The sequence below is a fragment of the Acrocarpospora corrugata genome, from assembly GCF_009687845.1.
In the GTDB taxonomy this organism is placed as follows: domain Bacteria; phylum Actinomycetota; class Actinomycetes; order Streptosporangiales; family Streptosporangiaceae; genus Acrocarpospora; species Acrocarpospora corrugata.
Genome location: NZ_BLAD01000038.1, coordinates 1 through 55363, shown reverse-complemented (window position 1 = coordinate 55363; position 55363 = coordinate 1). Strand labels below are relative to the sequence as shown.

Annotated in this window: 57 protein-coding genes and 1 riboswitch (1 of these 58 cut by a window edge); of the genes, 24 read left to right on the top strand and 33 right to left on the bottom strand. The window is 70.1% G+C overall.

The window, feature by feature from the left end; all coding sequences use genetic code 11:
- A protein-coding gene (locus Acor_RS04935) for a lactonase family protein (protein WP_170316792.1) crosses the window boundary here: on the bottom strand, positions 1–298 show its start. The gene continues 635 nt to the left of window position 1, outside the view; the window shows 298 of its 933 coding nt (coding positions 1–298); its start codon is at positions 296–298; the stop codon falls past the left edge of the window.
- A 103-nt stretch (positions 299–401) separates the two neighbouring features.
- Here Acor_RS04935 and Acor_RS04930 point away from each other — a divergent pair, with 103 nt between their 5' ends.
- From Acor_RS04930 to Acor_RS04920, 3 genes are all read left to right on the top strand, one after another.
- Entirely contained in the window at positions 402–1295 is an 894-nt protein-coding gene (locus Acor_RS04930) for a bifunctional helix-turn-helix transcriptional regulator/GNAT family N-acetyltransferase (RefSeq protein ID WP_246238429.1), read from the top strand.
- A gap of 112 nt (positions 1296–1407) precedes the next feature.
- Positions 1408–1776 carry a hypothetical protein gene (locus Acor_RS04925; protein ID WP_155335331.1) on the top strand — a complete coding sequence of 123 codons (369 nt, stop codon included), beginning with the start codon at positions 1408–1410 and terminating at the stop codon, positions 1774–1776.
- Positions 1757–2380, top strand: a complete 624-nt coding sequence (locus Acor_RS04920; RefSeq protein WP_155335330.1) for an ABC transporter ATP-binding protein — start codon at positions 1757–1759, stop codon at positions 2378–2380. Before Acor_RS04925 ends, Acor_RS04920 begins: the two co-directional genes overlap by 20 nt.
- On the opposite strand, the gene Acor_RS04915 is transcribed toward Acor_RS04920, so the two are convergent.
- Positions 2350–3543 (bottom strand): alkaline phosphatase PhoX, encoded by a 1194-nt coding sequence (locus tag Acor_RS04915; protein WP_155335329.1) that lies wholly within the window; start codon positions 3541–3543, stop codon positions 2350–2352. The genes Acor_RS04920 and Acor_RS04915 overlap by 31 nt on opposite strands.
- A gap of 176 nt (positions 3544–3719) precedes the next feature.
- Here Acor_RS04915 and Acor_RS04910 point away from each other — a divergent pair, with 176 nt between their 5' ends.
- The gene (locus tag Acor_RS04910) at positions 3720–6632 is read left to right on the top strand and encodes a KAP family P-loop NTPase fold protein (protein WP_155335328.1); all 2913 of its coding nucleotides are present in this window, start codon (positions 3720–3722) and stop codon (positions 6630–6632) included.
- Here Acor_RS04910 and Acor_RS04905 read toward each other — a convergent pair.
- On the bottom strand, positions 6629–7099 hold the full coding sequence (locus tag Acor_RS04905; RefSeq protein ID WP_155335327.1) for a Dps family protein: 471 nt from the start codon (positions 7097–7099) through the stop codon (positions 6629–6631). The two genes, Acor_RS04910 and Acor_RS04905, sit on opposite strands and share 4 nt — an antisense overlap.
- A 102-nt stretch (positions 7100–7201) precedes the next feature.
- Between Acor_RS04905 and Acor_RS04900 the strand changes: the two genes are divergently transcribed.
- Together Acor_RS04900 and Acor_RS04895 are read left to right on the top strand one after the other, a co-directional pair.
- A complete protein-coding gene (locus Acor_RS04900) occupies positions 7202–7792 on the top strand; it encodes a MerR family transcriptional regulator (protein ID WP_155335326.1) in 591 nt (196 codons plus the stop codon).
- On the top strand, positions 7789–10239 hold the full coding sequence (locus Acor_RS04895) for a VIT domain-containing protein (RefSeq protein WP_155335325.1): 2451 nt from the start codon (positions 7789–7791) through the stop codon (positions 10237–10239). The genes Acor_RS04900 and Acor_RS04895 overlap by 4 nt, the downstream gene beginning before the upstream one ends.
- A 63-nt stretch (positions 10240–10302) precedes the next feature.
- On the opposite strand, the gene Acor_RS04890 is transcribed toward Acor_RS04895, so the two are convergent.
- Complete coding sequence (locus tag Acor_RS04890) at positions 10303–11004, bottom strand: lysophospholipid acyltransferase family protein (protein ID WP_155335324.1); 702 nt, start codon at positions 11002–11004, stop codon at positions 10303–10305.
- 114 nt (positions 11005–11118) lie between these two features.
- Here Acor_RS04890 and Acor_RS04885 point away from each other — a divergent pair, with 114 nt between their 5' ends.
- Together Acor_RS04885 and Acor_RS04880 are read left to right on the top strand one after the other, a co-directional pair.
- Positions 11119–11883 (top strand): alpha/beta hydrolase, encoded by a 765-nt coding sequence (locus Acor_RS04885; RefSeq protein WP_155335323.1) that lies wholly within the window; start codon positions 11119–11121, stop codon positions 11881–11883.
- Between the two features lie 12 nt (positions 11884–11895).
- Positions 11896–12360: a hypothetical protein gene (locus Acor_RS04880; protein ID WP_155335322.1), complete on the top strand. Its 465-nt coding sequence runs from the start codon at positions 11896–11898 to the stop codon at positions 12358–12360.
- Positions 12361–12378: 18 nt separating this feature from the next.
- On the opposite strand, the gene Acor_RS04875 is transcribed toward Acor_RS04880, so the two are convergent.
- From Acor_RS04875 to Acor_RS04845, 7 genes are all read right to left on the bottom strand, one after another.
- Positions 12379–13509 carry a hypothetical protein gene (locus tag Acor_RS04875; protein WP_155335321.1) on the bottom strand — a complete coding sequence of 377 codons (1131 nt, stop codon included), beginning with the start codon at positions 13507–13509 and terminating at the stop codon, positions 12379–12381.
- A 71-nt stretch (positions 13510–13580) separates the two neighbouring features.
- Entirely contained in the window at positions 13581–14285 is a 705-nt protein-coding gene (locus Acor_RS04870) for an endonuclease/exonuclease/phosphatase family protein (protein WP_155335320.1), read from the bottom strand.
- A gap of 10 nt (positions 14286–14295) precedes the next feature.
- Positions 14296–15240 carry an ROK family glucokinase gene (locus Acor_RS04865; protein WP_155335319.1) on the bottom strand — a complete coding sequence of 315 codons (945 nt, stop codon included), beginning with the start codon at positions 15238–15240 and terminating at the stop codon, positions 14296–14298.
- Positions 15241–15262: 22 nt separating this feature from the next.
- Positions 15263–15679, bottom strand: coding sequence for a DUF5304 family protein (locus Acor_RS04860; RefSeq protein ID WP_155335318.1), 417 nt, complete (start codon positions 15677–15679; stop codon positions 15263–15265).
- The gene (locus Acor_RS04855; protein ID WP_155335317.1) at positions 15676–16824 is read right to left on the bottom strand and encodes an ArsA family ATPase; all 1149 of its coding nucleotides are present in this window, start codon (positions 16822–16824) and stop codon (positions 15676–15678) included. Before Acor_RS04855 ends, Acor_RS04860 begins: the two co-directional genes overlap by 4 nt.
- Complete coding sequence (locus Acor_RS04850; RefSeq protein ID WP_155335316.1) at positions 16821–17258, bottom strand: SRPBCC family protein; 438 nt, start codon at positions 17256–17258, stop codon at positions 16821–16823. The genes Acor_RS04855 and Acor_RS04850 overlap by 4 nt, the downstream gene beginning before the upstream one ends.
- 14 nt (positions 17259–17272) lie before the next feature.
- Complete coding sequence (locus tag Acor_RS04845; RefSeq protein ID WP_155335315.1) at positions 17273–18040, bottom strand: metallophosphoesterase family protein; 768 nt, start codon at positions 18038–18040, stop codon at positions 17273–17275.
- 187 nt (positions 18041–18227) lie between these two features.
- Between Acor_RS04845 and Acor_RS04840 the strand changes: the two genes are divergently transcribed.
- Positions 18228–19976: an AMP-dependent synthetase/ligase gene (locus Acor_RS04840; RefSeq protein WP_155335314.1), complete on the top strand. Its 1749-nt coding sequence runs from the start codon at positions 18228–18230 to the stop codon at positions 19974–19976.
- 99 nt (positions 19977–20075) lie between these two features.
- Here Acor_RS04840 and Acor_RS04835 read toward each other — a convergent pair whose 3' ends face one another.
- From Acor_RS04835 to Acor_RS04810, 6 genes are all read right to left on the bottom strand, one after another.
- Positions 20076–21200, bottom strand: coding sequence for a glycosyltransferase family 4 protein (locus Acor_RS04835; protein WP_155335523.1), 1125 nt, complete (start codon positions 21198–21200; stop codon positions 20076–20078).
- 120 nt (positions 21201–21320) lie between these two features.
- Entirely contained in the window at positions 21321–22574 is a 1254-nt protein-coding gene (locus tag Acor_RS04830) for a M48 family metallopeptidase (RefSeq protein WP_155335313.1), read from the bottom strand.
- A gap of 32 nt (positions 22575–22606) precedes the next feature.
- On the bottom strand, positions 22607–23545 hold the full coding sequence (locus tag Acor_RS04825) for a peptidase MA family metallohydrolase (protein ID WP_155335312.1): 939 nt from the start codon (positions 23543–23545) through the stop codon (positions 22607–22609).
- Positions 23546–23617: 72 nt separating this feature from the next.
- The gene (locus tag Acor_RS04820; RefSeq protein WP_155335311.1) at positions 23618–24181 is read right to left on the bottom strand and encodes a C40 family peptidase; all 564 of its coding nucleotides are present in this window, start codon (positions 24179–24181) and stop codon (positions 23618–23620) included.
- 94 nt (positions 24182–24275) lie between these two features.
- Positions 24276–24437: riboswitch (cyclic di-AMP (ydaO/yuaA leader) on the bottom strand.
- Positions 24438–24813: 376 nt separating this feature from the next.
- On the bottom strand, positions 24814–25776 hold the full coding sequence (locus Acor_RS04815; RefSeq protein WP_155335310.1) for a C40 family peptidase: 963 nt from the start codon (positions 25774–25776) through the stop codon (positions 24814–24816).
- Between the two features lie 111 nt (positions 25777–25887).
- A complete protein-coding gene (locus tag Acor_RS04810; RefSeq protein ID WP_155335309.1) occupies positions 25888–27204 on the bottom strand; it encodes an NYN domain-containing protein in 1317 nt (438 codons plus the stop codon).
- A 188-nt stretch (positions 27205–27392) separates the two neighbouring features.
- On the opposite strand from Acor_RS04810, the gene Acor_RS04805 reads away from it, so the two are divergent.
- The 4 genes from Acor_RS04805 to Acor_RS04790 all read left to right on the top strand — a co-directional run bounded on the left by Acor_RS04805 (position 27393) and on the right by Acor_RS04790 (position 31289).
- Positions 27393–28493, top strand: a complete 1101-nt coding sequence (locus Acor_RS04805) for a phosphotransferase family protein (protein ID WP_155335308.1) — start codon at positions 27393–27395, stop codon at positions 28491–28493.
- A 124-nt stretch (positions 28494–28617) separates the two neighbouring features.
- Positions 28618–29178, top strand: a complete 561-nt coding sequence (locus tag Acor_RS04800; protein ID WP_155335307.1) for a GNAT family N-acetyltransferase — start codon at positions 28618–28620, stop codon at positions 29176–29178.
- Positions 29179–29229: 51 nt separating this feature from the next.
- Complete coding sequence (locus tag Acor_RS04795) at positions 29230–30963, top strand: DEDD exonuclease domain-containing protein (protein WP_170316791.1); 1734 nt, start codon at positions 29230–29232, stop codon at positions 30961–30963.
- A 38-nt stretch (positions 30964–31001) separates the two neighbouring features.
- Positions 31002–31289: an Lrp/AsnC family transcriptional regulator gene (locus Acor_RS04790; protein ID WP_155335305.1), complete on the top strand. Its 288-nt coding sequence runs from the start codon at positions 31002–31004 to the stop codon at positions 31287–31289.
- Here the strand turns inward: Acor_RS04790 and Acor_RS04785 are convergent.
- The 3 genes from Acor_RS04785 to Acor_RS04775 form a co-directional block, all read right to left on the bottom strand.
- Complete coding sequence (locus tag Acor_RS04785) at positions 31273–31947, bottom strand: sensor histidine kinase (RefSeq protein WP_155335304.1); 675 nt, start codon at positions 31945–31947, stop codon at positions 31273–31275. The genes Acor_RS04790 and Acor_RS04785 overlap by 17 nt on opposite strands.
- Positions 31948–32028: 81 nt before the next feature.
- Positions 32029–33072: an anthranilate phosphoribosyltransferase gene (trpD, locus tag Acor_RS04780; RefSeq protein ID WP_155335303.1), complete on the bottom strand. Its 1044-nt coding sequence runs from the start codon at positions 33070–33072 to the stop codon at positions 32029–32031.
- A gap of 35 nt (positions 33073–33107) precedes the next feature.
- A complete protein-coding gene (locus Acor_RS04775; protein WP_155335302.1) occupies positions 33108–33494 on the bottom strand; it encodes a response regulator transcription factor in 387 nt (128 codons plus the stop codon).
- A gap of 123 nt (positions 33495–33617) precedes the next feature.
- Between Acor_RS04775 and ctaE the strand changes: the two genes are divergently transcribed.
- From ctaE to qcrB, 4 genes are read left to right on the top strand one after another with little or no spacing between them, the layout of a single operon-like run.
- A complete protein-coding gene (gene ctaE / locus Acor_RS04770) occupies positions 33618–34235 on the top strand; it encodes an aa3-type cytochrome oxidase subunit III (protein WP_155335301.1) in 618 nt (205 codons plus the stop codon).
- A 17-nt stretch (positions 34236–34252) separates the two neighbouring features.
- Positions 34253–35056, top strand: coding sequence for a cytochrome bc1 complex diheme cytochrome c subunit (qcrC, locus tag Acor_RS04765; protein WP_155335300.1), 804 nt, complete (start codon positions 34253–34255; stop codon positions 35054–35056).
- Positions 35053–36126, top strand: a complete 1074-nt coding sequence (gene qcrA, locus Acor_RS04760) for a cytochrome bc1 complex Rieske iron-sulfur subunit (RefSeq protein ID WP_155335299.1) — start codon at positions 35053–35055, stop codon at positions 36124–36126. The genes qcrC and qcrA overlap by 4 nt, the downstream gene beginning before the upstream one ends.
- The gene (gene qcrB / locus Acor_RS04755) at positions 36123–37805 is read left to right on the top strand and encodes a cytochrome bc1 complex cytochrome b subunit (RefSeq protein WP_155335298.1); all 1683 of its coding nucleotides are present in this window, start codon (positions 36123–36125) and stop codon (positions 37803–37805) included. Before qcrA ends, qcrB begins: the two co-directional genes overlap by 4 nt.
- A 42-nt stretch (positions 37806–37847) precedes the next feature.
- Here the strand turns inward: qcrB and Acor_RS04750 are convergent, their stop codons facing one another.
- The 4 genes from Acor_RS04750 to ctaC form a co-directional block, all read right to left on the bottom strand.
- Positions 37848–39011: a L,D-transpeptidase gene (locus tag Acor_RS04750; RefSeq protein WP_246238427.1), complete on the bottom strand. Its 1164-nt coding sequence runs from the start codon at positions 39009–39011 to the stop codon at positions 37848–37850.
- A gap of 165 nt (positions 39012–39176) precedes the next feature.
- On the bottom strand, positions 39177–39572 hold the full coding sequence (locus Acor_RS04745) for a cytochrome c oxidase subunit 4 (protein ID WP_155335297.1): 396 nt from the start codon (positions 39570–39572) through the stop codon (positions 39177–39179).
- Entirely contained in the window at positions 39569–41230 is a 1662-nt protein-coding gene (gene ctaD / locus Acor_RS04740; RefSeq protein ID WP_155335296.1) for an aa3-type cytochrome oxidase subunit I, read from the bottom strand. The genes Acor_RS04745 and ctaD overlap by 4 nt, the downstream gene beginning before the upstream one ends.
- The gene (gene ctaC, locus Acor_RS04735; protein WP_246238426.1) at positions 41227–41979 is read right to left on the bottom strand and encodes an aa3-type cytochrome oxidase subunit II; all 753 of its coding nucleotides are present in this window, start codon (positions 41977–41979) and stop codon (positions 41227–41229) included. The genes ctaD and ctaC overlap by 4 nt, the downstream gene beginning before the upstream one ends.
- A gap of 240 nt (positions 41980–42219) precedes the next feature.
- Between ctaC and Acor_RS04730 the strand changes: the two genes are divergently transcribed.
- From Acor_RS04730 to Acor_RS04720, 3 genes are all read left to right on the top strand, one after another.
- Complete coding sequence (locus tag Acor_RS04730; RefSeq protein ID WP_155335294.1) at positions 42220–43353, top strand: cysteine desulfurase family protein; 1134 nt, start codon at positions 42220–42222, stop codon at positions 43351–43353.
- A gap of 35 nt (positions 43354–43388) precedes the next feature.
- Positions 43389–43694 (top strand): sulfurtransferase TusA family protein, encoded by a 306-nt coding sequence (locus Acor_RS04725; protein WP_155335293.1) that lies wholly within the window; start codon positions 43389–43391, stop codon positions 43692–43694.
- 67 nt (positions 43695–43761) lie between these two features.
- Complete coding sequence (locus Acor_RS04720) at positions 43762–44181, top strand: CBS domain-containing protein (protein WP_155335292.1); 420 nt, start codon at positions 43762–43764, stop codon at positions 44179–44181.
- Between the two features lie 45 nt (positions 44182–44226).
- On the opposite strand, the gene Acor_RS04715 is transcribed toward Acor_RS04720, so the two are convergent.
- Positions 44227–45213 carry a carbohydrate kinase family protein gene (locus Acor_RS04715; RefSeq protein ID WP_155335291.1) on the bottom strand — a complete coding sequence of 329 codons (987 nt, stop codon included), beginning with the start codon at positions 45211–45213 and terminating at the stop codon, positions 44227–44229.
- Positions 45214–45381: 168 nt separating this feature from the next.
- Positions 45382–45738 (bottom strand): iron-sulfur cluster insertion protein ErpA, encoded by a 357-nt coding sequence (gene erpA, locus Acor_RS04710; protein ID WP_155335290.1) that lies wholly within the window; start codon positions 45736–45738, stop codon positions 45382–45384.
- Between the two features lie 192 nt (positions 45739–45930).
- On the opposite strand from erpA, the gene nadA reads away from it, so the two are divergent.
- A complete protein-coding gene (gene nadA, locus Acor_RS04705; protein ID WP_246238425.1) occupies positions 45931–47079 on the top strand; it encodes a quinolinate synthase NadA in 1149 nt (382 codons plus the stop codon).
- Positions 47080–47127: 48 nt separating this feature from the next.
- Here nadA and Acor_RS04700 read toward each other — a convergent pair whose 3' ends face one another.
- The 6 genes from Acor_RS04700 to Acor_RS04675 are packed head-to-tail and all read right to left on the bottom strand — an operon-like array spanning position 47128 to position 51200.
- Positions 47128–47841: an SIMPL domain-containing protein gene (locus Acor_RS04700; RefSeq protein ID WP_155335288.1), complete on the bottom strand. Its 714-nt coding sequence runs from the start codon at positions 47839–47841 to the stop codon at positions 47128–47130.
- A gap of 58 nt (positions 47842–47899) precedes the next feature.
- Entirely contained in the window at positions 47900–48652 is a 753-nt protein-coding gene (locus tag Acor_RS04695; protein ID WP_155335287.1) for a maleylpyruvate isomerase family mycothiol-dependent enzyme, read from the bottom strand.
- Positions 48653–48693: 41 nt separating this feature from the next.
- Positions 48694–49242 (bottom strand): PspA-associated protein PspAB, encoded by a 549-nt coding sequence (gene pspAB / locus Acor_RS04690; protein WP_155335286.1) that lies wholly within the window; start codon positions 49240–49242, stop codon positions 48694–48696.
- Positions 49242–50129: a zinc metalloprotease HtpX gene (gene htpX / locus Acor_RS04685; protein ID WP_155335285.1), complete on the bottom strand. Its 888-nt coding sequence runs from the start codon at positions 50127–50129 to the stop codon at positions 49242–49244. The genes pspAB and htpX overlap by 1 nt, the downstream gene beginning before the upstream one ends.
- Before the next feature lie 10 nt (positions 50130–50139).
- Entirely contained in the window at positions 50140–50418 is a 279-nt protein-coding gene (gene pspAA, locus Acor_RS04680) for a PspA-associated protein PspAA (RefSeq protein WP_155335284.1), read from the bottom strand.
- Positions 50415–51200, bottom strand: coding sequence for a PspA/IM30 family protein (locus tag Acor_RS04675; RefSeq protein WP_155335283.1), 786 nt, complete (start codon positions 51198–51200; stop codon positions 50415–50417). Before Acor_RS04675 ends, pspAA begins: the two co-directional genes overlap by 4 nt.
- 145 nt (positions 51201–51345) lie before the next feature.
- Between Acor_RS04675 and Acor_RS04670 the strand changes: the two genes are divergently transcribed.
- On the top strand, positions 51346–51963 hold the full coding sequence (locus tag Acor_RS04670; protein ID WP_155335282.1) for a DUF3043 domain-containing protein: 618 nt from the start codon (positions 51346–51348) through the stop codon (positions 51961–51963).
- A 20-nt stretch (positions 51964–51983) separates the two neighbouring features.
- Positions 51984–52982, top strand: coding sequence for an aldo/keto reductase family protein (locus Acor_RS04665; protein ID WP_155335281.1), 999 nt, complete (start codon positions 51984–51986; stop codon positions 52980–52982).
- 64 nt (positions 52983–53046) lie between these two features.
- On the opposite strand, the gene Acor_RS04660 is transcribed toward Acor_RS04665, so the two are convergent.
- Positions 53047–53253, bottom strand: a complete 207-nt coding sequence (locus Acor_RS04660; protein WP_155335280.1) for a hypothetical protein — start codon at positions 53251–53253, stop codon at positions 53047–53049.
- 407 nt (positions 53254–53660) lie between these two features.
- Between Acor_RS04660 and Acor_RS04655 the strand changes: the two genes are divergently transcribed.
- Positions 53661–54719 carry a bifunctional adenosylcobinamide kinase/adenosylcobinamide-phosphate guanylyltransferase gene (locus Acor_RS04655; protein ID WP_155335279.1) on the top strand — a complete coding sequence of 353 codons (1059 nt, stop codon included), beginning with the start codon at positions 53661–53663 and terminating at the stop codon, positions 54717–54719.
- The last annotated feature ends 644 nt before the right edge of the window (positions 54720–55363 follow it).

Here is a 55363-nt window from a genome sequence, read left to right as displayed (position 1 = left end):
CGAGGCGGTGCAGGCTGAGGACGCCGTCCATGTAGTTGGTGACGGCGAGCCAGGTGCCGGCGGGGTTCACGGCGGCATGGCAGGGGGAGGCGCCTCCGCTGGAGCGCGCGTCGACCTTCTCGGCGTCCTGAAATATCGAGATCTGGCCGTTTTCGACCTCGCTGACGACGTACAGGATTGAAAGTTTCGGATGCGCTGCCAGGAACGATGGTGCGGTCACCGGGAGCTCTCCCACGACGGTCAGAGTGCCGTCCACCACGGAGACCTTCGGCTCATAGCCACCGACGTACACACCCACGCTGAACTCCTCATTTAGGCCGACAGGGCCGCACATTAGCCCACCGGGGCAATCCAGGCTATCGTTGCTTCAGGCAACGGATTCGTTGAGGAGAGCAATGGATATGATCGCCGAGGTCCGGGCCTTCAACCGCTTCTACACGGCGGTGATCGGGATGCTCCGCGCGGGGATGCACGACTCGCCGTATTCGCTCACCGAGGCGCGGGTGCTCTTCGAGCTCGGCCGCGCCGCCGGGGACGTCGAAGTGGGCGAGATCAAACGCCTGCTCTCCCTGGACGGCGGCTACCTCAGCCGCGTCCTGGCCCGCCTGGAAGGCGACGGCCTGATCGAGCGCGAACGCTCGGCCGCCGACGCCCGCCGCCAGGTCGTCGCCCTCACCGCCCACGGCCGCGACACCTATGCCCGCCTGGACGAATCCTCCGACGCCGAAGTCGGCGCCCTGCTCGACGCCCTCACCGAGGAGGACCGGGCCCGCCTGGTCGCCAGCATGGCCACCATCCGCACGATCCTCGGCGAGAAACCCGATCGAGCCCCCTACGTCATCAGGCCCCCGCGCCCCGGCGATCTCGGCTGGGTCGTCGGCCGCCACGGCGCCCTCTACGCCCGCGAGTACGGCTGGGGCCCCGACTTCGAGGCTCTGGTCGCCCGCATCTGCGCCGACTTCCTGGACAACCAGTCCGACCCCGGCCAGTCCGGCTGGATCGCCGAAGTCGACGGCGCCCCCGCGGGCTGCGTCTTCTGCGTACGCAAAGACGCCACCACCGCCCAGCTCCGCCTGCTCCTGGTCGAACCCACCGCCCGCGGCCTCGGCATCGGCTCCCGCCTGGTCCAGGAATGCCTGCGCTTCGCCCGCGCCGCCGGCTACCGCGACATCATGCTCTGGACCCGCGACGTCCTCACCACCGCCGGAAAAATCTACGCATCCGCCGGCTTCACCCTGGTCTCCGAAGAGCCCGCGGAAGCCTTCACCGAACAGTTCTGGGAGCGCCCGCTGTAGTTCCCTCTTTACTGAGTGGACGCCGATTCCGACCGAGCTGGAGAAGGACGGCGCGGTGCTGGTCACCAGCTAGGACCTGGCCGGGCGGGGCAAGCTCACCGCCGACCTGGCGGTGGTCAGGACCGAGTTCGCGAAGCAGTATCCGGAGGCGCTGAAGGTGTGGCTGCGGCAGCAGGACCGGGCGGTCAAGCTGGCCAGGACCGACGACGTGGCCGCCGCGGCGGCGATCGGGCGGCAGCTCAACCTGGCTCCGGCGGAGGCCGCCAGGCAGCTCGGCCAGCTGGTGCTGCTGGACGCGGCCGAGCAGCGGTCGCCGGAGTATCTGGGCACTCCGGAGGCTCCCGGCAAACTGGCCGAGAACCTCCACAGCGCGGCCGAGTTCCTGAAATCTCAGCAGAAGGTGGACACGGTGCCGGAGTTGGGCGTGTTCCAGCAGGGCCTGGCCACCAGGGAACTCGCGGATGCCTTCGCCGGGAGCTGAGGCCTTCGAGGTCCTGGGGGTGACGAAGTCGTTCCGGGGGCGGCCGGCGCTGGGTCCGGTGGATCTGGTGGTCGAGTCCGGCGAGTTCGTCACGCTCGTCGGGCCGTCCGGGTGCGGGAAGAGCACGCTGCTCGGGCTGGTCGCCGGGTTCGCCGGCCCGGACGAGGGGTCGGTACGCGCCTTCGGCGAGCCGGTGGCGGGGCCGGATCCGTCCCGTGGGGTGGTCTTCCAGCAGCCAAGGCTGTTCCCGTGGCTGTCGGTGGCGGCCAACGTGGCTTTCGTGCTGCGCTCGCTGCCGAAGGCCACGCGCCGGGAGCGGGTGGCCTTCACCCGGGAGCGCATGCAGGACGAGGTCAGGGCGCTGTGGCAGCGAACCGGGACGACCGTGCTGTTCGTGACGCACAGCGTGGACGAAGCGGTCTACTTGGGCACGCGGGTGGTCGCGCTGAGCGGATCACCGGGGGTGATCGTGCTGGACGAGCGGTCCAAACTGCCGGCGCTGGAGCATCCCCGGGCCGATCCTGGCTTCGCGGAGATGCGGGAGCGGCCGACCGAGGTGGTCAAGGCGGCGGCTCAGGCCCGGAACGGCCCCATCACCTCGTAGGTGACGCCGGAACGGTTGGAACCCGTGGTGCCGCGCTGGGACGAGAAGTAGAGGCGATCGCCCTCCGGGGCGAAAGCAAGGCCGGTGATCTCGGATCTGCTGTGGCCGACCAGCCGGAGGAAGGGAGCGACGACGCCGTCGGCGGTGATGATGTTGATCTCCATGTTGCCGCCGTCCTCGGCGACGAACAGGTCGCCCGAGCGGGAGACGAAGACGTTGTCGACGCCTTTGAGCGGGGCGTTGGCATCGTAGAGCACCGATAGTTCCCGGGCGGCCGCGTCGTAGGCCCAGACGCGGTTGTCGCCCTTGGTGGTGAAGTAGCAGAAGCCGCCGGAGTAGTAGCAGCCTTCGCCGCCGTTGAAGCGGATCGCGCCCTCGACCTGGTCGCGGGTCGGCTCGTGCGAGGCGGACGGGTTCGGGATCCGCCGCCACCGGACCGGGCCCGCGCCGTCGCCGACCATGACCTCCAGGATGCCGGTGGTGAGGTCGCCCCAGTCTTCCGGGCGGAACCGGTAGAAGCAGCCGTCCGGTTCGTCCTCGGTGAGGTAGACGACCTCGCGGTCGGGGTCGCAGGCGGCGGCCTCGTGCTTGAACCGGCCCATGGCGAGGCGGGGGGCGGCGGCGCGGTAGCCGTACGGGTCGCATTCGAAGACGCGGCCGCGGACGGTCTCCTCGCAGGACAGCCAGGTGTTCCACGGCGTCGCGCCGCCCGCGCAGTTGCGGTCGGTGCCGGACAGGATGCGGTAGCCGGTCTTGATCGAGCCGTCCGGGCCGAACCGGAGCGCGGAGACGCCGCCGACCACGGGGACCTCGGAGTTGGAGACGTAGATCCAGCCGTCACCGTCGGCGAAGCATGCGCCGCCGTCGGGGGCGGGATGCCAGGTCAGGCCGCCGACGCGCTGGCCGGAGCGGCCGACCACACGGCTGGTGAAGCCTTCGGCCAGGGCGATGGAGTTCTTGTCGGGTTTGGCGAGCGCGCCGTAAGGCCCTTTGCCGCGGACTGCGTCACCGGTGGGAGTCGGCGAGGGAACTGGCGGCGAAGCGGACGACGAAACGGGCGACGGCGCGGCACCGGGGACGGCGGGCGCCGCGCAGGCGGACCGCCAAAGTGAGCCGGTGAGCGCGGCCAAAGCCCCCGAGCGGACGAACGTGCGGCGCAACATAGTCTCCTCCCACAGGGCACGCTACGCGCGACGGGTCCCGCCAGTCGATCGAACCCGCATGAACACCCGGGGAATCCGCACGGTTCTTGCGCTCAAACTTTGCGCAAATCGTGGGCCCCGCCCCGGCGGCAGGCACCTACAGTGATCCGTTCCAGGCCAGCCAGCGGAGCACCCCGATGACCAGCGCGATCACCGACAGAACCAGCTCGCCCACGATCACCCGGCGGCGGGCGCTGGTCTTCCTCGACCCAGAAGAACCCGGGCGGCGCGCCCCGGAACCGGCGCGCCGGCTGGTGAGCGCGCTGCGCGGCTGCGGCTTCGAGGTGGACGCCCAGCAGAGCCTGGACAGCCGCGACCACCAGCGGCTGAGCGCGTTCCTGGAGTCGGGCGGGCCGGGCGAGCTGCTGCTGGTGCGCTGGCCCAGGACGGCGCGCTGGAGCGGCAGCGACTTCACCCGGCTGATCCGCCGGTTCGCGGCCAGGGCCGGCGACTCGGCGGCGGCGGCCCTGCTGATGGTGGTCGACTTCGGCTGGATCGGCAGCGCCTCGGTGGACGAGCCCACGGTCAGCACCCTGCTCACCCCGCCGGGCGTGGCCGCCGCCGCCCTCACCACCGGCCTCACCATCGGCGAGGAGGTACGGCCCGGCAGCCTGTCCCTGACCGAGGTGGTGGCGACCGGCCTGCTGGACGGCGAGGCCGACCTGGACCGGGACGGGATGGTCTCGGTCGGCGACCTGCTCGCGCACGCGCTGGCCGTGTTCGGCGAGGACGCCGAGTTCCAGCCGCACCTGCTCACCTCCGCCGAGGGCATGGACATCGCGGTCGCCCCCACCGCGCCCACGGCAGGCTCCGGCATCCCGCCCGAGCTCGCGCACGCGCACGGCCGGGTCGGCGGCCACCCCTCCTCCGCGGAGCGCCTGGTCGGCATGGTGTACGACGAGTACCTGAGCGCGGAGGCCCAGACGCTGCTGCGGCGCGCGTCGCTGCTGGCCGACGACGAGGAGCTGACGCCGGAGGTGGCCCGGCTGCTGACCGGCCACCCGGAGGCGCGGGCGGAGCTGGCGGAATGGCGGCTACTGGGGCACGGCGCGCCGTTCGCCCACCCCAGCGTGGCGCGGGCCGGCCGGGCCAGGCTCACCCCGGCCGAGCTCGACGAGACGCCCGGCGTGCTGCGCCGCTGGCGGGCCGGGCAGCGGACCGTGCAGCCCCGGGCCCGGCTCACCCCCGACCGCTGGACCATCGACGACCATCTCGGGCATCGGGTGTACGCGGAGGCGATCGCGGCGTTCGTCCGCCACCCCGAGACCAGGCCGCCGCTGACGATCGGGATCAAGGGCCCGTGGGGAACCGGCAAGACCTCGCTGATGCGGATGATCCAGAACGATCTGGACCCGGGCGCGGCGACCGGCGATCCCGGGCCGATCCACCTGCCCAGGCCGCTGCCGTCCCGGCCGCCGTCGCGGCTGCTGAGGCTGGTGGGGCGGCTGTGGCCGGACGCGATGGCCAAACCCGACCGGGTGACCAACGCGGAGGTCCGCAGCTGGGCGAAAAGGCCGCCGGAGCCGCTGCCAGAGGCGGCGGCCGGGGTGACCGGGTGGCGGCCGACGGTGTGGTTCAACCCGTGGATGTACCAGAACGGGGAGCAGGTGTGGGCCGGTCTCGCCCACGAGATCATCACCCAGGTCACCGAGCGGCTGCCCCGGGGAGAGCGGGAACGCTTCTGGCTGCGCCTCAACCTGGCCAGGATCGACCGCGAGGCGGTCAGGCGTCGGGCGTACCGGCTGGCGGTGCTGCGGCTGGCCCCCGCCGCGCTCGGCCTGGGCATGGCGCTGGTCCTGGCGGGTGCCTCCGAACTGGCGACCCCACTGCTCCCGGCCTTGGAAGGCACCGCTGCCGCGATCTCGTCGCTGGGCGCGCTGGCGGCGGTAGCCACAGGCTGGGTACGGCTCGCGCGCTTCCTCACCGAATCCGCCGACACCGCCTTCACCACCCTGGTCCGCCCGCCCGACCTGTTCTCCACCCCGCCCGAGGGCACCGAACTGGTGGCGGAACCCGGGTACGGCGCCAGGACCGGCTTCCTGCACATGGTCCAGACCGACATGCGCCACGTGCTCGGCCTGGTCGCGACGGAGGAACGCCCGCTGGTGGTGTTCGTGGACGACCTGGACCGCTGCTCGTCCGGCACGGTCGCCCAGGTGATCGAGGCGATCAACCTGTTCCTGGCCGGCGAGTTCCCCGACTGCGTCTTCGTGCTGGCCATGGAGCCCGACGTGGTCGCCGCCCACGTCGAGCTGGCCTACCGCGAGCTGGTGGAGTCGATGCCGGAGAGCCTCCGGCAGGGCATCGGCTGGCGGTTCCTGGAGAAGATCGTGCAACTCCCGCTGTCGGTGCCGGTCCTGGACGACAGCACCCGCCTACCGGCATATGTCCGAGCATTGATGGGAATTTCGGACAGCACGCCGAAAGCCGCCGTCAGCCTCCCCCGGCAGCGGCCCGCCGCGAAGCCGCTCGACCACGAACTGGTCCGCCGGCTCGAACACGCCATCCGCGCCCGGCGTCCGCAGGCCGACACCCTCGACCAGATCGCCCGCGCCACCCAGCGCGTCGTCGGCGCCCCCGCCGGGGACGCCGAGACCCTCGGCGGCCTGTGGGTGGAGACGCGCGCGGCCGCCGACCGGGTCTTCGACGACCTGTACAGCGACGAGAACGCCTACCGGGCGATCGAGGTCGCGCTGCCCGCGCTGTCCGCCAGCAACCCGCGCGAACTCAAGCGGTATGTCAACGTGTTCCGGTTCTACTCGTTCGTCACCTACCGCCAGCGGCTGGCCGGCGCGCGTGCGGCCAGCGACGCCGAGGTGGCCAAACTGGCCGCCCTCACCGTGCGCTGGCCGCATCTGCTCTCCCTGCTGACCCGGGACTGCCCGCTCCACCGGGACAGCACGCTCGGCCTGCTGGAGCAGGCCGCGCGGGCGGACCGCTGGGCGGAGGTCGCCCCGCAGGTCGGCCTCCCCGCCGAGGCGAGCGCGGCGCTGCGAGCCCTGCTCGCCTCCGACCCTCCGGTCGCCGACCTGGCCAAACGCCTGCTCTAGCGGAGCTGGGCCTGGATCATCCAGTGGTGCTTCTCCAGGTCCCGGGTGAGACCGATGATCAGGTCCTGGCTGACCGGGTCGGGGCGCTCGGTGGCCTCGATCCGCTCCCGCATCCGCCGGATGATCGACTCCAGGATGTCGGTCATCGCGGCGATCGCCTTGCCGTCCTCGATCGGCCCGGCCTCCAGGTGCGGCACGTGGCTGTCGTTGGCGACCGTCTGGGCCCGGCCGTCCGGGTTGACGCCGATGGCGACGGCGCGCTCGGCCACCGCGTCGGCCTTCTTCCTGGCCATCGACACGATGTCGTCGAGCTGGAGGTGGATCGTGCGGAAGAAGCGCCCGGTGAGGTTCCAGTGCGCCTGCTTGCCCACCAGCGCGAGATCGAGGAGGTCTACGAGGGCGCCCTGCAGGGCGGTTCCGGTGATCTTCTTGTTCTCGGCGGTCAGAAGGCTGGTAATCGGAGCCATGCTGATTCCTTCCATCGAGATGGACTTTTACAGACAACCCGAAAAGGACCGAATCTGTTCCTAAGTTGACACTGTCATCGTGACAGTGTCACTGTTGGAGCTATGAGCGAGACCTGGACCATCGGCGAGCTGGCCGAGCGCGCGGCTGACGCGCTCGGCTCGGACGGCCGCGTCAACGGGCGGGTCCGGGACATCCCGAACGAACGCCTGATCCGGTGGTACGCGACGATCGGCCTGCTCGATCCGCCGCTGGCCCGGCGCGGCCGGGTCGCCCTCTACGGCCCGCGCCACCTGCTGCAACTCGTCGCGGTCAAACGCCGCCAGGCGGCCGGCCGCTCCATCGCGGACATCCAGATCGAACTGGCCGGAGCCCCCGACGCCACCCTCCAGAACATCGCCGGCCTCCCCGCCACCGACCCGGCGGAACCGGAACACGCCTCCCCGGAACACCGGCGCGCCCGCTTCTGGGCCGCTTCGGCCGACCACGCGCCGGCGGCACGGAACTCACCGCCGGTCGGCGGGCGCATTCACGGGGTGCGGCTCGCTCCCGGCGTTGGACTGATGCTCGACGGCGCGAACCGGGCGCCGTCGGACGCGGACCTGGCCGTGCTCACCGCTGCGGCCGGGCCGCTGCTGGCGGCCCTGATCGAGCTCGGCCTTCTCATCACGAAATCCGAAGGGACACCGTCATGACCGTTCCCATCACTCCGCTGCGGCCGGAGGAGTACGTGCCGGTGCCCGATGCCGGGCTGGGCGCCCTGGAGACCGAGAGGGGCAACCTGCCGCTGGAGAGCGTCACGGTGACAGCCCAGCTCAGCGGCCTGACCGCGGGCGTGGAGGTGGCCCAGGGCTTCCGCAATCCGTACGACGTGTCGCTTGAGGCCACCTACGTGTTCCCGTTGCCGCCCCGTGCCGCGGTGACCGCTTTCAGCATGGAGGCCGACGACCGCGTCGTGGCGGGCCTGCTCAAGGAGCGCGGCCAGGCCAGGGCGGACTATGACCGGGCGCTGGCGCAAGGCCGCCGAGCAGCCATCGCCGAGGAGGACCGGCCGGACGTGTTCAGCATCCGGGTCGGCAACATCGTGCCCGGCGAGCGAGTGACCGTCCGCCTGACGCTCAGCCAGCCGCTGCCCTACGAGGACGGGTCCGCCGAATTCCGCTTCCCGCTGGTCGTGGCCCCCCGCTACATCCCCGGCGCGCCACTGGACGGCACCCAGTCCGGCGCCGGCGCGGCCGAGGACACCGACGCCGTCCCCGACGCGTCCCGGATCACCCCGCCGGTCCTGCTGCCGGGCTTCCCCAATCCGGTCCGGCTGTCGCTGACCGCCGCCATCGACCCGGCCGGCCTCGACCTGCGCGAGATCCGCTCCAGCCTGCACACCGTGGACACCACCGAAGGCGAGACCCGGACAGTCCAGGTGCGGCCCGGCGAGCGCCTCGACCGCGACTTCATCCTGCGCCTGGCCTTCGACGCCTCCACCGCCCTGGCCCTGACCCCGGACGAGGACGGCGAGGAGGGCACGTTCACCCTGACCATGACTCCCCCGGCCGACGTCGCCGAGGCCCCGAAGCCCCGCGACGTGGTGCTGCTACTCGACCGTTCCGGCAGCATGACCGGCTGGAAGATGGTCGCCGCCCGCCGCGCCGCCGCCCGGATCGTGGACACGCTGACCGCGCACGACCGGCTGGCCGTGCTCTCCTTCGACCACGACATCGAGCGCGCCTTCCCCGCCGGTCTGGTCGAGGCGAGCGACCGGAACCGCTACCGGGCGGTCGAGCACCTGTCCCGGCTGGACGCGCGCGGCGGCACAGAACTCCTGGCCCCCATCGAGGAGGCCCTCCGGCTGCTCGGCGACCCCGGCAGGGACCGGGTCATGGTCCTGGTGACCGACGGGCAGGTCGGCAACGAGGACCAGATCGTCGAGCGGGCCGGCACGCAGCTCACCGCCCAGTCCGGGATCCGGCTCCACACGGTCGGCATCGACCGGGCCGTCAACGCCGGGTTCCTCGGGCGGCTGGCCCTGCTCGGCTCCGGCCGGTGCGAGCTGGTCGAGTCGGAGGATCGGCTGGACGAGGCGATGGAGCACATCCACCGCAGGATTGGCTCCCCGCTGGTCACCGACCTCACCCTGGACGCCGCGGACCTCGACCTGGTGCCGGACACGATCACCCATGCGGGGTCGCTCTTCACCGGAGTGCCGCTGGTGGTGTCGGGACGGTTCCGTGGTCGTGGCGGGAGCCCGGCGATCACCGTACGGGGGACGGCGGAAGGCAGGCCGTGGGAGAACAGGGCCGAAGGCCGCAGCGTGGACGCGCCCGCCGCGCGGGCGGTGTGGGCCCGCGCCGAAGTACGGCGGCTGGAGGACCGGTACACCATCGGCGAACGGCAGCTGGAGTCGCGGATCGTGGCGACGTCGCTGCGGTTCGGCGTGCTGTGCCGGTTCACCGCGTTCGTCGCGGTGGACTCGCGGGTGGTCGCGGACGGCGGGCCGGAGCACCACGTGATCCAGCCGGTCGAGCAGCCCAGCGGCTGGGAGATGCCGACGATGAACATGACGGCCGCCGCCTCGCCCCGGATGCAGAGGGTCTCCTTCGCCGCCGACGACGCCTTCGGCGGCGCGGCCCCCGGCGGGCCCACGCCTCCGCCGCCGCCCGCCCAGGCGCCCCGGATGCCCGCCGCGCCCCGGGCCGCCGCGCCGTTCGCCATGCGGCCGGGCGGCGCGCCCGCGCCGAAGCCGGCCCGCCGCCGCGCTGACGAGTCCGCCGTTCCCTACCCAGGGATGCAGCCGCATCCCGGCCGGGAGCGGGCTCCGCAGACCAGCCTGGACGGGGTGCGCGCCCTGCTCGGCGAGGAACTGGTCCGGCTGCGCGCCGCTGCCGGGCGGCCCGATCAGGAGCGCCGCCGCTACCTGGCCGACCTGGCCAGCCGGCTGCGGGTGATCGACCAGATGGTGGGCGGCCACGCCGAACTGGGGGCGCTGGCGGCCGAACTGGAGGGGGCCGAGCGGGCCGAGGCGGATCTGGCCCGGCTCTGGCAGCGCGCCGCCGACCTGCTCGCCCGCCTCACCGGCGGCCAGGCGGGGACGCCCGCGCCGGAGGAATCGACCCGCGCCCGCCGGCCGTTCTGGAAGCGCACGTAGACTGCGATCATGACGAAGCCGCACCAGGGGTCACCGGAGATCCGGCCCCTGGTGGCGGCCGGGCTAGGCGCGGTTCTCGCGGGCCGCGCGGATCATCTCGATCTTCGCGCTGGCGGCGTACTTGTCGACGTATTCCTGGCCGGAGAGTTCCATCAGCGCGTACATGATCTCGTCGGTGACGGCGCGCAGGACCAGGAAGTCGTTCTCCATCCCGTAGTAGCGGGAGAAGTCCAGCGGCTTGCCGTACTTGACGCCAGGGCGGATGCCGAACTTGGGGATCGGGCGGCCGGGCGGCATCATCTCGAAGGTGTTGACCATCGCCCACGGGATGACGGGCGCGCGCGACTCCAGGGCCAGCCGGGCGACGCCGGTCTTGCCCTTGTAGAGGCGGCCGTCGGGCGAGCGGGTGCCCTCCGGGTAGATGCCCAGCACGCTGCCCTCGTTGAGGACCCGCAGGCCGGTGCGGAGCGCGGCCTCGCTGGCCTTCCCGCCGCTGCGATCGATGGGAACCGTGCCGACGCCGGAGAAGAAGGCGCGGCTGAGCAGGCCTTTTATGCCGCGGCCGGTAAAGTAGTCGGACTTGCCGAGCGAGATGACCTTGCGCGGCAGGAAGAGCGCCCCGAAGAAGTGGTCGGCGAAGGACAGGTGGTTCCCGGCCAGGATGACCGGCCCCTCCTTCGGCACGTTCTCCACTCCCTCCGCCCACGGGCGGAACACGAAATGGAGGAACGGCCACAGGATGGCCTTCACCACCCAGTAGAACACTCGGGCGCTCCTTCTGTCGTTTCTCAGTGGAGTCATCTTCGCACGCCCGACCCCCTCGCACGACGGGAGCGTAACGTGCGACTATCGGGCAATCTTTCCAGTTTTGGAGGGGACATGCCGCTGCTGCCGGGTGCCGAGCCGTACCACCACGAAGGCGGCCAGATCGGCGTACTGCTCTGCCATGGATTCACCGGGACGCCGCAGTCGCTCCGGCCGTGGGGCGAGTTCCTGGCCGAGGCCGGGATCACCGTCTCGCTGCCCCGGCTGCCCGGCCACGGCACCACCTGGCAGGAGATGAACAGGACCCGCTGGGAAGACTGGTACGCCGAGCTCGACCGGGCCTTCGCCGAACTGAAGGCCACCTGCGCCGAGGTCTTCGTGATGGGCCTGTCCATGGGCGGCTGCATGGCGCTGCGCCTGGCCGAGGTGCACGGCCCCGCCATCCGCGGGCTGGTGATCGTCAACCCGTCGGTGGTCAACGACACGCCGATCCTGCTGCTGGCGCCGCTGCTGAAATGGGTGCTGCCGTCGGTGCCCGGGTTCGGCAGCGACATCAAGAAGCCCGGCAGCGTGGAACTGGCCTACGACCGCACGCCGGTGCGGGCCGCCGCGACGCTACCCCGGCTCTGGAAGCTGGTGCAGTCCGAGCTTGACAAGATCAGCCAACCGGTGCTGGTCTTCCTGAGCACGGAGGACCACGTGCTGAAACCGGCTAACGTGGAGTTGCTCCGGGCGCGAATGGGGGACAATCTGGAGGTCCGGGAATGCGTGGACAGCTACCACGTCGCGACCCTGGACAACGACGCTCCGGCCATCTTCTCGGGGAGCCTCGACTTCATCCGCCGATACGCGTCTGTACCCTTGACTAAGGACTCTTGACCTGGGATCGATGTGACGCCACAGAGTGATGAGGACGAGGTCTGGCGTCAGATCATCGCCTCTTACAACCAGACAGCCGACGACAGTTCGGCTGATCAGCCATGGCCGGATCGGGAGAACGTGCCGGCCAGCCCGGCGACCGACGTGGCCGACCCGGAACCCGCCGTCCCGGCCGGGTCCGGCGAGGCGGACGAGGCCGAGCCGGCCGAAGCGGAAGAGGACGACGAGGACCACGATCACTACATCCCGCCGCCGCCCGCGCCGCTGCCCAAGGCGGACGCGCTCACCAAGGCGTCCTGGCTGGCGCTCTTCGGCGGGCCCGCCTATCTGCTGCTGGCCGCGCTGCTGAACTGGTCGATGGCGCCGTGGATCGTGTTCACCGCGGTGGCCGCGTTCATCGGCGGCTTTGTCGCGCTGGTGGTGCGGATGGGCGACGGGCCGCCCAGCGACGGGTGGGACGACGGCGCGGTCGTCTGAGTCACATGTCACCGCATGTCACCGCTTGGCGACGGGGCCGAAGGTCTCGACCAGGTCGCCGTAGCGGTTGTCCTCGTCCAGGACGTGGCCGACGGCCATGGTGAGGTCGCCGACGCGGGTGACCGCCTGGAGCCGCACCGTGCGGGGGCTGTCCGCGGATTCGCCGCGGAGCGGTTCCCAGCGGCGGCCGGTGAACTTGACCAGGAACCCGGCGTCGGGGCGGGCCGGGTCGTAGCCGGAGGCCCAGAAGCCGCCCTTGCCGTCGCCGGTCACGCCGTACAGTTCGGCTTCGGCGATGGGGAGTTTGTCCTTCTTCCAGCGTTTGCCGTCCCAGCGCAGGATCAGCGGCTCGACGCCGTCGGCGCCGTGGAACACCCCGCCCACCGCGACCGCCCGCTTGGCGCTCTGGATGTAGACGTCGCGCAGGTAGCCGCCCTTGATCGCGGGCACCGACACCGGCTTCCAGCCGCTCCCGGTCAGGCGCATCACCAGCGGGCGGGAGCCGGTGTCGCCCACCGCCCAGCCGTCCTTGCCGGCCAGCGCCACCCCGTGCAGCGCGCCCGCGGGGCCGAGCGCGGCCGTCCAGCCGCCGGCTCCGGTGGCGATCAGGCTGTGCCCGCCCCGGCTGCCGACCGCGACCACCTTGCCCGGCTGCGCCGCCACCGCGCGCAGCCAGTCGCCGCCCCGGATCGGCGGCACGATCACCCGGTCGAACCCGCCCCTGCCGCCCTTCCCGATGTACGGCACGCCGTCGTGCCCGTCCCCCACCACCCACAGCTCGGTGGCGGAAACCGCGCTGATCGACCGCAGCGGCCCGACCCCCGTGACATCTCCGCGCGCGCCGACTTCGGTCCAGGACCGGCCGTCCCACCGGGTGACCACCCCGCGGTTCTGCCAGACGTCCCAGATCCCCTCCTGCCCCACCGCCCACACGTCGTTTTCGGACAGCGCGGCGACATCGGAGAGCGAGCTCCCGTTCCCCAGGCTCGCCGAAGCGGCCTGCCGGACGATCTCGTCGGCGACCGCCCGGGGGCGGGAGGGACTTGGCTGGGCGTGCGCGACCGATGTGACGTGAGGTATTTGCCCGGCCAGAAGACCGACGAGAAGCCCACACAACGGCACCACGCGCCGGGTCAGGCAACGGGCCATGAGCAAATCGTACGGGTCGGCACCCGCTCAGGGGGTGAGAGACGCCATTTCCGCCCCCGAAGCGAGACAGATCACTCCGACCGAATCCCCGCCGCGGAGATCTCGGCGATCACCGGACGGTGGTCGGTGGCCGCGCGCAGGTCCTCCAGAGCGGGGATGTCGTCGGAGTCGCCGCAGGCGTGCACGGTCAGGCCGGGCCCGGTGAAGACCGCGTCGATCCGCTTGCCCGGGTTCGCGGCCGGGAACGTGGAGCCGTCACCGCGGGGGGCGGCGGCGTAGCCGTCGGTGAAACGGCGGGACAGGTACTGCCAGGCCGGATCGTCGGGCTGCTCGTTGAAGTCGCCGGCCAGCACGGGCCGGGCGCCGTGGCCGGCGGCGACGGTCCCGATCCGGGTGGCGACCTCGACGATGTGCCACATCCGGGCGCCGGAGTGCAGGTCCAGATGGACCGAGCCGACGGCCAGGCGGGTGCCCTCGATCTCCACGATCGCGACGGCCATCGCCCGCCACTCCAGGCCCAGGAACCGGCGCAGCCGGTGCTGCTCGGCGTGCAGGACCGTGGCGCGGGGGCCGGTCAGGACGGCCACCCCGGCGGCGCGGCCGCCCGCCGCCAGGGTCATCCCGGTGACCTGGGCCAGGGCGCGCCGCCACCCCACGGCGAAGCGCGGCACCTCCTGCACGCACAGGACGTCGGGGCGGAGCGCGGCGATGACCCGGGACAGCGCGCCGCGATCATCGCGGAGCGCGCGCACGTTGTAGGTGGCGACCCTGATCATCGAGGGGGGTTCACGGCATTCGCGCGAGATCGGCCGCCCCCACCAGTCCGGCCGACGCGCCGAGTTCGGCGATCCGGATGTCGGCGAGCGGGCGGTGGCCGCGGCCGGTCAGGCGTTCGGCGAACGCGGCCTTGACGCCGTCCAACCACAGGTCGGCGGCCTGGGAGACGCCGCCGCCCATGATGAAGCAGCCGGGATCCAGCACGGCGGCCAGATCCGCGAGGCCCTGGCCGAGCCAGGCCGCCATCGACGCGAAGGCTTCGAGCGCGACCGGGTCGCCCGCGCGGGCGGCCTCGGTGACCTCGCGGCCCTCGATCTCCTCCGGCCCGCCACCGGCGATCTCCAGCAGGACGGCGGCGCGGCCGGGGTCGGCGGTGGCCAGGCGGCGGGCCTCGGCGACCATGGCGTTGCCGCTGGCGTACTGCTCCCAGCAGCCGAGGTTGCCGCAGCCGCAGAGCTTGCCGTCCGGCACGCTCTGGAGGTGGCCCAGTTCGCCGCCCATCCCCCACCGGCCCCGGTAGAGCGCGCCGCCGACGACGATGCCGCCGCCGATGCCGGTGCCGACCGTGACGCAGACCACGTGCGTCTCGCCGCGCCCGGCCCCGAACCGGTACTCGCCCCAGGCCGTCGCGTTGGCGTCGTTCTCCACCACCACCGGCAGCCCGACCAGGTCGGCGACCTTCTTCTGCAGGGGCTCCTCGCGCCAGGCCAGGTTGGGCGCGAACCGGACCACCGACCGCGTCTCGTCCACGAACCCGGCGGCGCCGACGCCCACGGCCTCGACCTCGTGCCTGGACGCCAGTTCCTTGATCGCTTCGGCCACGACGCCCGCCACCAGTTCCGGACTGTCGGCGGGCGTGGGCCTGAGCAGGCTTTCGACGATCTTGCCGGCGTCGTCCACCACTCCGGCCGCCACCTTCGTCCCGCCGATGTCGATGCCGATGGTCAGCGTCATGACGTCCCTTTCCCGCGGGGGCTCAGCCCAGGTCGATGTGCTCCACTCGCGAGTCATCATGCCGCCGGGACGTCGACGGGCGCTGCAGTGCGTCGACCGCCTGCCGGAAGGCGGCGAACAGCTCGCCGCCCGCCGCGATGAGGTGGTCGGTGACGTCGCCGCCCGACTCGCGGCGCGCGGCGATCACCCGGCAGACCGGGCAGGCCCGGCAGATGTACTCCTCATGATCATGCCCTGAAACCGCCTCCCCCCACACATCCTGCTGCGGGCGGGAACGGCTTCCGCCGCTGCCGAACGCGGTGCCGATCCCGCTGCCCGCGCCCTTGACGAACCCTTTGCCCAGCTCCCGGCCCACCCGCTGCTGGAGCGAGTCGAGGAACTTCATCGCCTCTTCCGCGGCGGAACCCAGCGGATCCGGCCGATCATTGCTTTCCGTCATATCTCGAACGTTACCCGGAGGTGGCCGTCCTGGAGCGCCGCCGAGGCCACCGTCCTGCGGGCGAGTGCGGCGGGCAGGGCGATGACCCGGCGGTAGGAGCCGGCGGTGACGATCAGCTCCTCGCCCTTGCGGGCCAGGTCGACCTCGGATTTGTCGGCCAGCGGGAGCCAGAGGGTGAGTTCGTCGGCGCTGACCCGCATCGGGGGGTCGCCGGTGGGCGGGGCGAAGGGGTCGAGGTCGCCGTACAGGGCTTCGCCGACCTGGGCGAGGGCGTCGATGCCGACCGGTTCGGCCGGCAGGTACGGCACGGTCAGCACCGGCAGCGGCGCGAACGAGTCGTGCACGTCGGCCAGCTGCCTGGTCTGGGCCTCGACCCAGCGGGCGCGCCATTCGTCGGCGCCTTCCGCGGGAAAGACGCGGTTGGCGATGACGGCGTCCACGCGGTAGCCGTACAGGCTGAGGGAGGTGAGGGTGCGGCGGGCCTCGGCGACCACCACGGCCTCGGGGGTGAGGACCAGGCGCACCGAGGCGTTGTCGCCGGTGAGGAGTTCGCGGACGGCCAGCAGGCCGCGGTGCAGGCGTTCCCCGGCCGAGATCACCTTCTCCTCGGGGGCGCTGACCTTGGCGACCGCCCGGAACATCGGGCCGAGCGCCTTCAGCAGCCGCCGCCCGATCGGGAGCAGGCGGCTGACGTGCCAGTCCAGCGCCTCCGGCAGGGCCAGCAGGCGGAGCGTCTCGGCGGTGGGCGCGCAGTCCACCACGATCACGTCCCACCGGCCGGTGCGGGCCTGCTCGCGTAACTCCAGCAGCGCGATGATCTCCTCCGCGCCGGGCAGCACGGTCACCTCCTCGGAGGTGATCTCGTCCAGGCCGAGCTCGGCGAACGCGTTCCTGGCGAACTCCTGCAGCTCGCCCCAGTGCCGTTCGAGCGAGCGCTGGGTGTCGACCTGCTGCAGGTAGAGGCCGGGGGCGGCCTCGACCGGCTCCTCCGAGGGCGGCACGTCCAGCGCGTCGGCCAGCGAGTGGGCCGTGTCGGTGGACACCACCAGCGTCTTCAGGCCGCGCCGGGCGGCGAGCGTGGCGGTGGCCGCGGCGGCCGTGGTCTTGCCGACGCCGCCCTTCCCCGTGAAGAGCAGGACCCTCATGCGCTCTCGACGCGTTTCTTCAGCCCTTTCAGGGCCGTGTCGATGATGACCTTCTCGGCCTTGCGCTTGATCATGCCGATCATCGGCACCTTGAGGTCGACCGCCAGCTCGTAGGTCACCTCGGTGGCCTCGCCCCGCTCGGCCAGCCGGTAACTGCCGGTGAGCCCGGACACCATCCGGCCGCTGTCCACGATGCGCCAGCTCACCGCGTCCTCGTCGGCCCAGTCGTAGGCCAGCGTGTACTCGTCGCTGATCACGCCCGCGTCCAGGACGAACTTGACCGTCTGCGGGCGGCCCGCCGCGTCGCTGCTCAGGACCTGCGCCGACTTCACCTGACCGGCCCACTCCGGGTACGCGGGAAAATCCGCGATCACGGTCATGATTGTCGACCGGCCGGCGCCGATCGTGATGCTCGACGTGGTGCGATCAGCCATGGCCCAACCGTACTTCACCATTCGAGAGTGAACGGCGTCCCCCGACCGCGGAAATGCCCGACGTTCACGCATTCCGTGCGCCCGATCCTGGTCCTGCGGACCAGCGGCTGGTGCACGTGCCCGAACAGCGCGTACTTCGGCTGGGTACGGCGGATCGCCGCCAGCGTGGCCTCGCTGCCGCGCTCGAACCGCCTGGCCACCGTGTCGTACAGCAGGTCGGGGATGGCGGGCGGGATGTGGCTGCAGAGCACGTCCACCGGGCCGAGCGCGTCGACCTTGCCCGCGTACTCCTCGTCGTCGATCTCGTACGGCGTTCGGTAGGTGGTCCGCAGCCCGCCCCCGACGAACCCGAAGGTCAGGCCGCCGATCTCGGCCGTCTGCCCGTCCAGGATGTGATGGCCGGGGCGCGCGTATTCGCCCCACAACCTGGGCAGATCCACATTGCCGTAGGTGAGATAGGCGGGGGTGGGCATTGCGGCGAATATCTCCGCGTACTGCGCGCGGACCGCGGTCTCGATGTGCTCGCGCGGATCGCCGCCGAGCCCGGCCCAGAGCCCCGCCGAGAGGGTTCTGGCCTCGTCGAACCGGCCGGCCGTGCGCAGATCGATGAACTCCCTGGCCCGGACCGCGCCGAACAGGTCGGGGAAGATCCCCTGCGAGTGGTCGGCGTAGTCGACGAACAGGATCAGATCACCCAGGCAGATCAGCGCGTCGGCGCCGTCGCCCGCGCGGGCCAGCGCGTCGGCCCGCCCGTGGACGTCGCTGACGACATTGATCCGCATGCCCGTCATCCTACTTGCCACCAAGCGCTTGCCTCCGGCCCCGCCTGTGCGCCGCGAGGGTGATCCAAATGCAGGCTGATAGCGTGAAATTGCCCGGATAACGCCTGGGTGACGGATCTACCAACGCGTAACTTCTCGCGGTAGCGTCCGGTGCAAACTTACCCAGCGGTGCCCCAAAGGAGTGACCGTGCGCGAGTACAGCGTTCCCGTGCTGGTGGACGTCCCACTGTCGGCCAACTGCACCGACACGGTGTTCCAGCGGGCGGTTGACGAGCCCGCGGCCGTGGTCGTCCGGCGCAAGGTAGGCGAGGACTGGACCGCGATCACCGCCGCCGAGTTCCACGCCGCCGTCGCGGGCGTCGCCAAGGGCCTGATCGCGGCGGGCATCGAGCCGGGCGACCGGGTCGCCCTGATGTCGCGCACCCGCTACGAGTGGACGGTCGCCGACTACGCGATCTGGGCCGCCGGCGGCGTCGGCGTGCCGATCTACGAGACGAGCTCGGCCGAGCAGGTCAAGTGGATCCTCTCCGACAGCGGCGCCAAGGCCGCGATCGTGGAGGCGGCCGGGCACGAGGCGACCGTCCGGGAGGCCGCGCCGGACCTGGCGCTGGTGTGGAACATCGACGACGGCGGCCTGGCGGCGCTGACCGAGTCCGGCGCCGGGGTCACCGACGAGACGCTGACCGAGCGCCGCACCGGCCGGGGCGGCCACGACCTGGCCACCATCATCTACACCTCGGGCACCACCGGCATGCCGAAGGGCTGCCGGATCACCCACGACAACCTCCTGTTCACCGGCAGGAACGTGGCGTTCGGCCCGCTGGAGGACCTGTTCACCGTGGACGGCAGGGCCGCCCTGCTGTTCCTGCCGCTGGCGCACAGCTTCGCGCGGATGGTGCAGATCGTCCTGCTGGAGACCGGGACCGTGCTCGCGCACACCCCGAACATGAAGAACGTCGCCCCCGACCTGCAGGGGTTCAAGCCGACCTTCCTGCTCGGCGTGCCGCGCGTGTTCGAGAAGGTCTACAACGGCGCCGAGCAGAAGGCCACCGCCGACGGCAAGGGCAAGATCTTCCACACCGCCGCGAACGTGGCCATCGAGTACAGCAAGGCCGAGGCCACCGGCGGCGCCGGGCTGGGCCTTCGGCTGAAGCACGCCGCCTTCGACAAGCTCGTCTACACCAAGCTGCGCGCCGCCACCGGCGGCAAGCTGAGCGCGGCCGTGTCCGGCGGCTCCGCGCTCGGCGAGCGGCTCGGCCACTTCTTCCGCGGCGTCGGCATCGAGGTCTTCGAGGGCTGGGGCCTCACCGAGACCTCCGCGCCGTCCACGGTCAACATCCCCGGCGCCAACAAGGTCGGCACGGTCGGCAAGCCGTTCCCCGGCGTCACCGTCGGCATCGCCGAGGACGGCGAGATCCTGGTCAAGGGCCGCCACATCTTCGACGGCTACTGGAACAACGAGAAGGCCACCGCCGAGGTGATCGACTCCGACGGCTGGTTCCACACCGGCGACGTCGGCGAGCTCGACAAGGACGGCTACCTCAAGATCACCGGCCGGAAGAAGGAGATCCTGGTCACCGCCGCCGGCAAGAACGTGGCCCCCGCCCCGCTGGAGGACAGCATCCGGGCGCACCGCCTGATCAGCCAGGTCATGGTGGTCGGCGACGACAAGCCCTTCATCGGCGCGCTCGTCACGCTCGACCCCGAGGCGATGGCCCAGGTCACGCTGACCGACGAGGAACTCCAGGCCGAGGTGCAGTCGGCCATCGACAACGCCAACCGCATGGTCTCCAAAGCCGAGCAGATCAAGAAGTTCGTCATCCTGGAGCACGACATCACCGAGGAGACCGGGCACCTGACCCCGTCGCTCAAGGTCAAGCGCAACCTGGTGATGCGCGACTTCGCCAAGCAGATCGACGAGCTCTACGGCTCCTAGGCTTCCAAGAGACCAAGAACCGGCTCCGGACGACGCCGCGGTCCTTGACCGCCTTCAGGCCGCAGCCGATGGTACGGAACGCCTGGCTTCCGTCCGCGGTCAGGCGACGCCGGAGCGCCGATCCAGCAGCAGGGTGGCGAAGCGGGCGGCGACCTGGTTCCAGGTCCATTCGCGTTCGATCCAGTCGCGCCCGCGGGCGCCCATGGCGCGGGCGGCGGCCGGGTCCTGGAGGAGGGTGAGGAGCGCGGCGGCGATGTCGCGCTCGTCGCCGCCGTCGACGACGAGCCCGGTGTCCCCGTGGCGGACGGCGTCGGGGGCCCCGCCGGAGGACCCGGCCACGACCGGAAGCCCGGTGGCGGAGGCTTCGAGATAGACGATGCCCAGGCCCTCGACGTCGATGCCCGCCAGCCGGGTACGGCACGGCATGGCGAACACGTCACCGGCGTCGTAGTGCGCGGGCAGCGCGGACCAGGGAACGGCCCCCGTGATGACGACGCTGCCGTGATACTCGGCGGCGGCGCGTTCCAGCGACTTCCGCGCCGGACCGCCCCCGACGAGCAGCAGCGCGGCGTCGGGCACCCGGCCGAGCACGAGCGGCCAGGCTTTGATCAGCATGTCCTGGCCCTTGCGCGAAACCAGGCGGGAGACGCAGACGACGACCGGCCGTCCGGTCAGCCCGAGGGCGGCCCTGACCTGATCGCCGCCCGCCCCTGGCCGGAACAGCGCGGTGTCGACGCCCGGCGCGAGCCGCACCAGCTTGTCTTCGGGGATCTGGGTGGTGAGGTGGGCGTGGGTGTAGGGCCCGAGGTAGGTGACGATGTCGGCGTGTTCGCCGATCCTGCGGAGCAGGTCCCGCGCGATCGGCAGCCGCGCCCAGGACGCCTCGTGGCCGTGGGTGAGCATGATCACTCGCTCGGCTCCGGCCGCCCGGAGGGTGGGCGCGAGCAGCCCGAGCGGCGCGGCGGCGCCGAACACGACCGTGGTGCCCGGCTCCACCAGCCGGGCCGCCCGCCGCGCCACATCCCTGGTCGGCAGCATCAGCTTGCCCGGATGCCGCACCACCTCGTACGGCTGGCACGCGTCGAACTCCCCGTCCCCCGGCCAGCGGGGCGCGTACACGACCACCGACCCCGGCGGACGGCGGACGGCGAGCGCGTGCACGAAGGACTGGATGCCCCCTGGCCGGGGCGGGAAGTCGTTGGTGACGATCAGCGTCCTGCCCACATGTGCCCCCGTCCGCGCCACCGTCCGCGCCACCGTCTGTGTCACCGTCCGCGCCACTGTCTATGTCACCGTCCGCGCCACCGTCCGCGCCACCGTCCGCGCCACCGCTGGTGGCCCTGGTCACGGTTCTTCGGCGCTGTTGAGCAACGCCCAGGAGCGCGCCATGCCGATGCGCTGCGGAGCGGTCGGGTGGGACACGTAGAGCACGTACTCCAGCGGGTCCGGGGTCAGGTCCGAGATGTTGCGGGTGGCCAGGCGTTTCTGCATGGCGATGAAGGTGACAGGATCCTGGGTCAGCTCCAGGGCGTGGGCGTCGGCGCGGGCCTCGATGTGCCTGCTCACCAGGTTCTGGGCGGGCCCGGAGACGATCGTCCCGAGCGAGATGAGCCCGACCAGCAGGCCGGCCGCGCGGGGATCCCCCAGCGCGGGCACGGCCGTCCGGCGGCGCAGCCCCTGGGCCAGCAGGAACAGCAGGCAGGTGCCGAGGGCCGCCCCCAGCCCGCCGACCAGCGTGCCGTACAGGACGTCACCGTTCTTGGCGTGACCGAGCTCGTGCGCCACGATCAGCTCGGTCTCCTTCGGCGGCTCCTTGAGCAGCGTGTCGTACACGACGATCCGCCGCGTCGCCCCGAACCCCGACACGTACGCGTTGAGCGCCGTCGTCCGCCGGGACGCGTCCGCGACCAGGACGTCCCGCACCGGAACGCCGTCCCGATCCGCCATGGCCAGCAGATCGTCGCGCAGCTGCCCGGCCGGGAGCGGCGTGAAGTCGTTGAAGACGGGCTCGACCAGCACCGGATACGCGAACGACAGCCCGACGGTGAGGAGGAAGGCGCCCGCCGACGCCGGAATCCACCACCGTCTCGGCCATTTCCTGGCCAGCGCGACCACGACGAGGATGGTGACGGCCGACAGCGCCACCTGGAGGCCGAAGTTCTTGAGCCGGTCCCCCGACCAGGCCGCCCACGTCTGGGTGGACAGGCCGTAGTCGCGCAGCACGGTCTCGAACCACATCCCGAGCGGCCATTTCAGCGCCAGCGAGACGGCGTAGACGCCGACCACCCCGATCAGGGTGCGCAGCCACCACGGGCCTCTCAGCCGCGCCAGCAGCCGCGCGCCCAGCGGCGTCGCCACCAGCACCCCGGCCACCAGCAGCGTCACGCCCAGCGACAGGTAGGACGGCACGCTGGTCGCCAGGTCGAAAGCCTGGGCGCGGGCGATCTCCTGAGCGCTGAAGTCGCGCACCGGATCCGGCTCCGCCGCCGGCGCGTCCGCCAGGACCCGCCACGGCGTCGTCACCGCCACCACCGCGACCAGCACCACGCCAAGCCCGGCCAGCGCGAACGCGGCCCCCCGCGTCCCCGATCGTTCCACCCGCCACCTCCCCCGACTCGCAGACCTTCGTATCACACCGGCCCGACAAGCCGCCGCCGCAGGTAATCACGCCAGCCGTCGGTGAGCTCCCCCATACTCACCCCAAGTGTGCGTTCCACGGCGGTGCCCGGATCCCCGTCCCGAGCGGTCCGGTACAGCTCCACCAGCCGGTCGACTCCGAAGCGCTCGGATATATAACGACATGCCAGCCAGGCCTCCTCATACGCCTGCGCCAGGCGTTTCGAGCCGGCCCCGAACGCGTCCCGTCCCGGCAGCCGCCGGGGCAGCACCCCCGCGCGGACCTCCTCGGCGAGTTCGGACGCGACCACCCGGACCGGAAGCCCGCTGTCCAGATATCCGACATAGTCGGCGAAGCCCTCGATCAGCCACATCGGCATCTCGCCGCTCATGGCGGCCCCCGTCGCGACGTGCGTCAGCTCGTGCGACAGGACGACCCGGCGGCCCACCTCGGAGAGCCGCCCGAACCCCCCGGGCTCGATGATCACATGATCCACGTCCGCCAGCGCCGCCATCCCCCGCACCCCGGCGGGCACGGCCAGCACGGCCGCCTCCTCCGTCGACTTCGGCACCAGCACCACGACCCCGGCCAGCGCCCATACCCGGGTGACGGCCCGCCTGGCGCGCTCGACCTCTCCCGCGAACGCGAATCCCACCTCAGCCGAGTCAGTGAACGGCGCGTCGGGGGCAACGGCCGAGTCGGTGGGCGGCGCCGCGGGGGTAACGGCCGAGTCAGTGGGCCGCGCGGCGGGGGCGACCGAGACGAGTGGCGCGCCTTTGGCGATCAGCACGAGCGTGTTGTCGGTTCGGACGATCGTGGCGTCCGCCCAGATTCCAGGGTGTTCGCGGGCGATCGCGCGGGCCTGGGCGAGCAAGGTGTCGACAGGCGCGGACGCCGACGCCAATGCCGTCAGCATGGCCGCCAGGAGGGCGGCGGTCAGCCGTACGCGCATGGGAGGCATGGTATGCGGGGCGGCCCTGCCCCGCTCAGGGAGCGGGACAGGGCCGCCTTGTGCCACGAACGGTCAGAGACCGGGTCTAACCGCACCGACGAAGGTCTGCTTGCGGTAGTCGTTCAGCTTGTCGATACGAACGTTGGCCCCAGCATGCGGGGAGTGAATCATCTTGCCGTCGCCGACATAGATGCCCACATGCCCGCCACCGCTGGTGAAGATCAGGTCCCCCGGTTCCAGGTTCTTCCAGGAGATCTTCTTCTTCACCGCGCTGAGCTGGGAGTACGTGGTTCGCGGGAGCTTCACGCCTGCCTTACGCCAGGCGAACACGGCCAGACCGGAGCAGTCGAACGAGCCGGGCCCGGTGGCTCCCCACTGGTACGGGTCGCCGAGCTGCTTCTTGGCCGCCGCGACGGCCACCTGAGCCTTGGACCGCTGGCGCGCGGCCTTGCTCACGGTGCCGCTCTTCTTCGCGGAGCTCTTGGTCTTGGCGGGGCCGGCCGCGGGGAGGAGGCTGCTGCCGGGGATCTGGACTCCCGGCGGGTCGTCGGGAACGTTCCCGGCGGTGGTCTGGTCAGCCGTGTCGGTCGTGGTGAGCGTGACAGTCGTCGTGTCTGCCGCCACAGGTTGCGCCATGAGCACTCCGACCGAGGCCGTGAGAGCGACGCCGCCCAGGGAGACGCGGGCAAGACGGGACAGACATGCGGGGGTGGTGGACAGGATCGCTCCTATGATCTTCCTCTGACGCCTACCGGGTTAGCTGACGGATTCGGGCGGGGAAGTCGCCCTACGGTGTAATTCACACCGATTCACCCCTTGGCACCTGCGGACAGGGCCTTTTGGGTCCCCGGCTCCATGCCTCCTGACTGCATGGACTCGGCTGGTCGCATTTGTGACATACGACACATGGATCTTTTTGGAGACATCAGCCCATTCGGCTGAGATGAGCCCGACGCCATGGCTTGTGCGTCGGGGGCAGAAACTACCGAGCTTTCCCCCGTTTCGGCAAAGCTTTCTCCAAAGATAAAGATCAGATAACTAGAAATTGATCGTAAAAACCCTGCATACACAGGCATTTCAATGCCGAATGTGACTCTGGTCACACATGACGACTCATCAGCCGAACGTGACCACACCAGTCACATAGACCCCACGGGCCACCGAAGATCGTTCCAACGCGCACCCGGGGAAGCGCTTCCCCACATGCCGAAATAGGCACAGATGTAATGAAAAAGTGATGTTCGTCCGATTTTGGCCGGGCCCGGCGATCAGGGGCGGACGGCCTTGTCCGGGTTGTACTCGCTGAGCGAGGTGATCTTGACGACGTCACCCGTCTGCGGCGAATGGACCACCTTGTTGTCGCCGGCGTACAGACCGACATGGCCGAACCCGCTGTGCCACACCAGATCGCCCGGCTCCAGGGCGTTCACCGACACCCGGCGGCTCGCCCCCCAGGACCACATCTCGTAGCTCGTGCGCGGCAGGTTGACCCCGCCCTTGGCCCAGGAGGCCTGCACAAGCCCTGAGCAGTCCCAGGAGCCCGGACCCGTCCCCCCGTAGCGGTACGGCTTCCCAATCTGCGCATACGCGAACTCAAGGGCCGCCAGGGCGTTCCCCGACGCCGGGCCCGTGTAGATCTGTCCCGCGCTGTTGGTGTTGCCGGGGTTGTACGCGCCCATCTCGCGGAGCAGCTTCACCTGCTCGGCCACCATCCGGTCGGCTTTCTTCTTCTTCTTGACCAGCTCGTCCTTGACCCCGGCGGCGTCCTGGTAGGTCTTCTTCTTGGCCTCGCGCTGGGTCCGCAGGCCCTTGATGGCCGTCTCGAACTCGGTCAGCGACTTGGAGCGCCCCACGGCCAGCTGGTCGATCAACGCCATGGTCTGCAGCATCGCGTCCGGGTTCTCGGCCGTGAACAGGCCGCTCAGCGTCCGGAAGTCACCCGTCTGGTAGTTGGTGACCGCGACCCCGACGACTCCCGCCCGTAACGCCTGGACCTGGGTGTCCTGCTTCTTGAAGGCGACGTTGACCTTGTCGTACTGCTTCTTCGCCTTCTTCCACTTCTCGTTGGCGGCGTTGAAGTCGTCGACGATGTCGTCCATCTGCTTGTTGAGCTTGGTCAGCTTGGCCTTCGCCTCCGCGAGCGTGGGCTTCGGGTCGGCTTGCGCGCCGACTACCGGAAGGAGGATGACGGCTGCGGCCAAACCCGCCGCGACCGATGCTCGCCCACGCACTTGGACCCCTTCCAGACGGACAGACCTGGACGGGAACTCTAGTGAAGCGATCTTGCTGGCTCAACCGATTCGGGCTATTTGCCCAGTTCGTCACTCATAGCGATCAACCGATCACGCACGGCCAAGCCTGCGCAGCAGCAGCGTGGCCGGCACCGGCCTGGCCCCCATCCGCCGGACCGACTCGGCCACCTCCCGATCGGCGGACACCACCGCGATGGCCCGGCCGGGCGGCTCGATCCGGACCAGCTGCCTGATCAGGTCGTCCGCGATCTGCCCGGGCGCGCTGAACGCCACCCGCACCCCGCGCGGCGCCGACACCTGCACGGGACCGTCCAGCTCGGCCCCGTCGAACACACACGTGATCTCCACCCGGACCTGGACGGCCAGCCCGCCCAGCCCGGTCAGCAGCCGGCTGCGCTGGTCCACCAGCGTCAGCGTGCCGTATCCGGTCTTGGTGACGTTGTAGCCGTCTATGATCAAGTGCAGGTTGGGGATCGCCAGCAACTGGTCCAGCAGCTGCGGATCGTCGTCGGCCAGCGCCCGCGCCGGCACGGCCCGCACGCTCGGCGGCCCCGGCGTCACCGCCGTCACGTAGTCGGCGGGCCGGCTGATCGACGTGGGCAGCGACAGCTCCTTGCGCAGGCCCTTCGCGGCGTCCTCCAGCGCGTCCACCAGCACCCGGATCCGCGCGTCCTCGACGCTGCGGCCCTCCCGCGCGGCCCGGCGGCTGGCCTCCAGATGCCGTTCCGCCTCGGCCAGCCGCTCCTTCAGCTTGCGCAGCTCCGTCTCGGCGGCGGCCCCGGCGCCGGCCACCCGGTGGCGCGCCTCGGCGGTGGCCGCGTCCAGCTCCTGGGCCCGCGCCTCGGCCGCCTTGGCCCGCTCCCTGGCGTCGTGCAGCTTGCGCCGCAGGTCGGCGTTCTCCGACCGGGCGGCCCGCAGCTGCTCGCGGACCCGGTCGATCTCCTCCTTGGCCGCGGTCCGCTGCGCCGCCAGCTGCTCGCGCAGCCGGATCTCGGCCTGCTCCCGCTGGCTGCCCAGCGCGGCGGCCCGGTCCAGGTCCTCCCGCGCCCGCTCGACCAGCTCGGCCCAGCCTGGCGGCCTGGTCAGATAGGCGGCGGCGGCCACCAGCACCGGCTCGGCGGCGGGCGGCACGGTCTCCTCGGCCAGCGCGGACACCAGCTCCGGCCAGGCCGCGGTGAGCGCCTCCGCGACCAGCTCGCGGAACTCCTTGTCGTTCTCCAGCTGCGCGGCGATGGGCGCGCTGCCCAGCCGCGCCCGCTTCCGGGGATCGAACTTGGCGATCCCCCGCAACGGCGGCGGAATCGTCCCACTCGGCATCCCGCCGAGCACCTGCGCCGCCAGCTCGACGACATGCGCCCGCACTTGCTCGGGCAGGGGACGAGACAGGCCCTCTCCGGCTGAACTCATCCCTGGTCGCTCCTCGTCCTGGTCTTTCATTCAAGGGTACGGCTCTGCGGCTCCGCCACATCACTTTCCGCGACTTGCCATCCCCCACCGCCCGAAACACTGGATTTCACCAGCAACCGCCCTTGCCCGGTAAATCAGGGGTAAACGCCGTATGGACAAGCGCTTGGTTCGCGGTATACGACTGGCGCATGGCGACCGTGGATGGCCCGGGCGAAATGCGCACTTCCACCCGCGACCTGCGAAAACTCCGAGAACCCCTGCGCGTCTGGCTGACCGGCAAGGTCAGGGCCGAGGTCGAGTTGTCCGACCTGGGCACGCCGGAGGCCAACGGGCTGTCCAGCGAGACGCTGCTGTTCGACGCCACCTGGGCGGGCCGGACGACCGCGTGCGTGGCCCGGCTGGCGCCCTCCGCCGAGGCGGTCCCGGTGTTCCCGGCCTACGATCTCGGCAAACAGTTCGAGATCATGCGGGCGGTCCGGGACCTGGCGGGGGTGCCCGCGCCCCGGCCGCTCTGGTTCGAGCCCGATCCGGATCCGATCGGGACGCCGTTCTTCGTGATGGAACGGGAGTCGGGCGAGGTGCCGCCGGACGTCATGCCGTACACGTTCGGGAGCTGGCTCATGGACGCCTGCGCGGCCGATCGGCGGCGGCTGCAGGACCAGACCGTCGAGGTCCTGGCCAAGGTGCACTCGGTGCCGGTGTCGGCGGTGCCGTTCCTGGCGAACGGCTACCCCGGCGAGTCCGCGCTGCGGCGGCATGTGAACGAGCAGCGGGCCTACTACACCTGGGCGCACGGCGCGATGCCCATCCCGATCCTGGAACAGGCCTTCGACTGGCTGGACGCCCACTGGCCGGCCGACCCGGGGCCGGACGCGCCGAGCTGGGGCGACGCCCGGATCGGCAACGTGATCTACCGGGATTTCACCCCGGTCGCCGTACTCGACTGGGAGATGGCGGGGATCGCGCCGCGGGAGGTCGACCTCGGCTGGATGATCTTCCTGCACCGTTTCTTCCAGGACCTCACCGAGCTCATGGAACTTCCCGGCATGCCCGACTTCATGACCCCGGCCGACGTCTGCGCGGCCTACGCCGACTTCTCCGGCCACCAGCCCCGGGACATGCCGTTCTACGAGATGTACGCCGCCCTGCGCCACGGCATCGTGATGGCCAGGGTCTGGCACCGCCGGATCCACTTCGGCGAGCAGCCCATGCCCGAGGACCCCAACGACCTGGTCATGCACCGCGCCACCATCGAAACCCTGCTAACCACCACCCCCCCAACCAACTAGGACGATCTATCACATACCGTGCAGTTAGGACCTCCGCCGTGCGCAGCTGCGGCCACGGCGGAGGTCCGCCACCAAGTCCGAAATACGCTCGCGTGAGCGGAATGGCGTCATTTACGGTGGTCGGATGCTCAAGCCCGCTTACCCCATCGAGACTCCGCGCCTGCTCCTGCGCCCCTTCGAAACTGACGACGTCCCCGCCGCACACGCGTTCCACTCCCTGCCCGAAGTGACCCGCTACCTCTACTGGGAGCCCCGCGACCTCGACAAGGTCCGGGCCAGCGTCGAGGAGAAGTCGCAGGTACGGGAGCTCACCGACGCGGGGCAGGTGCTCGCCCTGGCGGTGTGCGAGCGGGCGACCGGCGCGCTGGTCGGCGAGAGCCTGCTGTTCTGGCACAGCCGCGAGCACCGGCAGGGCGAGATCGGATACATGTTCCACCCCGCCCACCACGGCAAGGGCTACGCCACCGAGGCCGCCAGGCAGATGCTCAGGCTCGGCTTCGACGGCCTGGAGCTGCATCGCATCACGGCCCGCGCCGACGGCCGCAACGCCGCCTCCGCCCGGGTGATGGAGCGGCTCGGGATGCGCAAGGAGGCGCACCTGATCGAGAACGAGATGGTCAAGGGCGAGTGGACCGACGAGATCGTCTACGCGATGCTGCGCCGCGAATGGGACGAACTCCCGTAGACACGGCACTCCTGACGGCGGCAATCCCGGGAAGTGTCGGTCCGCGTCTCTATGGTCGTGGACGTGGAACAGGGCACTCTAGATGATCTCGGGACTCCGCTCTCCGGCGTGACGTTCGTCGTCTTCGACCTGGAGACCACCGGCGTGACGACGTCCGAGCACGGCATCACCGAGATCGGCGCGGTCAAGGTGCGCGCCGGCGAGGTGCTCGGCGAGTTCGCCACCCTGGTGGATCCTGGCGGCCCGATCCCGCCGTTCATCTCGGTGCTGACCGGGATCACCGACGCGATGGTGATGGCCGCGCCCCGGATGACGGAGGTGCTGCCGAGCTTCCTGGAGTTCATCCGCGGCTGCACGCTGGTCGCCCACAACGCCCCCTTCGACATGGGCTTCATCAAGGCGGCCTGCGCCGGTCAGGGCTATCCGCCGCCGGTCAACCCGGTGGTCGACACCGCCGACCTGGCCCGCAGGGTGCTCAACCGCGACGAGACGCCCAACTGCAAGCTCGGCACCCTGGCCCGCTTCTTCCGCAGCGGCACCGAGCCGTGCCACCGGGCGCTGGCCGACGCCCGCGCCACCGTCGACGTGCTGCACGGCCTGATCGGCCGGGTCGGCTCGCTGGGCGTGCACACCCTGGAGGACCTGCGCGGCTTCGTCCGCATGCCGACCCCGGAGCAGCAGCGCAAACGCCACCTGTCCGAGGGTGTGCCCGCCAATCCCGGGGTCTACATCTTCGAGGACGCGCGCGGCGAGGCCCTCTACGTCGGCAAGAGCTCCAACCTGCGCAACCGGGTCCGCAGCTACTTCACCGCCAGCGAGACCCGCCCGCGCGTGCGCGAGATGATCGGCATCGCCGAACGGGTCCGCACCATCGTCTGCGCGACCGCGCTGGAAGCCGAGATCCGCGAACTCCGCCTGATCGGGGCCACCAAACCCCGCTACAACCGGCGATCCCGCTTCCCCGAACGCGTCGTCTGGCTGAAACTGACCAACGAGCCGTTCCCCCGCCTGAGCATCGTCCGCGAGCTCAAGGACGACGGCGGCACCTACCTGGGCCCGTTCGGCAGCAGCCGCACCGCCGACGAGGCCCGCACCGCCATCCACGAGGCGCTGCCGCTCCGGCAGTGCGCGGAACGATTATCGCCGAACGTCTTCCGCAGCGCCTGCACCCTGGCCGACCTGGGCAAATGCGGCGCCCCCTGCGACGGCCGCCAGAGCCGGGCGGCCTACGGCGTGCACGTCGCCCAGGCCCGCCACGCGATGGAACAGGACGCCGGCCTGGTCTTCTCCGCCGTGGAGGCCAGAATGGACCGCCTCTCCGCCGAACAGCGCTACGAGGAGGCCGCCGTCGACCGCGACCGCCTCGCGGCCTACGTCCGGACGGCGGCCCGGATGCAGCGCCTGCTCTCGCTCACCCGGATCGAGCAGATGGTGGCCGCCAGCCCCGCCTTCAACGGCGACTGGGACATCCACGTCATCCGGCACGGCCGCCTGACCGCCGCCGGCGTGATGCCCCGCGGCGCCCACCCGGTGCCGTATGTGGAGGCCCTGGTCGCCACCGCGGAGACGGTGATCCCCGGCCCTGGCCCGACCCCGGCCGCCAGCGCCGAGGAGACCGAGACCATCCTGCGCTGGCTGGACACCCCCGGCGTCCGCCTGGTCCGCGTCGAGGGCGGCACCTGGAGCCTGCCCGCGTACGGGGCCGGGCGGCTGAAGAAGCGGATCGACCGGGCCTACGAGAGCCTGCGCGCCCGCCAGCCGAGAGAGGGCAGGCCGCTGCGCTAAGTTGAGGATCACCCGCAATCCCGCAGGAGGAGAGTTCGATGGTCACCGCGATCGTGCACATCAACGCCGATGTCGATCGGATCCCCGAGGTCGCCCAGAGCATCGCCGAACTCGACGGCGTCAGCGAAGTCTACTCGATCACCGGCGAGTTCGACCTGCTGGCCATGGTCCGGGTGAGCGACTACGAGCAGATCGCCGAGGTCGTGCCCGGCCGCCTCAACAAGGTGCCCGGCGTGCTGCACACCGAGACCCACATCGCCTTCCGCGCCTACTCCCGCCACGACCTGGACGCGGCCTTCTCCATCGGTCTCAGCGATTCGGACTGATCGCCGGTTTCCGGCTGATCAGCAGCCGCACCCGCACCTCGAAACCGCCGGCGACCGGCCGCGCCGCCACCGAACCCCCGAACAGGGCGGCTCGCTCCCAGATCCCGAGCAGCCGCTCCCGGGGCAGCCCGTCGTCCCGCACGCCGACCTCCAGCACCCCGCCCAGCCACCGCAGCTCGACCGTGGCCACCGTCGCGTTCCCGTACAGCACCGCGTTGCGCAGCGTCTCCTCCACGATCCGGTACACCGACAGTTCGAGCACCGGGCCGCCGGCCCGGACGCCGTCCTCCCGCAGGGTCACCGCGAGCCCGCCGGCCCGGTAGCCGTCGACCAGCGCGGGCAGGTCCGCCAGCCTCGGCTGCGGTCCCCTGCTCACCCCGTCCACCCGGAGCAGCCCGAGCATCCGCTGCAGGTCGCTGAGGACCTGCCGGCCCGACTCCTCGGCCGCCCGCAGCGTCTCCCTGGCCCGCTCGGGGTCCCGGTCCATGATGACCCGCCCGGCGCCCACCCCCAGCGTCATCACGCTCAGGTCGTGGGCCACCACGTCGTGCAGCTCGCAGGCGATCCGCAGCCGCTCCCTGGCCAGCGCGTCCGTCGAATCCACCAGCCAGCGACGAACGGCCCGCGACGCGAGCCGGGACACAAGAAGACGCATCATGCGGGCAACCTAAATCGGCCGTCCCGCTGATTTCGTCCGCTCGCAGAGGGACCGGTCATCCCCCTGCGGACTGACGGGCGGCTACTTGGTGGCCCGGCTGATCTCGATCCAGCGGTCCAGGGTGGCGGCGCCCGCGCCGGAGTCCACGGCCTGGGCGGCGCGGGCGTAGTTGGCCCTGAGCTGGTCGGCGAGGCCGTCGGCGGCGGGGCCTTCCAGGGCGGTCAGCGCGGCGGCGGCGTTGAGCAGGGCCGCGTCCCTGATCGGGCCGGTCTTGCCGCGGAGCAGGTCGTGCACGGCGCCCGCGTTGAACTCGGGGTCGCCGCCGCGCAGGTCGCCCGGCTGGGAGCGGGGGATGCCGATGTCCAGCGGGTCGAAGGTGGTCCTGGTGGCCACGCCGTCCCGCACGACGTACACCGTGGAGGGGGCGGCGGTGGAGAGTTCGTCGAGGCCGTCGTCGCCGCGGAAGACCAGGGCAGAGACGCCGCGCTCGGCGAAGACGCCGGCCACGACCGGGAGCATCCGGGCGTCGAAGACGCCGATCGCCTGGGCGGCCGGCTGGGCCGGGTTGGTGAGCGGGCCCAGGAAGTTGAAGACGGTGGGGACGCCGATCTCCTTGCGCGGCGGGCCCGCGAAACGGAACGACGGGTGGTAGACGGGCGCGAAGAAGAACGCGATCCCGGCCTCGGCCATCACCCTGGCCGTCGCCTCGGCGGAGGCGTCGATCACCACGCCGAGCTGTTCGAGCACGTCGGCGGCCCCGCACAGGGAGGACGCCGCCCGGTTCCCGTGCTTGGTCACCCGCGCGCCCGCCGCGGCGGCCACGATCGCCGCCATCGTCGAGACGTTGACGGTGTGCGCGCGGTCCCCGCCGGTGCCGACCACGTCGACGGTTGGGCCCTCGACGGTGACCCGGGTGGCGCGGGCCAGCATGGTCCGGGCCAGCCCGGACACCTCCGCGACCGTCTCCCCCTTGGCCCGCAGCGCGACCACGAAGGCCGCGATCTGCGCCGGGGTCGCCGCGCCGGACATGATCTCGCCCATCGCCCACGCGGTCTCATCGGCGGTCAGGTGCTCGCCGGAGAGCAACGCGGTGAGAAGCGACGGCCAGGTGGTGCGAGCGTCCATGACGTTCCTTGGCTAGCGAAGCGGAGACGGACTGATCAGGAGACCGGCAGGCGGCGGCGGAGCAGATCCGCCACGGTCTCTGCGACCGTCATGGGGTCCAGCGGCTGGGACACGACCGCGTCGGCGCGCGACCAGTTGGCCAGCCAGCGGTCGTCCCGGCGGGCGATGATCAGCAGGATCGGCGGGCAGTTGTGCACCTCGTCCTTGGCCTGCCTGGCGATCCCCATGCCGCCGGCCGGCGCGGCCTCGCCGTCGAGGACGGCCAGGTCGACGTCGCCCGCGTCCAGGTAGCGCTGCACCGCCGGCTGGGTGGCGCACTCCACGATCTCCACCTCGGGGATGTCGGCCGCGGGCCGCCGCCCGATCGCCAGCCGCACCTTCTCCCGGGTGCTCGCGTCATCGCTGTAGACGAGAACCTTCACGTCGCACACTCCCTAACCGCCTGTGGTCAAGCCGATGGTATCGGCCCCGCCCGGCCCCCCGCGCGCGACCGTACCCGGCAACACCGCCCCCCGGAGAGGCGACCGGGCAGGTTAGCCGCAATAATGCTGGGCGTGGCGACAGCATCCGCAATTACAACGACGACGACACCGCACTCGTCCCGCCGGCCGAACCTGGTCGCGGTGGGGACGATCGTCTGGTTGTCCTCTGAGCTCATGTTCTTCGCGGCGCTGTTCGCGATGTACTTCACCATCCGATCGGTCAGCCTCGACCAGGGACTGCCCTGGCCGAACGCCGACCTGAACATCCCGTTCGCGACGGCAAACACCATCATTCTGGTTTTGTCCAGTGTGACCTGCCAGTTCGGCGTCTGGGCCGCGGAGAAGGGCCAGGTCAAGAAGCTCCGGTTCTGGTACATCGTCAGCTTCCTCATGGGCGCCGTCTTCGTCGGCGGACAGCTGTACGAGTACAACGCACTGGTGCACGAGGGCACGACGCTCTCCTCCGACGCCTACGGCTCGGTGTTCTACCTGACCACGGGCTTCCACGGGCTGCACGTCACGGGTGGACTGATCGCGTTCCTGTTCATGCTGGGACGCACGTACGCCGCGAAGCGCTTCACGCATGAGCAGGCCACCAGCGCCATCGTCGTGTCCTACTACTGGCACTTCGTCGATGTCGTCTGGATCGGCCTTTTCGCGACCATCTACATCATCAAATGATCGGAACGGGGATATCGGTGAACTCGATCACCGCGCGACGGCGGCATCCCCTCGCGCGTCTCGCCGTCGTGGCGCTCGCGCTGGGCCTCCTCGGCGGAGGATACGCCCTGTTCGCGCCGAGCAACTCAGCGGACGCGGCGATCGCGTCCGGCAAGGCCGATGACGTGGCCGAGGGCAAGAGCCTGTTCGTCGCCCACTGTTCGAGCTGTCACGGCATGAACGCCGAGGGCACCCCCATGGGTCCGCCCTTGGTGGGCGTCGGCGCGGCGGCGGTAGACTTCCAGGTGAGCAGTGGGCGCATGCCGGCCGCCAACCCGGGTCCGCAGATGCAGCGGAAGCCGCTCGGGGAGTGGGTGACGCCGGAGGCGATCAACCAGCTGTCCGCCTACATCATGTCCCTCGGGGGCGGCCCGCAGCGGCCGTCGGCCGAGATGGTGGACCCGGCCAAGGGAGACGCGGCCAAGGGTGGCGAGCTGTTCCGCGCCAACTGCATCCAGTGCCACAACTTCGTCGGCGCCGGCGGCGCGCTCACCTACGGCAAGTACGCGCCGAACCTGAACGAGTCCACGCCCGAGCAGATCTACGAGGCGATGGTCACCGGCCCGCAGGCGATGCCGGTCTTCAACGACTCGACGATCACGCCCGAGGACAAGCGGAACATGATCGCTTACATCGTGCAGATGCGTGAGTTGAAGGACCCGGGAGGGTTCGGCCTCGGCCGGATCGGCCCGGTGACCGAAGGCCTCGTCGTCTGGATCGCCGGTCTCAGCTTCATGTCTCTGACCGCCATCTGGATCACCGCGAAGAAGCGTAAGAAATGACCAACGAGCAATCGAGCCACGAAGAGGACGCGCGCGTGCCCAGGCGCGTCATCGGCACCCCCGCCGCGGGCACCGCGGTGCTCGGCGACTCGCCGCCGCCGGCTCCCGCCGAGGACCCGGCCGTCGTCTATCCGGACCCGATCGCGGCCAGGAAGGCCGAGCGCCTCGTCGCCCTGCTCTTCCTGGTCACCTTCCTGTCCGGCGTCGCGTTCATCGCGTCGTACGTGATCTTCCAGGTCGGCACGGTGAACAGCACCGCGGCCTCCAACCTGGCGCTGGGCGGCAGCCTCACGCTGGCCCTGCTCTCGCTGGCCTCCGGCATCGTGCTCTGGGTCCGCCGGATCATGCCGAAGTACACGCTGGTCCAGGAGCGCCACCCGATGGCCTCCGGCTCCGACACCCGGGAGTACGTGGCCGACACCTTCGTGGCGGGCGCCAACGAGAGCGGCTTCGTCCGGCACAAGCTGCTCCGCCGCACGCTGCTGCTGGCCGCCGCGCCGCTGGGCCTGGCCCCGCTGGTGCTGCTGAAGGACCTGGGCCCGCTGCCCGGCACCTCGCTGCGGCACACGGTCTGGAAGAAGGGCCTCCGCCTGGTCGTGGAGGGCACCGGCGCCCCGATCAGGGCCGCCGACTTCAACTCCCCCGGCGGCATCCTCTCGGTGGTGCCGCAGGGCTACGAGCACGACCTGAACGCGCTCGCCAAGGCCACCCTGATCCTGATCAAGTTCCGCCCCGACCAGTTCAAGGCGGGCACGATCAAGAACTGGACCCACGACGGCATCGTGGCCTACTCCAAGATCTGCACGCACGTGGGCTGCCCCGCCGCCCTGTACGAGCAGACGACCCACCACATTCTCTGCCCCTGCCACCAGTCGACGTTCGACGCGACCGACGGCGCGCGGGTCATCTTCGGCCCGGCCGCCCGGCCGCTGCCGCAGCTGCCCATCGGCGTGGACGGCGAGGGCTACCTCGTCGCCCAGGCCGACTTCGACGTGCCGGTCGGGCCGAGCTTCTGGGAACGCGGCGACGCCGAGGCGGACGCCAGGGAAGCCAGGGAGAAGGCATCATGACCACAACCCTGAACAACGCCACCCTGAACAACGCCACCCTGAACGGCGCGGCCCTGAAGGAGACGCCCAAGCCGATCGCCGGCACGGCCTCCTACCTGGACGACCGGCTGGGCGCGGGCAGCTTCCTCAAGCGGAACCTCCGCAAGGTCTTCCCGGACCACTGGTCGTTCCTGCTCGGCGAGATCGCGCTGTACTCGTTCATCATCCTGCTGCTCACCGGCACGTTCCTGACGTTCTGGTTCAAGCCGGGGATGGGTCACGTCGTGTACGACGGCCCGTACCAGCAGCTGCGCGGGGTCACGATGTCGGAGGCGTACGCCTCGACGCTGAAGATCAGCTTCGAGGTCCGGGGTGGTCTGCTGATGCGGCAGATGCACCACTGGGCGGCGCTGCTGTTCGTGGCCGGCATGATGGTGCACATGCTCCGGGTGTTCTTCACCGGCGCGTACCGCAAGCCGCGCGAGCTGAACTGGATCATCGGTGTCCTGCTGCTGACGCTGGCGCTGGCCGAGGGCCTGACCGGCTACTCCCTCCCCGACGACCTGCTCTCCGGAGCCGGTCTGCGGATCACCGAAGGTGTCGCGATCTCGTTGCCGCTGATCGGGACGTACCTGACGTTCTTCCTGTTCGGCGGGGAGTATCCGGGTGAGGATGTGATCGCGCGCTTCTACTCGCTGCACATCCTGCTGATCCCGGGCATCCTGCTGGCGCTGATCTCGGCGCACATGATCCTGATGTGGGTGCAGAAGCACACCCAGATGCCGGGGACCGGGCGGAGCAACACCAACGTGGTGGGGGCGCCGTTCTACCCGGCCTTCATGCTGAAGGCGGGGGCGTACTTCCTGTTCACGTTCACGGCCATCGCGGGGCTGGGGACGTTCGCGCAGATCAACCCGATCTGGTTGTTCGGTCCATACACGCCGTCGGATATCTCGGCGGGGTCGCAACCGGACTTCTATATGGGCTTCCTGGAGGGCGCGCTGCGAATAATGCCCGCCTGGGAGATCAACTTCCTCGGGTACACACTGCCGCTGAGCGTGCTGATACCGGCCCTGGTGCCGATGGGCATCGTGATGACGGGGCTGGCGCTCTATCCGTTCCTCGAGCAGTGGGTCACCGGGGACCGGCGGGAGCACCACATCGCCGACCGTCCCCGCAATAACCCGCACCGCACCTCGATCGGCATCTCGGCGGTCACGTTCTACGGCATCCTGTGGCTGCTGGGCGCGAACGACGAGATCTCGGCGTTCTTCCACATCGACCTGTACCACACGACGATCTTCGGTCGCTTCGCCATCATCCTGGGTCCGGCGCTGGCGTACGCCATCACCTACCGGATCTGCATGGGGCTGCAGCGCAAGGACGCGGACGTCATGTCGCACGGCGTGGAGTCGGGTGTGATCAAGCGGATGCCGAACGGGCAGTACATCGAGGTGCACGTGCCCCCGGCCGAGGACATCGCCGACCACCTGCGGGGCAAGGCGCTGATCCCGATCGTGCCCGGCGAGGCGGACAGCGAGGGCATCCCGCCGAAGGGCGCCCGTTCGATCCTGGGCAAGGCGCGGGCCATGATGAGCAAGAAGTACGGCACCGAGCACATCCCGCTCGAAGAGGACGGTCACGGCCACGGCCACGCCGCCCTCGGCCCGGGTGAGGGTGACCACAAGGAAGTGCACTAGCCAGACGCCGAAAAGGCCCGGAGCTTCACGCTCCGGGCCTTTTCACATGCTGTCGGTCTCCGCTTCGCGCAGCCTGCTCCACTTCAGCCAGTCGGGCCAGGACTGCTGCCAGTGCCCCCAGCCGTTCAGCGGCTCCAGCATCCGCGGGCTGCCGGTGACGATGATCGGGTCGCCGATCAGGGTGTTGTCGATGAACCATTTGGCGTTGGCCGGGCTGATGTTCACGCAGCCGTGGCTGACGTTGGAGTTGCCCTGCGAGCCGACCGACCAGGGCGCGGAGTGCACGTACTCCCCGCTGTTGGAGATGCGGACGGTGTTGTAGACGGTCTGCGAGTAGTAGCCGGGGCTGCCGGGGCCGGCGTCGGGTGAGGTCATCACGGTGACGGGCTCGCGGGACATAGCCAGGTGCACGCCGCTGGTGGTGTGATATTTCATCACTCCGCCCTTGCCGGCGCTGATCGGGACGCTGCGGATCAGCTTGCCGTCCCGCTTGATCTTCATCATGTGGGTCACCACGCTGGCCGTGCTGATCTGGGAGCGCCCGATCTTGAAGTCGCGGACGAAGTCCTTCATGCCGTACATGCCGTCGGCGCCGCGCACGCCGGAGAGGCGGGCGGTGAAGCGGACGCTGGTGCGCGGCGGCCAGAAGGTCTTCGGCCGGTAGGCGATGGTCTTGTTGTCGAACCAGTGCCAGGCGCCCTCGACCGGCCGCGACGCCTGCACGAACAGGTTGCGCTCCACCGAGACGCGGTCGGTGATCTCCTTGTCGAAGCTGACCATGATGGGCATGCCGACCCCCACCGTCAGACCGGAGATGTCCTTGTTGGGGACGATCTGGTCGATGCTGAAGGTGCTCTTCGGCTTGAGCGTGGTGAACGTGCTGCGGGCCGATCCCGACGCGGTCGTCGCGGTCACGCTGTACTCGGTGTCGGCCAGCATGGGCCGTACGCTGCGCCAGCGGGTCCTGTCGGCGCTGAACACCCCCGGCACGGCCACTCCCTTGGCCGTCACCGTGACGGCCGTCAGAGCGCCGTTGGCGGAGCCGATCCTGATCGGGACCCCCGGGGTCAGATCCCTGGCCCCGTTCACCGGAGAGATGTACGGGACCACCGCCGCGACCTTTTTGGCACCGTTCTCCCCCGCGGACGCGGCCGCGCACCCCGTCGCCATCACCAGGGCAAGCGCCCCAGCACCAGTAGCTCGCACGTGCGTACTCCCCCCTGCGGCATTTGAACGCTTTCATAGCGTTATTACCCAGTTGCGGAGAGTTCGTCCCGTGGGCGGGTAAAAGAAAAGTCCCGGCGTACCTATCGGCACGCCGGGACTCCTTGAAACCCTGGTAAAGGACCCCAGTTCAGGATCAGTGCAAGATCAGTGCGAGAAGTTCCCCCGGTAGTACTGGAAGACGAATCCGATCGTGCTCATGATGATCGCGAACATGCCGATCATGAAGAGCCACCAGCCGATGACGAAGCCGAAGAAGGCCAGCGCCGCGGACAGAGTGACGAACAGCGGCCACCAGCTGTGCGGGCTGAAGAAGCCCAGCTCCCCGGCGCCGTCGCTGATCTCGGCTTCCTTGTCGTCCTCGGGCTGGTCGCCGATCCGGCGGGCCGTGAAGAGCAGGTAGTAGCCGATCATGAAGGCGAGCCCGACCGAGATCGCCATCGCGGTGGTGCCGGTCACTTCCTTGGACCAGAACCAGTAGACCAGGTCCGCCGCGGCGAAGAAGACACCGCAGAGGATGAACATCCACCCCTGGACCTTCATACTTTCTCCTCGATGGCCGGCTTGGCCGGCAGATGGGGATACTTGGCGTCGAACGCCGGGCGCTCGGACCTGATCCTGGGCAGCTCATGGAAGTTGTGCCGCGGCGGCGGGCACGAGGTGGCCCACTCCAGCGAGCCCGCGTAGCCCCACGGGTCGTCGACGAGCACCTTGGGCGCGTGCCGGTGGGTGTGCCAGACGTTGTACAGGAACGGCAGCGTGGAGGCGCCGAGCAGGAACGCGCCCACCGAGGAGACCATGTTCAGGTCGGTGAACCCGTCCACGGCCGAGTAGTTCGCGTACCGCCGGGGCATGCCCACGACGCCTAGCCAGTGCTGCACCAGGAAGGTCAGGTGGAAGCCGATGAACAGCGTCCAGAAGTGCCACTTGCCGAGCTTGTCGTTGAGCATCTTGCCGGTGAACTTGGGCCACCAGAAGTAGAAGCCCGCGAACATCGCGAACACCACCGTGCCGAACACCACGTAGTGGAAGTGCGCCACCACGAAGTAGGAGTCACTGATCTGGAAGTCCAGCGGCGGCGAGGCCAGGATGACGCCGGTCAGGCCGCCCAGCAGGAAGGTGATGAGGAAGCCCACCGCGAACAGCATCGGTGTCTCGAAGGAGAGATGGCCTCGCCACATCGTGCCGATCCAGTTGAAGAACTTCACCCCGGTCGGCACCGCGATCAGGAACGTCATGAACGAGAAGAACGGCAGCAGGACCTGCCCGGTGACGAACATGTGGTGCGCCCACACCGTCACCGACAGACCGGCGATGGCGATGGTCGCGCCGACCAGGCCGATGTAGCCGAAGATCGGCTTGCGGCTGAAGACCGGCAGCACCTCGGTGATGATGCCGAAGAACGGCAGCGCGATGATGTAGACCTCGGGATGCCCGAAGAACCAGAACAGGTGCTGCCAGAGCATCGCCCCGCCGGTGGCGGAGTCGAACACGTGCGCCCCGAGTTTTCGGTCCGCCTCCAGCACCAGCAGCGCCGCCGCCAGCACCGGGAAGGCCAGCAGCACCAGGATGCTGGTGAGCAGGATGTTCCAGGTGAAGATCGGCATCCGGAACATGGTCATGCCCGGCGCGCGCATCGTGATGATCGTGGTGATGAAGTTGACCGCGCCCAGGATCGTGCCCAGGCCGGACAGGGCCAGACCCATGATCCACAGGTCGGCGCCGAGCCCCGGCGAGGTGACCGCGTTGGACAGCGGCGAGTAGGCGGTCCAGCCGAAGGAGGCCGCGCCGCCCGGGGTGAAGAATCCGCCGACCGCGATGGTGCTGCCGAACAGGTAGAGCCAGTAGCTGACCATGTTCAGCCGCGGGAACGCCACGTCGGGCGCGCCGATCTGGAGCGGCATCAGCTCGTTGGCGAAGCCGGCGAACAGCGGGGTCGCGAACATCAGCAGCATGATCGTGCCGTGCATCGTGAACAGCTGGTTGAACTGCTCGTTGGAGACGAACTCCATGCCCGGCTGGGCCAGCTCGGCCCGCATCACCAGCGCCATCACGCCGCCGATGAGGAAGAACACGAACGACGTGATCAGGTAGAGGTGCCCGATCACCTTGTGGTCCGTGGTGGACAGCCAGCTCGCGATGAGCCGGCCCTTGCGGTACGGCCGCGCGGGCAGCGCGGCCGGCTCCGAAATGGCGGTCACTGGGCGCCCCCCGCCTGACTAGCGACGTACTGATCGAATTCGGCCTGCGGGACGAGCTTCACCGAGAACAGCATCTTGCTGTGGTCGACGCCGCAGAGTTCCGCGCAGCGGCCGAAGAACGTGCCGGTGTTGTTGAGCGTGTCGATCTCGAACTTGTTGTGGAAGCCGGGCATCACGTCCTGCTTGAACAGGAAGGCCGGCACCCAGAACGAGTGGATGACGTCCGGCGAGTTGAGCAGGAACTCCACCTTGGTCCCGGTCGGCAGCACCAGCTGCGGGCCCTGCGGGTTCTCCAGGCTCTGCTTGGCCAGGTCGACCGGAACCCCGGCGACGACGACCGTCTTGCCCTGGTATTCGGTGGTGAAGCGCCAGCTCCACTGGAAACCCTCGACCTTGACCTTCACCGGCGCCGTCCCGGAGACCTTCATGATCTCGGTCTCGTCCCGCGCGGTGAAGTAGAAGAACACGGCCACCATGACCAGCGGCACGAGTGTGTAGAGCATCTCGATCGGCAGGTTGTACCGCACCTGCGGCGGCAGTTCCTGATCGGAGTGCTTCCGCTTCCGATGGAAGATCACGGACCAGATGATCAGACCGAAGACGACGACGAAGGTCGCGAGCGCGGCGATCCAGGAGCCCAGCCACAGGTCCAGCATCGTGTTGCCCTGGTGGGTCTGCGGCTCGGGCATGGCCCCGCGGGACCATTCTTCGGCACTACACGCCGACGCGGACGCCACCAGCAACGCCACCACGGCGAGGCTGGGCAACCGGCGGCGGGCCAACGGTCGCCGTGTCGTACGGCGGGTCGGACTCACGGATCGCCTACCCCACAGATGAAGCCCAAAGGACTCTTCCCCTGGGCGTTTCTCAGATTCCACTACAAACGGGAGATCTTCTCGCCCGCTTTACTTGATTCACTTCAATGCTGGGGGACACATTAGCGCGGACTGGCACTGCCCCTCTGAGCAGCCCCCGTTAATGTCCTCACTGTGGCGTACCTCGACGCGGCTTCCACAGAACCGCTGCATCCCGCGGCCCGCGAGGCCCTCATGGCGGCGCTGGACGTCGGCTGGGCCGACCCCGCCCGCCTGTACGGCTCGGCCCGCCGGGCCCGGCTTCTGCTCGACCAGGCCAGGGCCGAGGTGGCCGAGATCCTGGGCGCCCGGCCCGACGAGCTCTCCTTCACCCCCTCCGGCACCCAGGCCGTGCACCTGGGCGTGCTCGGCGCGCTGGCCGGCCGCAAACGCGCCGGGCGGCACCTGGTCGCGAGCGCGGTCGAGCACTCCAGCGTGCTGCACGCGGCCGGGGTGCACGAGCGCGACGGCGGCACGGTCGAGACGGTCGGCGTCGAACGCACCGGCCGGGTCTCCCCCGCCGACTTCGCCGCCGCCGTGGCCCAGCCCGGTACGGCTGTCGCCTGCCTGCAGACCGCCAACCACGAGGTCGGCACCCTGCAGCCGATCGCCGAGGCGGCCGAGGCCTGCCGGGCGGCGGGGGTGCCGCTGTTCGTGGACGCCGCCCAGTCGGCCGGCCGGCTGCCGATCCCGCCGGGATGGTCGATCCTGGCCGCCAGCGCGCACAAATGGGGCGGCCCGGCGGGCGTGGGGGTGCTGGCGATCCGGAAGGGGGTGCGGTGGCGCTCGCCGTACCCCGAGGACGAGCGGGAGAGCCGCCGGGTGCCCGGCTTCGAGAACGTGCCCGCGGTGGTGGCCGCCGCGGCGGCCCTGCGTGCCCGCGTCGCCGAGGCGGCGACCGAGTCGGCCCGGCTGTCCGCGCTGATCGAGCGGATCCGCCACGAGGTGCCCCGGCTGGTGCCGGATGTCGAGGTGATCGGCGACCCGGTAGAACGCCTTCCCCACCTGGTGACATTTTCCTGCCTCTATGTAGAAGGTGAGGCACTCCTTACCGAGCTGGACAAGGCGGGTTTCGCGGTGTCGTCAGGGAGTTCCTGCACGGCGAGTACGCTTCGACCGTCACATGTGCTGGAGGCGATGGGTGTGCTTACACACGGGAACGTCCGGGTATCGCTGCCCCGTGGCGTTTCCGCGGAGGATGTGGACAGGTTCCTCACCGTTCTCCCGGATATCGTGCGCCGCATTCGTCAGAGCCTGGGAGTGCACTAGATGTTCGGGGACAACATCATCCGGGGGATCCAGTGATGTGGCGCCGCAAGCCCGCCAGGGAGACCCCGCAGGAGGCCGCGGCCACCGCGGCCCGGCCCGCCGCTCCCCCGGCCACCGCCCTCACCATCGACGCCATGGGCCGCAAGTGCCCCATCCCCATCATCATGCTGGCCGACCAGATCAACGCGGTCGGACTGGGCGCGGTCGTCGCGGTCCTGGCCGACGACCCGGCGGCCTTCACCGACATCCCCGCCTGGTGCCGCCTCAAGTCGCACGAGCACGTGGCCAGTTACGAGCTCCCGCAGGGCGGCTGGTCCATCCACGTACGGCGTAACTACTGATTTCTCCGGTTAACCGCCGCTGACGGGGTACGTAGCGTTAGAAGCGGACAAAAGGGGGGAAATCGACATGACTACGGCACGGGACATCATGCACTTCGGGGTGGAGTGCGTGAGCGAGAACGAGACCATCGACGTCGCCGCCAAGATGATGCGCGAGCTGGACGTCGGGTCACTGCCGGTGTGCGGGAGCGACGACCGGCTCAAGGGGATCATCACCGACCGGGACATCGTGCTGCGCTGCGTCGCCGCCGGCCACGACCCGGCCAGGGTCCGTTGCGGCGACCTGACCGACGGCACGCTCGTCTGGGTGAACTGCGACGCGGACGTCGACGACGCGCTGATGGCCATGCGGGAGAACCAGATCCGGCGGCTGCCGGTGATGGAGGACCACCGGCTGGTCGGCATGATCAGCGAAGCCGACCTGGCCGCGCACCTGCCGGACGAGAAGCTGGCCATGACGGTCGGCCAGATCTACGCGCAGAACTGACACCGCGGAGCGGGCCACGGACCGGTGGCCCGCTCGGGCGGATCCCTACGGGTGGTGGCAGCGCAGGTGCCCGGCGACCTCGGCGGCGGCGTCCTTGCCGTACGCGCCGGAGAATCGGTCGAGGAAGTCCTGCTGGCCCAGCTCGTACTCCTGGCAGCCGACGCGCTCCAGGACGTGGGTGGCGGTGAGGTTGCCGACCTGGCCGCAGCGCTCCAGTGAGAGGCCCCAGGCCAGGGCGGACAGGAAACCGGCCCGGAACGCGTCGCCGACGCCGGTCGGGTCGGCCTTGCCCAGCTCGGGGGCGGGCGAGATGTGCAGCGAGGGCTCGCCGGCGCGGTCGATCCTGGCGCCCTTCGGGCCGAGCGTGGTGATCCGGACGCCGACCTTGGCCAGCACCTCCTCGTCGGACCAGCCGGTCTTCTGCTCGATCATGCCCTTTTCGTAGTCGTTGCTGAACAGATACGCCGCGCCCTCGATGAGCTGGCGGATCTGGTCGCCGGGCATCCGGGCCAGCTGCTGGGACGGGTCGGCCGCGAACGGGATGCCGCGGGTGCGGGCCTCTTCGGTGTGCCTGAGCATCGCGTCGGGGTCGTTCGGGCTGACCAGGACCAGGTCCAGGCCGCCCAGCCGGTCGGTGATCGGGCCAAGCTCGATCTCGCGGGCCTCGGCCATCGCGCCGGTGTAGAAGGACGCGATCTGGTTGTGCTCCTCGTCGGTGGTGCACAGGAAGCGCGCGGTGTGCCGCAGCTCGGAGACGCGCACCGAGGCGCAGTCCACGCCGTGGCGCTCCAGCCAGGAGCGGTAGTCGGCGAAGTCGGCTCCGACCGCGCCGACCAGGACCGGGGACAGACCCAGGCAGCCCATGCCGAACGCGATGTTGGCCGCGCAGCCGCCCCGGCGGATCTGCAGGTCGTCGACCAGGAAGGACAGCGAGACGCGGTCCAGCTGCTCGGCGATGAGCTGGTCCCCGAACCGGCCGGGGAAGGTCATCAGTTGGTCGGTGGCGATGGAGCCGGTGACGGCGATGCGCACGGGGTCATTCTCCTCGTTGTCAGCAGCGCTTCAAACGCCCGCCGGATCGCGAGCCACGCAAGAATACGCGACTTCACGCCGACGGCGAACCGCCCCTGAAGGAAATGCCTCCACCCTGTACGGCACACGCCGCACAGGGTGACGAGACTCGCCCCGTTGGTTTCCCCGTTAGTTGAACGAGTCGCCGCAGGCGCAGGAGCCGGTGGCGTTCGGGTTGTCGATCGTGAAGCCCTGCTTCTCGATCGTGTCCACGAAGTCCACCGTGGCGCCGATCAGGTAGGGCGCGCTCATCCGGTCGGTGACGACGCCGACGCCGTCAAAGTCGGACACGACGTCCCCGTCCATCGAGCGGTCGTCGAAGTAGAGCTGGTAGCGGAGACCGGAACAGCCGCCCGGCTGCACGGCCACGCGCAGCTGCAGCCCTTCCTCGCCCTGCTGGTCCAGCAGGCTCTTGACCTTCGCGGCGGCCGCGTCAGTCAGCAAAAGCCCCTGTCGCGTGGTGGTTTCGCTGCTCTCAACCGTCATGTGGTGACTCCCACCGTCTGGGTCGGCCGCCCTTCGGGGAGCGGTCGCTTGATGTCGTCGTACTCAGACGCTACCAACACCTGCGCCATGCGCCACATTCCCCCTGGCGCTACCCCCGGGAATAACAGGGCAGATCCGTATGTAATTATTAGTCGTCAGTTCGACGATAAGTCCCCGAAGGGGGTGTGGTCAGTGACGACCACGAGTCTTCCGCTCTTCGTGCTCGGCCAGGGCACCGATCCGCACAGCGAACGCGGCGTGGACTGTCCCGGTGAGCTGCCGCCGTCCTCCGACCCGACGCTGGTGGCGCGGGCCAGGGCGGCCAAGGAGCGACTCGGCGACAAACTGTTCGTGCTGGGGCACCACTACCAGCGGGACGAGGTGATCCAATTCGCGGACGTGACCGGCGACTCGTTCAAGCTGGCCCGCGAGGCGGCGGCCCGGCCGGACGCGGAGTACATCGTGTTCTGCGGGGTGCACTTCATGGCCGAGTCGGCCGACATCCTCACCGGGGACGCGCAGCGGGTCGTGCTGCCCGATCTGGCGGCCGGGTGCTCGATGGCGGACATGGCGACCTTCAACCAGGTCGAGGAGTGCTGGGAGGCGCTGGAGGACGCCGGCATCGCCGACCAGGTGGTGCCGATCACGTACATGAACTCCAGCGCGGACATCAAGGCCTTCTGCGGGCGGCACGGGGGCGCGGTATGCACCTCCTCGAACGCGCGCCGGGCGCTGGAGTGGGCCTTCGAGCAGGGCCGCCAGGTGCTGTTCCTGCCCGACCAGCATCTCGGGCGCAACACCGCCGTGCTGGAGATGGGCTTCGGCCTGGACGACTGCGTCCTCTACAACCCGCACCGGCCGAACGGCGGCCTCACCGGGAGCGCGCTGCGGGACGCCAAGATGATCCTCTGGAAGGGCCACTGCTCGGTGCACGGCCGCTTCACGGCCGAGTGCGTGGACGACGTACGGGCCCGGGTGCCCGGGGTGAACGTCCTGGTCCACCCCGAATGCCGGCACGAGGTCGTCACGAAGGCCGATTTCGTCGGCTCCACCGAATACATCATCAAGACCCTCGAAGCGGCCCCGGCCGGCTCCTCGTGGGCGGTCGGCACCGAACTGAACCTGGTCAAGCGGCTGGGCGCCATGTTCCCCGACAAGACGGTCACCTTCCTCGACAAGACCGTCTGCTACTGCTCCACCATGAACCGCATCGACCTGCCCCACCTGGTCTGGGCCCTCGAATCCCTCGCCGACGGCCACGTCGTCAACCAGATCACGGTCGACCCGGACACCACGCACTGGGCGAAGGTCGCATTGGACCGCATGCTCGCCCTGCCGTAAGGCTCCCGGCGCTCGGCTGGAACACTCCAGCCGAGCGCACCGGCGGAACTACTTCAGCTCGAACGTGATGTCGACCGTCAGCCCGACCGCCTGCTGGCCGGGGGAGATCGACGCCTTGTCGGCCATGGCCATCGCGCCGTGGAACGGGATCGGGCCGGGGGCGTGGCCGCCGTCCTCGCGGACGGTGAGGATCTTGCCGAGCTTGCGGCCGGTCAGCTTGGCGTAGTGCTCGGCCTTGGCGGTGGCGTCGCGGTAGGCGGCGTCGCGGGCGGCCACCAGGATGGCGTTCTGGTCGGAGATCTCGAAGGAGATGCCGTTCAGGCGGGCGTCCTCGCCCACCGCGGCGGCGGCGTCGATGACCTTGTCGGCCTTGGTCAGGTCGCGGACGACCGCCTCGACGCCCTGGGTGGCCCGGTAACCGACGATCTTGGGGTAGTTCTCGTACTCGGGGCCCAGCGTCAGCTCGCTGGTGCGCAGGTCCTTCTCGGCCAGGCCGCTGCCGAGCAGCGCCTTGGTGAGCTTGGCCGCGGCCAGCCTGGCGGCCTTGAACGCCTCCCCTGCCGTGGCGCGGCGCACCTCCACCCCGGCCTGCAGGCGCATCAGATCCGGCGGGGCGGAGACGTTGCCCTGACCGGTCACGGAGATCTGCGAACCTTTTACCACCACATCGGCATACCCGCCTGGCGAAGCTGCGAACGCGGGCGTGCTGAGCAGTCCGGTCACGACGAAAGCGGCGGCGGCCGCGTGCCTTAGGTTGATCATGGGCGGATCACATCAGCGGCGGGACCGGGGCCAGGGGACCGCCACGCGCTCTTGGCGATCAGATTGCGGACCGGTCGACCCACCACTGCAGCAGCTTGACGTCCCCCTCGACCGCGTAGTCCTGGTGGCTGCGCCGCCCCCAGGCCAGCATCATCAGGTCGGCGGCGGTGGCCGTGCGCACGGTGACGTCGCCGGGGGCGGCCGAGCGCTCGTACCGGAACCCGCTCGGGGTGAGGGTGATCAGCCAGGCCACGCCGGTGTCGGCCTGCCAGGCGATGGTGTCGCCGCCGCCGTGCAGGTCGGCCAGCTCCGGCCGCCAGCGCGCGTACGGCAGCACGGCCAGGAACTCCTCGACCCCGTCGACCGCGATGTGCTCGTCGATCTCGGGCGTGACCCCGACGGCCAGTTCGGCGTCCACCCGGTGGATGACGGTCTCGTGCAGCTGCCGCCTGGACCAGAACCGGACCTGCTGGTCCTCGCCCCAGGACCACATGGCCGCGTCCGGCTCCCGCGACCGCAGCGCCTCGGCCAGCGGGGCCGCGCCCGCCTCCAGCCAGGCGACGTGCGCGCCGGCGGCCTCGGGGATGCCCAGGTCCATCTCGGCCCGTTTGTAACGCGTCTGGGCGAGGTCGGTGACCATGGCGGTGACCCAGCGGTGGATGCCGCCGGTGTGCACGACGAGCTCCCTCAGGTCCCAGGCGGGACAGGTGGGCACGGGCGTGGCCGGATTCCGGTCCCGTACGGCTTTCGCCATGCGGGCCACCTCGGCGGCGATCGCGTCGGTGTGCGCGGCGTGGGTCCAAGCCTTCACAGTGCCTCCCCGGCATCAGGCGATGGAGCCATTCCACACCATCAGAGGCCGGGAGCGCCCCACACCGGGAACCATCGCGACAGATCCGGCTCGATCTTCAGCTCGCCGGCCAGCACGCCGCGAGCCTGGAGTTCCAGGGCGTTGTCGCGGCGTTCGCCGGGGAGGGGGGCGAACGGGTAGAAGGTGCCCTGCTTGTACAGGTAGACGAGGGCGAGACGGCGGCCGGCCGGGTCGGCGAACGAGACCAGGGTGCACAGCAGGGACGGGCCGAAGCCGTTGGACTCCAGAGTGGAGTTGACCGCGTGCAGATCGGTGACGAGTCCCGAAATATCGTCGTTTTGGGCGAGCAGCCAGGTGTAGCCGTACGAGTCCTGAGAAACCTGGACCTTGCCGAGCAGGGCCTGGATGTCCGCCTGGATCTCGGCGAACGCGGCGCCTTCGGCGGCGCGGAAGCAGACCGAGCCCTGGCCGGTGGGCGCGGAGGCCATCGAAACCTGCAGGCTGATCGCCGCCGACGGCAGCGCGAACAGCGCGTCCAGGTCCGGCTTGGCGGGTTTGGTACGGCCGAGCAGCGCGTCGAACCACCCCATCAGCGGCGGCCCAGTTCGGCCGAGATCCTGGCCAGCTGCTCCAGCCGGCGCTCCAGCGGCGGATGCGTCGCGAACAGCGCGGCGATGCTGGCCCCGGACAGCGCGGGCACGAAGTAGAACGCGTTGAACGACTGCTGCGCCCGCAGATCCCTGGTCGGAATCCTGGCGATCTCCCCGGTGACCTTCGTCAGCGCGCTGGCCAGCGCGGACGGCCGCTGGGTGAGCAGCGCCCCGGCCCGGTCGGCGGCCAGCTCGCGGTAGCGCGACAGCAGGCGGGTGAGCAGGAAACTCACCGCGTACACGATCCCGGACACCAGCAGGATGATCAGCCCGATCGGCGGCCCGTTCTGGTTCCGGCTCCGCCCGAGCCCCGAGTACAGCGTGAACCGCGTGATCAGCCCCGCCAGCACGCCCAGGAACGAGGCGATGGTCATGACGGCGACGTCGCGGTGGGCGACATGGGACAGCTCGTGGGCGAGCACGCCCTCCAGCTCGTCCGGTTCCAGCCGCCGCAGCAGGCCGGTCGTCACGCAGACGACGGCGTTCTTCTGGTTACGCCCGGTGGCGAAGGCGTTGGGCGTATCCGAGTCGGCGATGGCGACCCGCGGTTTCGGCATGTCGGCCAAGGCGCTCAGCCGGTCGATCACCCCGTGCAGCTCGGGGGCCTCCTGCGGCGAGACCTCCCGCCCGTGCATCGCGAACAGCGCGATCCGATCGGACAGGAAGTACTGCACCAGCAGGAAGCCCACGGCGATCACCAGCACGACGATCGCCTGCGTCCCGACGGCGATCAGCACCGCCATGAACGCGACGTACAGCAGCCCGAGCAGGAACATGGTCAGGACCATGCGCCCGGTCAGCCCCCGATCCGGTTCGAACCTGGTCATCGCGACCTCATCACCCCGGGATGAGCCCCGAGTCCCCGAGCATCTCCCGGACCTCCTCGATTGAGGCGTCCGCGGGCGGCAGGATCAGCTCGGACGGCTCCAGCGAGTCGTCCGGGAGCGCCTTGCCCACGTGCCGGACCTTGTCCAGCAACGCATGCAGTTTGGTACGGAAAATCGCTTCGTCGCCGACCTCGATGGCCTTCTCGACTTCGCTGTCCAGGGCGTTCAGGGTGTCGAGATCACCGTCGGCGATCTGAACCTGGCCCTCCCCCATGATACGGACGATCACTGCGCCTCCCCCGGGTGGCGGACCTGCTGGGTGTGCTGCTGCCCGGCAGGCTGACCTTGCTCGATCGCGCTCTTCGGCGCCGGCGCCTGTCCCAGTTCCGCCTTCATCTTCGCGATTTCCAGTTCGATGTCGCTGCCGCCGCCCATCCGGTCGAGTTCGGCCTGGATGTCGTCGCGCTGCCCGGTGAAGTCGTCGAGCGCGCCACTGGCCAGCAGTTCGTCGATGGCACCGGCCCTGGCCTGCATCTGAGCGGTCTTGTCCTCGGCCCGCTGGATGGCCAGACCGACGTCCCCCATCTCCTCGGAGATACCCGAGAACGCCTCGTTGATGCGCGTCTGCGCCTCGGCGGCGGTGTAGGTGGCCTTGATCGTCTCTTTCCGGGTACGGAAGGAGTCCACCTTGGCCTGGAGCCGCTGGCTGGCGAGGGTCAGCTTCTCCTCTTCGCCCTGCAGGTTGTTGTACTGAATCCGCAGATCGGCTACCTGGGTCTGGATCGTGCCGCGGCGGGCCAGCGCCTCCCGGGCCAGATCCTCCCGGCCCGACGACAAGGCGGCCTTGGCCTGCTGCTCACGCTTGGCGGCCTCGGCCTCAGCCTGGTTGATCTGCAATTCGACCCGCTTGCGGCTGGTCGCCACATCGGCCACGCCCCGGCGCACCTTCTGCAGCAATTCCAGCTGACGCTGGTAGGAGTAGTCCAGGGTCTCCCGCGGATCCTCCATTTTGTCCAGGGCCTTGTTGGCCTTGGACTTGAAGATCATGGAAAGTCTCTTCATCACGCTCATGCGCGTCGGCCGTCCCCTTCTTAAGGTTGTGCGTGGGTAACCCCAGTCGTTCCCTTGCCCCGAAAAGCGGGTTGACCGCCTAGGTTCACCCTACGCATAACGCACGGGGGCGTCACTAAGTTGCACTCCCGGTACGCTGGACAACGTGTTCCGACGTCGTACCCAGTCCACCACGGACGACTCCCCCGTCCCTGTGGAAGATCCTAAGGCCCAGGGGACTCCTGCCAAGGGGCGTCCAACCCCGAAGCGGAGCGAGGCGCAGGGCCGCCGCAGGTCGCCGGTGACGGCGCCGTCCAACCGCAAAGAGGCCTACAAGCAGGCCAGAGAGCGGGACCGACTAACGCGGGACCGCGCCAGAGAGGGCATGCTGCGCGGCGAGGAGAAATATTTGCCCGCCCGTGACCGTGGCCCGGTCAGAAAGCTGGCCAGGGACTTCGTCGACTCGCGTCGGCTGCCGGGGCAGTACTTCCTGCCCGCCGTGCTGCTGATCATGCTGGCGTCGATGGTCCCGTTCCCGCCGGAGATCCGTAAGTGGGTCCTGACGCTCTACACCATGTCACTGCCCCTGGTCATGATCCTGGTGCTGGTGAGCTCCTTCTACGTGGCCGGTCGGGTCAAGAAGGAGGCGGCGGCGAGGCACCCCGGCGAGAACCTGAAGGGCGTCGGCTTCTACGCGGCCATGCGCTCGTCCCAGATCCGCCGGCTGCGCTTCCCGAAGCCGGTGGTGCTGCCAGGGGGGAAGCCGGTGCCGGTCAAGCGGTGAGCCTGTCTTAGGGTGCGGTAATGGAATTTCGTCACCTTGGCCGCAGTGGTCTACTCGTCAGCGAGATCAGTTACGGCAACTGGATCACCCATGGCTCCCAGGTCGAGGAGGAGGCCGCGCACGAGTGCGTGCGGGCCGCCCTCGACGAGGGCATCACCACTTTCGACACCGCCGACGTCTATGCGGGCACCCGGGCCGAGGAGGTTCTCGGCCGTGCCCTGAACGGGCTCAGGCGCGAGTCACTGGAGATCTTCACCAAGGTCTACTGGCCGACCGGCTCCGGCCAGAACGACCGTGGCCTGTCCCGCAAGCACATCATGGAGTCGATCAACGGCTCGCTGCGCCGCCTGCGCACCGACTATGTCGACCTTTACCAGGCTCACCGTTTCGACGTGGAGACCCCGCTGGAGGAGACCCTCCGCGCTTTCGACGATCTGGTACGGCAGGGCAAGGTCCTCTATGTCGGCGTCAGCGAGTGGACGGCCGACCAGATCTCCCGGGCCGTGAAGATCGCCGATGAGATGGGCTTCGACCGTCTGGTCTCCAACCAGCCGCAGTACTCCATGCTGTGGCGGGTCATCGAGGCCGAGGTCGTCCCGGTGTCGGAGCGTGAGGGCATCGGCCAGATCGTCTGGTCGCCGATCGCGCAGGGGGTGCTGACCGGCAAGTACCTGCCCGGCCAGCCGCCGCCGGCGGGCTCGCGGGCCACCGACCCGTCCGGGTCCGGCTTCATCGACCGGCTGATGGGCGACGAGGTGCTCCGCCGGGTCCAGGACCTCAAGCCGATCGCCGCCGACCACGGCCTCACCATGGCCCAGCTGGCGGTCGCCTGGGTGCTCCAGAACCCGAACGTCTCCTCGGCCATCGTCGGCGCCACCAAGCCGGAGCAGGTCCGCGACAACGTGAAGGCGGCCGGCGTGAAGCTCGACGCCGACGCGCTGAAGCAGATCGACGAGGTGCTCGGCTCCGTGGTCGAGCGCGACCCCGCCAAGACCATGAGCCCCAGCAAGCGCCCCTAAGTAGCAAAAGCCCACTGGATCACTCCACTTCCGGAGTATCCAGTGGGCTCTGTTTTCTTCCGGGTTATTGGGGGCGCAATGACATGCCGGTGTATTCGGTCCGGTCGTCCTCCAGCAAGCTCACCTGCTCAACCCCGGATTCCAGCAGGTCGCGCCAGATCTCACCGAGCCATGACTCGGCATCGGCCTGGCTGGTGAAGACCTCCCGCGGCAAGGGATGGTCGGTCACCTCACCGCCGTTCGCGTTTTCATAACGCCAACGCCATGTCATGCCATACGCTCCTTATCGCGCGCTCCGGGTCGCCCCAGAGATAACTCAGCGGAATCCCGCGAACACCCCGGAAGAGCACCGCCGGGCCTCTTCGGCGGGCCTGAACGAGCTTCGGGTCCAGCGAACCCTATAACCCTGAGGTACCCCCCAAACACGGAGCCCGTTCCCGGCACGGTTATCCACAGGCCCAAGCGATGACTCCCGGCGGCGTCGATATCATTCCCGGGTCCGGCGGCGACACCTGGCCAAGCGTGGCGTCCAGGGCGATCTCCGCGCGCCTGCGGGGGGCAGGAGCCGGAGTTCCATGCGGTATGGGCTGGGACGACCTCCGCGCACCTGCGGGGCACGGGTGGTGATGGCCTGCGATCTCCTCGCGCATGTGGGGGGGCAGGGGAGACGGGGGACGTATGAAGGTGCAGTTGACCGGGACCGCGGGAGCCGGGGGCTGGCCGGAGCCGGGATGCCGCTGTGCGTCCTGCGGAGGGGTCCAGACCGCTCGCCGGCCGTTCTCCGTGGTCATCGACGACAACGTCCCGCTCTCCGGCCACGAACTCGCCCGCACGCCCGACGGCGACTCCGTGGTGAGCCCCGACGGGGGGCGGCTGCTCTTCGCCAACGGCGACCGGGTGAACGGCGAGGGCGGCGAACCCTACGACATCGTGCTCATCGATCTCCTGGAGCGCCCCGACCACCTGGGCGACCTGCGCCGCCGCGGCCTGGTCGGCGAGGCCACCCAGATCGTCGCGGTCGGCCTCGACCACCGCGCGCCCTCCGAGGCCGAACTCGACCGGCGACTCCGCTTCTGGGGTGCGATCACCGTCCCTGACGGCACGATCCTGGACACCGGTCCGGGCGCTGGCCCGGACACCGGCTTGGACACCGGCTTGGACACCGGCTTGGACACCGGGGCGCCCCTGGCTCGCGTGCGCCCCCGGTCGCTCCCCCGCCGGACGCTCCTGATCGGCGGCTCCCGCTCCGGCAAATCCGCCGAAGCCGAACTACGCCTGGCCGCCGAACCCGAGGTGACCTACGTGGCCACCGGCTCCCCCGGCCACGACGACCCCGAATGGCTGGCCCGCGTCAAAACTCACCAGGCCCGCCGCCCCGCCCACTGGCGAACCCTCGAAACCACCGACCTCAGCGAACTCCTGACCACCGCCACCGGCGTCCTCCTCATCGACGGCCTCGGCACCTGGCTCGCCGCCGTCATCGACGCCCACGCCGCCTGGCCACCCGCCACCCCCGAAGCCGTCCACGCCGAATGCGACGCCCTCCTCGAAGCCTGGCGCCAGACCACCGCCCACGTCATCGCCATCACCGACGAGGTCGGCCAGGGCATCGTCCCCACCCCCCCCGCCGGCCGCCTCTTCCGCGACCTCCTCGGCGCCCTCAACCAACACCTCACCACCGCCTCAGAAGAATCCGCCCTGATCACCGCAGGCCGCGTCCTCCCCCTCCCACTCTGATGCCCACCCTCCCCCCTCCGAACGCGCCACACCCCCGAGCACCTCTCCCCCAACGCGACGTGCCGCCTCGCCGCCATCGCCAATCGGACGGCCGACCCCTGGTCTCCGCCGGCATGGCCTCCGTAGCCGCGGTGACCATCGCCAAGAGCGCCGACGATGTCTTGGTCCACACCCCGGTGTTCCAGACGATCGGCGCGACACGGCCCGTCCCGTCCATGGCCTCCGGAAAACCCGATGCCGCTACGGCTTCGCCCCCCGCACCTGGCCGCACCGTGCTTGGCCTACCGGCCGGGCCCGGGCATCCGGATGCCATGCCCTCGGCGCCCGCACCTGGCCGCTCCGAGTCTGACCTACCGCCCGGGCCCCCCAATGCCGCCACGCCCGCACCTGGCCGCCCAGAGCTTGACTCACCGGCAGAGCCCGGAAACCCCGATGCCACCACGTCATGGGGACCTTTCGCTCCCGACCCTCGTGCCCCGACTCGCCTCCTCGTGGAGGTGGGGAAGTGATGCGGGTGGTTTGGGCGGGGTGGTTGTTGGCGGTGGGGATGTTGAGTGTGTTTCCGGTGCGGGTGCGGGAGGTTGATCGGCGGGTGGCGGGGTGGGCGATGGTGTTGGCGCCGGGGGTAGGGGTGGGGTTGGGAG

What these genes read in the sequence shown, in the direction of transcription:
- Acor_RS04825 (WP_155335312.1), bottom strand. Translation starts at nt 23,545, where the DNA reads ATGCGCGTACGGCTGACCGCCGCCCTCCTGGCGGCCATGCTGACGGCA.
- Acor_RS04675 (WP_155335283.1), bottom strand. Translation starts at nt 51,200, where the DNA reads ATGAGCGTGATGAAGAGACTTTCCATGATCTTCAAGTCCAAGGCCAAC.
- trpD (WP_155335303.1), bottom strand. Translation starts at nt 33,072, where the DNA reads ATGGACGCTCGCACCACCTGGCCGTCGCTTCTCACCGCGTTGCTCTCC.
- Acor_RS04655 (WP_155335279.1), top strand. Translation starts at nt 53,661, where the DNA reads ATGAAGGTGCAGTTGACCGGGACCGCGGGAGCCGGGGGCTGGCCGGAG.
- Acor_RS04725 (WP_155335293.1), top strand. Translation starts at nt 43,389, where the DNA reads ATGTGGCGCCGCAAGCCCGCCAGGGAGACCCCGCAGGAGGCCGCGGCC.
- qcrA (WP_155335299.1), top strand. Translation starts at nt 35,053, where the DNA reads ATGACCAACGAGCAATCGAGCCACGAAGAGGACGCGCGCGTGCCCAGG.
- Acor_RS04665 (WP_155335281.1), top strand. Translation starts at nt 51,984, where the DNA reads ATGGAATTTCGTCACCTTGGCCGCAGTGGTCTACTCGTCAGCGAGATC.
- Acor_RS04885 (WP_155335323.1), top strand. Translation starts at nt 11,119, where the DNA reads ATGCCGCTGCTGCCGGGTGCCGAGCCGTACCACCACGAAGGCGGCCAG.
- Acor_RS04850 (WP_155335316.1), bottom strand. Translation starts at nt 17,258, where the DNA reads ATGGCTGATCGCACCACGTCGAGCATCACGATCGGCGCCGGCCGGTCG.
- Acor_RS04820 (WP_155335311.1), bottom strand. Translation starts at nt 24,181, where the DNA reads ATGGCGCAACCTGTGGCGGCAGACACGACGACTGTCACGCTCACCACG.
- Acor_RS04805 (WP_155335308.1), top strand. Translation starts at nt 27,393, where the DNA reads ATGGCGACCGTGGATGGCCCGGGCGAAATGCGCACTTCCACCCGCGAC.
- Acor_RS04745 (WP_155335297.1), bottom strand. Translation starts at nt 39,572, where the DNA reads ATGAAGGTCCAGGGGTGGATGTTCATCCTCTGCGGTGTCTTCTTCGCC.
- Acor_RS04720 (WP_155335292.1), top strand. Translation starts at nt 43,762, where the DNA reads ATGACTACGGCACGGGACATCATGCACTTCGGGGTGGAGTGCGTGAGC.
- Acor_RS04795 (WP_170316791.1), top strand. Translation starts at nt 29,230, where the DNA reads ATGGTCGTGGACGTGGAACAGGGCACTCTAGATGATCTCGGGACTCCG.
- Acor_RS04895 (WP_155335325.1), top strand. Translation starts at nt 7,789, where the DNA reads ATGACCGTTCCCATCACTCCGCTGCGGCCGGAGGAGTACGTGCCGGTG.
- Acor_RS04785 (WP_155335304.1), bottom strand. Translation starts at nt 31,947, where the DNA reads ATGATGCGTCTTCTTGTGTCCCGGCTCGCGTCGCGGGCCGTTCGTCGC.
- htpX (WP_155335285.1), bottom strand. Translation starts at nt 50,129, where the DNA reads ATGACCAGGTTCGAACCGGATCGGGGGCTGACCGGGCGCATGGTCCTG.
- Acor_RS04810 (WP_155335309.1), bottom strand. Translation starts at nt 27,204, where the DNA reads ATGAGTTCAGCCGGAGAGGGCCTGTCTCGTCCCCTGCCCGAGCAAGTG.
- Acor_RS04930 (WP_246238429.1), top strand. Translation starts at nt 402, where the DNA reads ATGATCGCCGAGGTCCGGGCCTTCAACCGCTTCTACACGGCGGTGATC.
- Acor_RS04915 (WP_155335329.1), bottom strand. Translation starts at nt 3,543, where the DNA reads ATGTTGCGCCGCACGTTCGTCCGCTCGGGGGCTTTGGCCGCGCTCACC.
- Acor_RS04870 (WP_155335320.1), bottom strand. Translation starts at nt 14,285, where the DNA reads ATGATCAGGGTCGCCACCTACAACGTGCGCGCGCTCCGCGATGATCGC.
- Acor_RS04910 (WP_155335328.1), top strand. Translation starts at nt 3,720, where the DNA reads ATGACCAGCGCGATCACCGACAGAACCAGCTCGCCCACGATCACCCGG.
- ctaE (WP_155335301.1), top strand. Translation starts at nt 33,618, where the DNA reads ATGCTGGGCGTGGCGACAGCATCCGCAATTACAACGACGACGACACCG.
- Acor_RS04790 (WP_155335305.1), top strand. Translation starts at nt 31,002, where the DNA reads ATGGTCACCGCGATCGTGCACATCAACGCCGATGTCGATCGGATCCCC.
- Acor_RS04855 (WP_155335317.1), bottom strand. Translation starts at nt 16,824, where the DNA reads ATGAGGGTCCTGCTCTTCACGGGGAAGGGCGGCGTCGGCAAGACCACG.
- Acor_RS04660 (WP_155335280.1), bottom strand. Translation starts at nt 53,253, where the DNA reads ATGACATGGCGTTGGCGTTATGAAAACGCGAACGGCGGTGAGGTGACC.
- Acor_RS04700 (WP_155335288.1), bottom strand. Translation starts at nt 47,841, where the DNA reads ATGATCAACCTAAGGCACGCGGCCGCCGCCGCTTTCGTCGTGACCGGA.
- pspAB (WP_155335286.1), bottom strand. Translation starts at nt 49,242, where the DNA reads ATGGGGTGGTTCGACGCGCTGCTCGGCCGTACCAAACCCGCCAAGCCG.
- Acor_RS04875 (WP_155335321.1), bottom strand. Translation starts at nt 13,509, where the DNA reads ATGGCCCGTTGCCTGACCCGGCGCGTGGTGCCGTTGTGTGGGCTTCTC.
- erpA (WP_155335290.1), bottom strand. Translation starts at nt 45,738, where the DNA reads ATGACGGTTGAGAGCAGCGAAACCACCACGCGACAGGGGCTTTTGCTG.
- Acor_RS04900 (WP_155335326.1), top strand. Translation starts at nt 7,202, where the DNA reads ATGAGCGAGACCTGGACCATCGGCGAGCTGGCCGAGCGCGCGGCTGAC.
- Acor_RS04800 (WP_155335307.1), top strand. Translation starts at nt 28,618, where the DNA reads ATGCTCAAGCCCGCTTACCCCATCGAGACTCCGCGCCTGCTCCTGCGC.
- qcrB (WP_155335298.1), top strand. Translation starts at nt 36,123, where the DNA reads ATGACCACAACCCTGAACAACGCCACCCTGAACAACGCCACCCTGAAC.
- Acor_RS04865 (WP_155335319.1), bottom strand. Translation starts at nt 15,240, where the DNA reads ATGACGCTGACCATCGGCATCGACATCGGCGGGACGAAGGTGGCGGCC.
- Acor_RS04860 (WP_155335318.1), bottom strand. Translation starts at nt 15,679, where the DNA reads ATGACGGAAAGCAATGATCGGCCGGATCCGCTGGGTTCCGCCGCGGAA.
- Acor_RS04845 (WP_155335315.1), bottom strand. Translation starts at nt 18,040, where the DNA reads ATGCGGATCAATGTCGTCAGCGACGTCCACGGGCGGGCCGACGCGCTG.
- Acor_RS04920 (WP_155335330.1), top strand. Translation starts at nt 1,757, where the DNA reads ATGCCTTCGCCGGGAGCTGAGGCCTTCGAGGTCCTGGGGGTGACGAAG.
- Acor_RS04905 (WP_155335327.1), bottom strand. Translation starts at nt 7,099, where the DNA reads ATGGCTCCGATTACCAGCCTTCTGACCGCCGAGAACAAGAAGATCACC.